This is a genomic window from Cupriavidus sp. 05T42 (assembly GCF_056396345.1).
Genome location: NZ_JBFTLH010000007.1, coordinates 1 through 55,742, shown reverse-complemented (window position 1 = coordinate 55,742; position 55,742 = coordinate 1). Strand labels below are relative to the sequence as shown.

Annotated in this window: 55 protein-coding genes and 1 rRNA gene; 24 read left to right on the top strand and 32 right to left on the bottom strand. The window is 68.6% G+C overall.

The features are described from left to right. Positions 1-3: 3 nt before the first annotated feature. The 19 genes from AC1EJR_RS11470 to AC1EJR_RS11380 form a co-directional block, all read right to left on the bottom strand. Positions 4-735: an SDR family NAD(P)-dependent oxidoreductase gene (locus AC1EJR_RS11470; RefSeq protein WP_092295991.1), complete on the bottom strand. Its 732-nt coding sequence runs from the start codon at positions 733-735 to the stop codon at positions 4-6. A gap of 206 nt (positions 736-941) precedes the next feature. Beyond that, on the bottom strand, positions 942-2,144 hold the full coding sequence (pcaF, locus tag AC1EJR_RS11465; RefSeq protein WP_477147082.1) for a 3-oxoadipyl-CoA thiolase: 1,203 nt from the start codon (positions 2,142-2,144) through the stop codon (positions 942-944). 28 nt (positions 2,145-2,172) lie between these two features. Next, complete coding sequence (locus tag AC1EJR_RS11460) at positions 2,173-2,820, bottom strand: 3-oxoacid CoA-transferase subunit B (protein WP_454757538.1); 648 nt, start codon at positions 2,818-2,820, stop codon at positions 2,173-2,175. 16 nt (positions 2,821-2,836) lie between these two features. Further along, positions 2,837-3,544, bottom strand: a complete 708-nt coding sequence (locus AC1EJR_RS11455) for a 3-oxoacid CoA-transferase subunit A (protein ID WP_092296000.1) — start codon at positions 3,542-3,544, stop codon at positions 2,837-2,839. Between the two features lie 353 nt (positions 3,545-3,897). Next, complete coding sequence (locus AC1EJR_RS11450; RefSeq protein WP_477147081.1) at positions 3,898-6,951, bottom strand: AAA family ATPase; 3,054 nt, start codon at positions 6,949-6,951, stop codon at positions 3,898-3,900. Then, complete coding sequence (locus AC1EJR_RS11445; protein ID WP_477147080.1) at positions 6,948-8,093, bottom strand: exonuclease SbcCD subunit D; 1,146 nt, start codon at positions 8,091-8,093, stop codon at positions 6,948-6,950. Before AC1EJR_RS11445 ends, AC1EJR_RS11450 begins: the two co-directional genes overlap by 4 nt. Before the next feature lie 119 nt (positions 8,094-8,212). Next, the gene (locus AC1EJR_RS11440) at positions 8,213-9,577 is read right to left on the bottom strand and encodes a sigma 54-interacting transcriptional regulator (protein ID WP_092296006.1); all 1,365 of its coding nucleotides are present in this window, start codon (positions 9,575-9,577) and stop codon (positions 8,213-8,215) included. A 22-nt stretch (positions 9,578-9,599) separates the two neighbouring features. After that, positions 9,600-11,312 carry a TadG family pilus assembly protein gene (locus AC1EJR_RS11435; RefSeq protein ID WP_477113169.1) on the bottom strand — a complete coding sequence of 571 codons (1,713 nt, stop codon included), beginning with the start codon at positions 11,310-11,312 and terminating at the stop codon, positions 9,600-9,602. Positions 11,313-11,322: 10 nt separating this feature from the next. Beyond that, the gene (locus tag AC1EJR_RS11430) at positions 11,323-11,649 is read right to left on the bottom strand and encodes a DUF3613 domain-containing protein (protein WP_092296009.1); all 327 of its coding nucleotides are present in this window, start codon (positions 11,647-11,649) and stop codon (positions 11,323-11,325) included. Continuing rightward, positions 11,646-12,443, bottom strand: a complete 798-nt coding sequence (locus AC1EJR_RS11425) for a tetratricopeptide repeat protein (RefSeq protein WP_255370857.1) — start codon at positions 12,441-12,443, stop codon at positions 11,646-11,648. Before AC1EJR_RS11425 ends, AC1EJR_RS11430 begins: the two co-directional genes overlap by 4 nt. Continuing rightward, positions 12,444-13,436 carry a type II secretion system F family protein gene (locus AC1EJR_RS11420; protein WP_477109973.1) on the bottom strand — a complete coding sequence of 331 codons (993 nt, stop codon included), beginning with the start codon at positions 13,434-13,436 and terminating at the stop codon, positions 12,444-12,446. A 10-nt stretch (positions 13,437-13,446) separates the two neighbouring features. Continuing rightward, entirely contained in the window at positions 13,447-14,373 is a 927-nt protein-coding gene (locus AC1EJR_RS11415) for a type II secretion system F family protein (RefSeq protein WP_477147079.1), read from the bottom strand. Between the two features lies 1 nt (position 14,374). Then, positions 14,375-15,691 (bottom strand): TadA family conjugal transfer-associated ATPase, encoded by a 1,317-nt coding sequence (locus tag AC1EJR_RS11410; RefSeq protein WP_092296014.1) that lies wholly within the window; start codon positions 15,689-15,691, stop codon positions 14,375-14,377. Between the two features lie 30 nt (positions 15,692-15,721). Further along, positions 15,722-16,954, bottom strand: coding sequence for a MinD/ParA family protein (locus AC1EJR_RS11405; RefSeq protein ID WP_092296017.1), 1,233 nt, complete (start codon positions 16,952-16,954; stop codon positions 15,722-15,724). Between the two features lie 4 nt (positions 16,955-16,958). Continuing rightward, positions 16,959-18,320, bottom strand: a complete 1,362-nt coding sequence (locus tag AC1EJR_RS11400) for a type II and III secretion system protein family protein (RefSeq protein ID WP_369823445.1) — start codon at positions 18,318-18,320, stop codon at positions 16,959-16,961. 73 nt (positions 18,321-18,393) lie between these two features. Next, on the bottom strand, positions 18,394-19,263 hold the full coding sequence (gene cpaB / locus AC1EJR_RS11395; RefSeq protein WP_092296023.1) for a Flp pilus assembly protein CpaB: 870 nt from the start codon (positions 19,261-19,263) through the stop codon (positions 18,394-18,396). A 61-nt stretch (positions 19,264-19,324) separates the two neighbouring features. After that, positions 19,325-19,786 carry a TadE/TadG family type IV pilus assembly protein gene (locus tag AC1EJR_RS11390; RefSeq protein WP_092296026.1) on the bottom strand — a complete coding sequence of 154 codons (462 nt, stop codon included), beginning with the start codon at positions 19,784-19,786 and terminating at the stop codon, positions 19,325-19,327. Between the two features lie 213 nt (positions 19,787-19,999). Beyond that, entirely contained in the window at positions 20,000-20,194 is a 195-nt protein-coding gene (locus tag AC1EJR_RS11385) for a Flp family type IVb pilin (RefSeq protein ID WP_092296028.1), read from the bottom strand. A gap of 443 nt (positions 20,195-20,637) precedes the next feature. Beyond that, positions 20,638-21,732, bottom strand: coding sequence for a collagen-like triple helix repeat-containing protein (locus tag AC1EJR_RS11380; protein WP_477109972.1), 1,095 nt, complete (start codon positions 21,730-21,732; stop codon positions 20,638-20,640). Between the two features lie 484 nt (positions 21,733-22,216). Here AC1EJR_RS11380 and AC1EJR_RS11375 point away from each other — a divergent pair, with 484 nt between their 5' ends. From AC1EJR_RS11375 to AC1EJR_RS11360, 4 genes are all read left to right on the top strand, one after another. Beyond that, positions 22,217-23,515, top strand: a complete 1,299-nt coding sequence (locus tag AC1EJR_RS11375; protein WP_477147078.1) for a collagen-like triple helix repeat-containing protein — start codon at positions 22,217-22,219, stop codon at positions 23,513-23,515. Positions 23,516-23,651: 136 nt separating this feature from the next. Continuing rightward, complete coding sequence (locus tag AC1EJR_RS11370; protein ID WP_477109971.1) at positions 23,652-25,328, top strand: ShlB/FhaC/HecB family hemolysin secretion/activation protein; 1,677 nt, start codon at positions 23,652-23,654, stop codon at positions 25,326-25,328. A gap of 114 nt (positions 25,329-25,442) precedes the next feature. Next, complete coding sequence (locus AC1EJR_RS11365) at positions 25,443-27,746, top strand: TonB-dependent receptor (protein WP_477147077.1); 2,304 nt, start codon at positions 25,443-25,445, stop codon at positions 27,744-27,746. A 16-nt stretch (positions 27,747-27,762) separates the two neighbouring features. Next, positions 27,763-28,569 (top strand): tetratricopeptide repeat protein, encoded by an 807-nt coding sequence (locus AC1EJR_RS11360; protein ID WP_092296043.1) that lies wholly within the window; start codon positions 27,763-27,765, stop codon positions 28,567-28,569. On the opposite strand, the gene AC1EJR_RS11355 is transcribed toward AC1EJR_RS11360, so the two are convergent. Further along, positions 28,544-28,750: a dodecin gene (locus tag AC1EJR_RS11355; RefSeq protein WP_092296046.1), complete on the bottom strand. Its 207-nt coding sequence runs from the start codon at positions 28,748-28,750 to the stop codon at positions 28,544-28,546. The genes AC1EJR_RS11360 and AC1EJR_RS11355 overlap by 26 nt on opposite strands. A gap of 164 nt (positions 28,751-28,914) precedes the next feature. Here AC1EJR_RS11355 and AC1EJR_RS11350 point away from each other — a divergent pair, with 164 nt between their 5' ends. The 3 genes from AC1EJR_RS11350 to AC1EJR_RS11340 all read left to right on the top strand — a co-directional run bounded on the left by AC1EJR_RS11350 (position 28,915) and on the right by AC1EJR_RS11340 (position 31,148). Further along, on the top strand, positions 28,915-29,523 hold the full coding sequence (locus AC1EJR_RS11350) for a phospholipase D family nuclease (protein WP_092296049.1): 609 nt from the start codon (positions 28,915-28,917) through the stop codon (positions 29,521-29,523). 251 nt (positions 29,524-29,774) lie between these two features. Further along, positions 29,775-30,203: a hypothetical protein gene (locus AC1EJR_RS11345; protein WP_092296051.1), complete on the top strand. Its 429-nt coding sequence runs from the start codon at positions 29,775-29,777 to the stop codon at positions 30,201-30,203. A gap of 228 nt (positions 30,204-30,431) precedes the next feature. After that, complete coding sequence (locus AC1EJR_RS11340) at positions 30,432-31,148, top strand: dienelactone hydrolase family protein (protein WP_477147076.1); 717 nt, start codon at positions 30,432-30,434, stop codon at positions 31,146-31,148. A gap of 7 nt (positions 31,149-31,155) precedes the next feature. Here AC1EJR_RS11340 and AC1EJR_RS11335 read toward each other — a convergent pair whose 3' ends face one another. Both AC1EJR_RS11335 and AC1EJR_RS11330 read right to left on the bottom strand, forming a co-directional pair. Then, on the bottom strand, positions 31,156-31,905 hold the full coding sequence (locus AC1EJR_RS11335) for a glycine zipper 2TM domain-containing protein (RefSeq protein WP_092296057.1): 750 nt from the start codon (positions 31,903-31,905) through the stop codon (positions 31,156-31,158). Positions 31,906-32,028: 123 nt separating this feature from the next. Then, positions 32,029-32,481, bottom strand: a complete 453-nt coding sequence (locus tag AC1EJR_RS11330) for a MarR family winged helix-turn-helix transcriptional regulator (RefSeq protein ID WP_441592674.1) — start codon at positions 32,479-32,481, stop codon at positions 32,029-32,031. A 174-nt stretch (positions 32,482-32,655) separates the two neighbouring features. Here AC1EJR_RS11330 and AC1EJR_RS11325 point away from each other — a divergent pair, with 174 nt between their 5' ends. Both AC1EJR_RS11325 and AC1EJR_RS11320 read left to right on the top strand, forming a co-directional pair. Continuing rightward, complete coding sequence (locus AC1EJR_RS11325; protein ID WP_092296062.1) at positions 32,656-33,207, top strand: YggT family protein; 552 nt, start codon at positions 32,656-32,658, stop codon at positions 33,205-33,207. Between the two features lie 164 nt (positions 33,208-33,371). After that, positions 33,372-33,650, top strand: coding sequence for a hypothetical protein (locus AC1EJR_RS11320; RefSeq protein WP_092296065.1), 279 nt, complete (start codon positions 33,372-33,374; stop codon positions 33,648-33,650). Between the two features lie 69 nt (positions 33,651-33,719). On the opposite strand, the gene AC1EJR_RS11315 is transcribed toward AC1EJR_RS11320, so the two are convergent. Beyond that, entirely contained in the window at positions 33,720-34,697 is a 978-nt protein-coding gene (locus tag AC1EJR_RS11315) for a LysR family transcriptional regulator (protein ID WP_477147075.1), read from the bottom strand. A 172-nt stretch (positions 34,698-34,869) separates the two neighbouring features. On the opposite strand from AC1EJR_RS11315, the gene AC1EJR_RS11310 reads away from it, so the two are divergent. After that, positions 34,870-35,691: an IclR family transcriptional regulator gene (locus tag AC1EJR_RS11310; protein ID WP_092296068.1), complete on the top strand. Its 822-nt coding sequence runs from the start codon at positions 34,870-34,872 to the stop codon at positions 35,689-35,691. 24 nt (positions 35,692-35,715) lie between these two features. Here AC1EJR_RS11310 and AC1EJR_RS11305 read toward each other — a convergent pair whose 3' ends face one another. From AC1EJR_RS11305 to AC1EJR_RS11290, 4 genes are all read right to left on the bottom strand, one after another. Beyond that, positions 35,716-36,009, bottom strand: a complete 294-nt coding sequence (locus AC1EJR_RS11305; protein WP_255370867.1) for a 2Fe-2S iron-sulfur cluster-binding protein — start codon at positions 36,007-36,009, stop codon at positions 35,716-35,718. Positions 36,010-36,110: 101 nt separating this feature from the next. Beyond that, entirely contained in the window at positions 36,111-36,416 is a 306-nt protein-coding gene (locus AC1EJR_RS11300) for a ferredoxin (RefSeq protein WP_092296074.1), read from the bottom strand. Continuing rightward, positions 36,407-36,760: a 2Fe-2S iron-sulfur cluster-binding protein gene (locus AC1EJR_RS11295; RefSeq protein WP_255370861.1), complete on the bottom strand. Its 354-nt coding sequence runs from the start codon at positions 36,758-36,760 to the stop codon at positions 36,407-36,409. The genes AC1EJR_RS11300 and AC1EJR_RS11295 overlap by 10 nt, the downstream gene beginning before the upstream one ends. Positions 36,761-36,803: 43 nt before the next feature. Continuing rightward, positions 36,804-38,342, bottom strand: coding sequence for a hypothetical protein (locus AC1EJR_RS11290; RefSeq protein WP_477147074.1), 1,539 nt, complete (start codon positions 38,340-38,342; stop codon positions 36,804-36,806). A gap of 331 nt (positions 38,343-38,673) precedes the next feature. Here AC1EJR_RS11290 and AC1EJR_RS11285 point away from each other — a divergent pair, with 331 nt between their 5' ends. The 7 genes from AC1EJR_RS11285 to AC1EJR_RS11255 all read left to right on the top strand — a co-directional run bounded on the left by AC1EJR_RS11285 (position 38,674) and on the right by AC1EJR_RS11255 (position 44,733). Continuing rightward, positions 38,674-39,600 (top strand): ornithine cyclodeaminase family protein, encoded by a 927-nt coding sequence (locus AC1EJR_RS11285; protein WP_477113166.1) that lies wholly within the window; start codon positions 38,674-38,676, stop codon positions 39,598-39,600. A gap of 144 nt (positions 39,601-39,744) precedes the next feature. Next, entirely contained in the window at positions 39,745-40,464 is a 720-nt protein-coding gene (locus AC1EJR_RS11280; protein ID WP_092296083.1) for an iron-containing redox enzyme family protein, read from the top strand. A gap of 64 nt (positions 40,465-40,528) precedes the next feature. Further along, complete coding sequence (locus AC1EJR_RS11275; RefSeq protein ID WP_477147073.1) at positions 40,529-41,977, top strand: aldehyde dehydrogenase family protein; 1,449 nt, start codon at positions 40,529-40,531, stop codon at positions 41,975-41,977. Between the two features lie 32 nt (positions 41,978-42,009). Next, positions 42,010-42,489: a GlcG/HbpS family heme-binding protein gene (locus AC1EJR_RS11270; RefSeq protein WP_477147072.1), complete on the top strand. Its 480-nt coding sequence runs from the start codon at positions 42,010-42,012 to the stop codon at positions 42,487-42,489. Between the two features lie 12 nt (positions 42,490-42,501). After that, entirely contained in the window at positions 42,502-43,524 is a 1,023-nt protein-coding gene (locus AC1EJR_RS11265) for a 2Fe-2S iron-sulfur cluster-binding protein (RefSeq protein ID WP_144199747.1), read from the top strand. Between the two features lie 132 nt (positions 43,525-43,656). Next, positions 43,657-44,394, top strand: coding sequence for a GntR family transcriptional regulator (locus tag AC1EJR_RS11260; RefSeq protein ID WP_092296094.1), 738 nt, complete (start codon positions 43,657-43,659; stop codon positions 44,392-44,394). 162 nt (positions 44,395-44,556) lie between these two features. Next, on the top strand, positions 44,557-44,733 hold the full coding sequence (locus tag AC1EJR_RS11255; RefSeq protein WP_177219928.1) for a hypothetical protein: 177 nt from the start codon (positions 44,557-44,559) through the stop codon (positions 44,731-44,733). 66 nt (positions 44,734-44,799) lie between these two features. On the opposite strand, the gene AC1EJR_RS11250 is transcribed toward AC1EJR_RS11255, so the two are convergent. After that, the gene (locus tag AC1EJR_RS11250; protein WP_454757530.1) at positions 44,800-45,645 is read right to left on the bottom strand and encodes a phytanoyl-CoA dioxygenase family protein; all 846 of its coding nucleotides are present in this window, start codon (positions 45,643-45,645) and stop codon (positions 44,800-44,802) included. Between the two features lie 225 nt (positions 45,646-45,870). Between AC1EJR_RS11250 and AC1EJR_RS11245 the strand changes: the two genes are divergently transcribed. The 5 genes from AC1EJR_RS11245 (at position 45,871) to AC1EJR_RS11225 (ending at position 51,947) form a co-directional block, all read left to right on the top strand. Beyond that, positions 45,871-46,794 (top strand): AAA family ATPase, encoded by a 924-nt coding sequence (locus tag AC1EJR_RS11245; protein WP_441644663.1) that lies wholly within the window; start codon positions 45,871-45,873, stop codon positions 46,792-46,794. 13 nt (positions 46,795-46,807) lie between these two features. After that, positions 46,808-47,785: a DUF58 domain-containing protein gene (locus AC1EJR_RS11240; protein ID WP_477147071.1), complete on the top strand. Its 978-nt coding sequence runs from the start codon at positions 46,808-46,810 to the stop codon at positions 47,783-47,785. Continuing rightward, positions 47,782-49,785: a transglutaminase TgpA family protein gene (locus AC1EJR_RS11235; protein ID WP_477147070.1), complete on the top strand. Its 2,004-nt coding sequence runs from the start codon at positions 47,782-47,784 to the stop codon at positions 49,783-49,785. The genes AC1EJR_RS11240 and AC1EJR_RS11235 overlap by 4 nt, the downstream gene beginning before the upstream one ends. Positions 49,786-49,866: 81 nt before the next feature. Next, positions 49,867-50,364, top strand: coding sequence for a MarR family winged helix-turn-helix transcriptional regulator (locus tag AC1EJR_RS11230; RefSeq protein WP_092296108.1), 498 nt, complete (start codon positions 49,867-49,869; stop codon positions 50,362-50,364). A gap of 92 nt (positions 50,365-50,456) precedes the next feature. Continuing rightward, entirely contained in the window at positions 50,457-51,947 is a 1,491-nt protein-coding gene (locus tag AC1EJR_RS11225) for an MFS transporter (RefSeq protein WP_477147137.1), read from the top strand. A gap of 60 nt (positions 51,948-52,007) precedes the next feature. Here the strand turns inward: AC1EJR_RS11225 and AC1EJR_RS11220 are convergent, their stop codons facing one another. After that, positions 52,008-52,334 carry a hypothetical protein gene (locus AC1EJR_RS11220; protein WP_092296112.1) on the bottom strand — a complete coding sequence of 109 codons (327 nt, stop codon included), beginning with the start codon at positions 52,332-52,334 and terminating at the stop codon, positions 52,008-52,010. 224 nt (positions 52,335-52,558) lie between these two features. Next, positions 52,559-54,028, bottom strand: coding sequence for a DegQ family serine endoprotease (locus tag AC1EJR_RS11215; RefSeq protein ID WP_092296115.1), 1,470 nt, complete (start codon positions 54,026-54,028; stop codon positions 52,559-52,561). 184 nt (positions 54,029-54,212) lie between these two features. Here AC1EJR_RS11215 and AC1EJR_RS11210 point away from each other — a divergent pair, with 184 nt between their 5' ends. Then, complete coding sequence (locus AC1EJR_RS11210; RefSeq protein WP_441592678.1) at positions 54,213-54,683, top strand: MarR family winged helix-turn-helix transcriptional regulator; 471 nt, start codon at positions 54,213-54,215, stop codon at positions 54,681-54,683. Between the two features lie 61 nt (positions 54,684-54,744). After that, entirely contained in the window at positions 54,745-55,167 is a 423-nt protein-coding gene (locus AC1EJR_RS11205) for an organic hydroperoxide resistance protein (RefSeq protein WP_477147069.1), read from the top strand. Between the two features lie 72 nt (positions 55,168-55,239). Here the strand turns inward: AC1EJR_RS11205 and AC1EJR_RS11200 are convergent, their stop codons facing one another. Next, the gene (locus AC1EJR_RS11200) at positions 55,240-55,542 is read right to left on the bottom strand and encodes a GIY-YIG nuclease family protein (RefSeq protein ID WP_092296124.1); all 303 of its coding nucleotides are present in this window, start codon (positions 55,540-55,542) and stop codon (positions 55,240-55,242) included. 99 nt (positions 55,543-55,641) lie between these two features. Further along, a 5S ribosomal RNA gene (gene rrf / locus AC1EJR_RS11195) occupies positions 55,642-55,742 on the bottom strand; the annotation flags it as partial.

The following is a 55,742-nucleotide window of genomic DNA, read 5'->3' as shown; positions in this document are numbered from 1 at the left end:
TTCTTATACGGGCGCCACGCCCAGCGTGGTTCCGCCGCAGACGTACAGCACCTGTCCGGTCACGAAACCATTCTCGGGCGAGAGGAAGAAGAGCGAGGCACGCGCCACGTCTTCCGGCGTTCCCATTCGTTTCACGGCGATGCTTGCCAGGATGCGCCGTGTTTGTTCGCTGCCCTCCGGATTGCTCCGGCGGAACAGCTCGGTGGCGATGGGACCCGGTGCCACGGCGTTGACGGTGATGCCGTCGCCGCCCAGCTCCATCGCCAGCGTTCGGGTCATGCCAACCAGCCCGGCCTTGACCGCGGAATACACCACGCGGTCGGGCTTGCCCAGCGCCGCGCGCGAGGCCATGTTGACGATGCGGCCAAAGCCGGCCGCACGCATCGCGGGCAGGCAGGCCTGGGTGAGCAGCATGGTGGCCTGCAGCGTCAGGCCCACTACGTAGTCTAGGTCGGCCGTGGTGGCCGTGTCGGCGGTACCGGGGCGGGTGGCGCCGGCGTTGTTCACCAGCCGCGTCACGGCGAAGCGCGACGTCACCTGCGCCGCCGCCGCGCGCGTGGCGTCGGCGTTGGTCAGGTCGGCCTGGAAGAACGTCATGTTGGGGTGCGACCACGCGGGTTCCGCGTAATCGACATTGACCACCTGGGTCACGCCATCGGCAAGCAGCATTTCGGCGATGGCGCGGCCGATACCAGAACTGGCGCCGGTGATAAGCGTGGCAACGGGAAGGGACATCTCGGTACTCCGTACCGGCAACTTCAGCCGGGTCCGTCAGAAAAAGATGCGGCCAGCCGGCGAGCCCGTCGGCCCGGCCGCATTGCTCTACCTCGTTGGGGAAGAGACACCACTGAAACTTCCCATCCGGGTAAACGGCAGGAAGCGGACGAAACTTGAGGGGCGCCCGGCGCCCCTCAAGCCCGTCAGGACACGTTCAGCAACGGTCAGACGCGTTCGATCACCATGGCGATGCCCTGGCCCACGCCGATGCACATCGTGCACAGCGCGTAGCGGCCGCCGGTGCGATGCAGCTGGTACATCGCCGTGGTCACCAGGCGGGCACCGCTCATGCCGAGCGGGTGGCCCAGCGCGATGGCGCCGCCGTTGGGGTTCACGCGCTTGTCATCGTCGGCGATGCCGAGCTGGCGCAGCACGGCCAGCCCTTGTGCAGCAAACGCCTCATTCAGTTCGATCACGTCGATCTGGTCCAGCGACATGCCCAACTGCTTCATCAGCTTCTGGGTAGCCGGGGCCGGGCCGATGCCCATCACGCGCGGCGCCACGCCGGCAGTCGCCATGCCGACGATGCGGGCACGCGGGGTCAGGCCGTGCTGCTTCAGGCCGGCCTCGCTGGCCAGCAGCAGGGCGCAGGCGCCGTCGTTCACGCCCGAGGCGTTACCGGCGGTGACCGTGCCGTCGGCGCGGACCACGCCGCGGAGCTTGGCCAGCGCTTCCATGCTGGTGGCACGCGGATGTTCGTCGCGCTCCACCACGATGGCGTCGCCCTTCTTCTGCGGAATGGTGACCGCCGTGATTTCCTGGGCCAGCGTGCCGTCGGCCTGGGCGCGGGAAGCCTTTTCCTGGCTGCGCAGCGCCATCAGATCCTGGTCTTMGCGGCTGATCTTGTAGTCGGTGGCGACGTTCTCGGCGGTCTCGGGCATCGAGTCCACGCCGTAGGCGGCACGCATCGCCGGGTTGATGAAGCGCCAGCCGATGGTGGTGTCGAAGATCTGCGCATCGCGCGAGAATGCCGAGGTGGCCTTGCCCATCACGAACGGGGCGCGGCTCATGCTTTCCACGCCGCCGGCGATCATCAGCGTGGCTTCGCCCGACTTGATGGCGCGCGCGGCCGTGCCGGTGGCGTCCATGCCGGAGCCGCACAGGCGGTTGATGGTGGCGCCGGGCACGGCGTCAGGCAGGCCCGCCAGCAGCGACGACATGCGCGCCACGTTGCGGTTGTCCTCGCCAGCCTGGTTGGCGTTGCCGTAGATCACGTCATCGATGGCGGACCAGTCCAGGTTCGGGTTACGCGCCATCAGGGCGCGCAGCGGCACGGCGCCGAGGTCGTCCGGGCGCACCGCGGACAGGCTGCCGGCATAACGGCCGATGGGGGTACGGATGGCGTCGCAGATGAAAGCGTCAGTCATGTTCTGTCTCACTCGTCTTTGGTATGGGTCAGGCCGCCACGGGTTGCAGCAGCGGCACGCCGGTCAGGCGCTGGAGTTCGTCGAAGCTCAGGCCGTCGACGAGGTCGCGGGCGACCAGACCGTCCGGCGTCACGTCGATGGTCGCCAGGTCGGTGTAGATCCGCGTGACGCAGCCGATACCCGTCAGCGGGTAGGTGCACTCGCGCACGACCTTGCTTTCGCCCTGCTTGGTCTGGTGTTCCATCATCACGAACACCTGCTTGGCGCCGATGGCCAGGTCCATCGCACCGCCCACGGCGGGGATGGCGCCCGGCGCGCCGGTGTGCCAGTTGGCCAGGTCGCCGGTCTGCGAGACCTGGAACGCGCCCAGCACGCAGAAGTCGAGGTGACCGCCACGCATCATCGCGAACGAGTCGGCATGGTGGAAGTAGGAGCCGCCGGCCTTGATCGTCACCGGCTGCTTGCCGGCGTTGATCAGGTCGCCGTCTTCCTGGCCGGCCGCGGGCGCGGGGCCCATGCCGAGCAGGCCGTTTTCGCTCTGGAGCAGGATTTCACGGTCGGCCGGCAGGTGGTTGCCCACCAGGGTGGGCAGGCCGATGCCGAGGTTCACCACGGCACCGTCGGGAATGTCTTGGGCCACGCGGGCGGCCATCTGGTCGCGGGTCAGGCGGTTCATTGTGATCTCCTTGGCTTCAGGCGGCTTGATCGGCGTTGGCGGCTTTGGCGGCCTGGGCGGCGCCTTCGATCTTGACCACGCGCTTGACGAACAGGCCCGGCGTGACAATGTGCTCGGGGTCCAGCTCGCCCAGTTCCGCGATGTGGCTCACCTGCACGATGGCGCATTTGGCGGCCATGGCCATGATAGGCCCGAAGTTGCGGGCGGTCTTGCGGTAGGTGAGGTTGCCCCAGCGGTCCGCCGTGTCGGCCTTGATCAGCGCGAAGTCGGCGTGGATCGGCGACTCGAACACATAGCCCTTGCCGTCGATGATGCGGGTTTCCTTGCCTTCGGCCAGCGGGGTGCCGTAGGCGGTGCGGGTGAAGAACCCGCCGATGCCGGCGCCGGCGGCGCGGATGCGCTCGGCCAGGTTGCCCTGCGGCACCAGTTCCAGCTCGATCTCGCCGGCATGGTAAAGCGAGTCGAACACGTACGAATCCACCTGACGCGGGAACGAGCAAATGATCTTGCGCACGCGCTTGGTCTTGAGCAGCGCGGCCAGGCCGGTGTCGCCGTTGCCGGCGTTGTTGTTGACGATGGTGAGGTCGCGTGCGCCTTGTGCGATCAGCGCGTCGATCAGCTCGGCCGGCATGCCGGCCATGCCGAAGCCGCCAATCAGGATCGTGGCGCCGTCGTGGATACCGGCCACTGCCGCTTCCACCGAGTCATATAGCTTGTTGATCACTTGCGTTCCAGTACGGAAAAGTCCGGCAGCGAGGGCCGGGACCAGCCGCAAGGGGGCGGCACGCAAAACTGTCTCCGGCGTCATGCAGGACGGGGCGTCCGCGCCGTCTGTCCCATGCCTGGGGCATGGTGGCGGGCGCAGACCGGGTCCAACAATCTTGGTGTTGTCTTGGCGGCCGTCTGTGTGCGGCCATGAGTGCATCTGAAACCTGCGAATCCTGCTGAAAGTTCGCTATTCGAACTCCAATTCGCAGACTGAACAAAGGTTACACCCGGCGCGGAAACAGGGTCAAGGCGGCCGGTCCCGTGGCGGGCGATAATCGCACCCGCCCGCGAGGGGTGGCCGCCATCCCTTCAGGGTAGACGCAGCACGGCCTGACTGCCGCTCACACCGGGGCGTACCTCCAGCCGCACATCGATGCGCTCGCGCAACTCGGTCACGTGCGAAATGATGCCGACCAGCCGGCCCGCCTGCTGGAGGTCCAGCAGCGTGCGGATCGCAAAATCGAGGCTTTCCGGGTCCAGCGTGCCGAAACCTTCGTCCACGAACAGCGTGTCGAGCTGGATGCCGCCGGCGCGCGACTGCACCACATCGGCCAGCCMCAGCGCCAGCGACAGCGAGGCCAGGAACCCCTCCCCGCCAGACAGCGTATTGGCGGGCCGCGCGCTGCCGGTGTCATGGTCGAACACTTCGAGATCGAGCCCGCCCGCCACGCGCTGGTCGCCCTGCTCGCGCACGCGCTGCAAGGCGTAGCGGCCCCGGCTCATKCGCATCAGCCGCAGGGACGCCGCCTCGAGCACCTCGTCCAGCAGGGTCGCCAGCACGAAGCGCTGGAACGTCATGCGGCGCGGATTGTTGCCGTTGGCCACCTCCGAGAGCCGGCCCAGCACGGCGTAGCGCGCCTCCACATCGCGGCTGTCCTCGGCCAGCGCATCGAGCAGGGCCTGGCATTGCAGCAGCGCGTCGCGCGCGGCGGCGAGTTCGGTGCGCTGGCGGATGGCATCCTCCAACTGCACGGCCGCCGTGTCACGCGCAGCCAGCAGCGCGGGCAGGTCCGGCGCGGCGATGGCCTGGGCGATGGCGGCGGTGCGCGCGCGGTGCTCGGCAGCGGTGGCCAGATCGATATCGAAACGGCGCACGGCTTCGTCGAGTGTGGCGATGGCGTCCGGCGCGAGCGTGGCGGCGGCATAGGCCGTGACATCGGCGAATCCGGCCTGCGCCAGCGCATCGGCCAACTCGGTGTCGCACTGGACCGTACGCGCGTCGGCCTGGGCCACGTGCTGCTGGGCCGATGCCAGCGCGGCCTGGCTGCCGGAGAGCGTCGCCGCTGCCTGCCGGTCCGCAGCCTGTGCCACTTCCAACGCCGCTTCCAGCGCGCCGGCATGGCGGCGGGCCGCTTCGAGCGATGTCGCGATCACATCGGGATCGCGCGATTCGGCTGGCACCTGCGCGCTGGCGGCTTGCCATTCGCCCTCGCGCTTGGCCTGATCCTGCGCGGCGGCGCGCGCCTGCGCATCGGCGGCGCTGGCGGCAGCCTCGCTGGTGGCGAGCGCCGCCCGGCCCTGCGTGGCCGCCGCTTCCAGTTCCTGCGCTCGGCGCGCTGCCGCCTCCGCCTGCGTCACGGCGGCGGACAGTGCAGCCACGTCGGCCTCCAGCCGGCGCGCGCCGTCTTCCGAACCATCGTCGATCGATTCAGCGATATCGGCCAGCCGCTGCTGGGCCTGCGCGACGTCCGCATCGGCCTTCTGGCGTGCCGCCGTGGCCTCGGCGAGTGCCTCGTCGGCACGCTGGAGCGCGGCGCGGCTCGCGTCGAGGTCGTCATCGGTCACCAGCGCCAGCACCTGCTGCGCCAGCGCCGGGTGATCGGTGCCGCCGCACACCGGGCAGGCATCGCCACGATGCAGCCCGGCAGCCAGCCGCGCGGCCTGTCCCACGCGCCAGGCGGCTTCCGACTGCGCCAGCGCGGCCCGCGCGGTGTCGCGTGCGGCGCTGGCCCGGGTCCATTGCGTCTGGGCAGCCGTCTGCGCCGCGCGCAGCGGCGGCAGGGCAACTTCCACCTGTCGATATTTGCCGATGCGCGCCAGGCGCTCGCGCGCGTTGTCGCGCTGGAGCCGCGTGGCGTCGAGCGGGGCCGCCGTGGCGCGCGCCTGCGCCAGCGCCTCGTCCAGCGCCTGCTGGCGCTTGGTGCCGGCATCCAGCGCCGCCACAGCCTTGGCGTGCGCCGCCTGCGCGTGGGTCAGGGTGGCATTGGTCTGCGCCAGCGCGTGTTGCAGCAGGCCAAGCTGCCGCGCACGCGGCAGCAGGTCTTCCAGCGTCCTCGCGCTCCGCTGCGCCGCCTGCCGTTCCTCGGCGCGGGCCAGTTCGGCACGCAGGGCGACGGTGGCGGCGTCCGCCTCTTGCCGGTCGCGCGCGGCGGCGGCCTCGGCCCGGGCCAGCGCCTCGCGGGAGGCACCCTGCTCGCGGCGTGCCGCCTCGGCATTGCGCGCCACCGGGGTCACGTGCGCCGCGCGCTGGGCCGCCCGCAGCCGGGCGCGCTCCAGATCCATGGCCGGCGTACGGGCGCTCAGGCGCGCGTGCGTGGCCTCGGCCTCCTGCCACGCCGTGCGTTGCGCCTGCTCCATCTCGCCCTTGCGCAGCGACGCCTGCGCCGCTTCGCTCGCGGCGCGCGCCAGCGCTTCACGCTGCTGCAAGCCCAGCAGCGCCTCCTGCTGCGTGGCGATGCGCTCCGCGAGCGCGTCCGTCGACGGCAGTGTGTACTGCTCCAGCAGCGTGCGGCGGCGCAGCCCGATCTCGTCGGCCTCGCGCCGGATGCCTGCCGCCTGATCCTTGAGGTGCTCCTCCACGCGGCGATACAGCTCGGTACGGAACAGCCGCTCCAGAATCGCCTGCCGCGCGCGCGAGTCCGCCGTCAGCAGTTCGCGGAAGCGCCCCTGCGGCAGCACGATCACCTGCCGGAACTGCGCGCTGTCGAAGCCGAGCAGGTCGCGCACGGCATCGCCCACGCGGTTCGGCTGGGTCGCCTTGCTCCGCCAGCCGTCGTCCATCATCACGTCGAGCTGCGCCTTGGCGGCCTCCTTGACGAAGCCGCCGGCCGCGCGCTGGCTTGGCCGGTCCTGCGTGGGCGAGCGCGTCACCCGGTAGCGCGTAGCGCCCAGGCAGAATTCCAGCGTGACTTCGGTACGCAGCGCCGGATCGGCGTTGGCGCTGCGCATGTCCTGCGGGTTGCGCTCGCCGCCCGAGGTGTCGCCGTACAGCGCGAAGCAGATCGCGTCGAGCAGCGTGGTCTTGCCGGCGCCCGTGGGGCCGTGGATCAGGAAGAACGCCTGATCGCCCAGCTTTGTGAAGTCGATGGTCTCCGTGGCCGCGAACGGCCCGAATGCCTGGAGCGTCAGGTGCAGCGGTTTCATGCCGATTCCCTTTCCGCCGCGGCCATGTCGGCCAGCAGGTCGTCCAGCGTCCGGCGCTGATCGCCGTCAAGATCCGCGTCCGCTACCTCGCGGAAGAAGTTGGCGAACAGCGTGCCCGTATCGAGTTCCCGCAACTGCCGCCCCGCCGCGCTGGCCTGCCCGGTGCGCGCCAGCACCGTGCGCTCCATCGCCAGCGCATTCGGGTAGACCTGGCGCAGCCGCGCCATCGGGTCCAGCAGCGCGCCGGTATCGGACAGCACTGCATAGATATAGTCGTCGCGGCGCGGGTCGTCCATGCCCTGCGCCAGCAGCGTGGCCAGTTCGCCCTGGAGCACGCGCAGGTCGCGCAGCGGCTGGAGGGCGATCGGCTCGATCGTCACCTGCCCGGCGCCGTCTATCTCCACCAGCGACACCGACTTCATGTGCTCGGTTTCCGACAGCGAGTACTTGAGCAGCGAGCCCKAGTAGTGCACCCGCTCGCCGATGGTCTGGGGCCGGTGCAGGTGACCGAGCGCGACGAAATCGAAGCCGGCGAACACCTCCGCCGCCACCGCCCCGCTGCCGCCGACGGAAAGCGGCCGCTCCGACTCGCTCACCGTCCCGCCCACCACGAAGGCGTGGGCCACCGCCACGGCGCGCACACCGGCCGGATGGGTGGCGCGGATGGCCGCCAGCTGTGCCTGAAGCGCCGCTTCGTGGCTGGGCAGGTCCAGCCCGAGCGCATCGCGCACGGCGGCCGGCTCCGCGTAGGGCAGCGCATAGATGCGCACTTCGCCGTCGGCGTCGTGCAGCGTCACGCAACTGGCCTGCGGCCCGGTGCGCCCCGCCACGTGCAGCCCCTGCGCGGCCATCAGGCGGGCGCCGAAGCCGAGCCGGTGCGCGCTGTCGTGATTGCCGGCGATCATCACCACGGGCACGCCCGCCTCCACGACGATGCGCGCCAGCACGTCGTCCAGCAGCGCCACGGCCTCGGGCGGTGGCACGGCGCGGTCGTAGACATCGCCCGCGATCAGCACGGCGTCTGGCCGTACGTCACGGACCAGCGCGACGAACTGGTCGAGCACATGAGCCTGGTCTTCGAGCAGGCTGCGGGCGTGGAACAGCCGACCAAGATGCCAGTCGGCGGTGTGGAGAAAACGCAATCTGAATCCTTCGGCGCCGTGGCGCGAGAAGCACGGCCGGGCCGCGCGGTCCCGCATCATAACGTTGCGGCCCCCGGCGCCGCATCCCCCTGTATCCCCTCCCCTGTGTGGTCGCTGCCTCAGGCCGGCTCCGCTTCGCTGTCGGCGATCTGGTACTTGCGCATCTTCTCCCACAGCACCTTGCGGCTGATGCCGAGGCAGGCGGCGGTGTCCTGCCGGCGCCAGCCGTTGGCGTCCAGCGCCGCGATGATGCGGCGGCGCTCCTCGGCGTCGCCACGCGGGTCGGCGCGCTCGGTGCCGTCGAAGGCACCCGGGCGCAGCGCGCGGAACAGCGGGCGGATGCGTTCCTCGTCCCAATGGCCGCACTGCTGCACGGTGATGCCGATCCGCTCGGCCAGGTTGCGCAGCTCCCGCACATTGCCGATGAAGAACGCCGTGCCTACGGCGCCGCGCAGCCAGTCCGGCAGCGGCGGCAGGGCGTCGAAGCCGGCCGGGCCGAGCATATGGCGCAGGAAGGACACCAGCAGGCCCACCTTGTCCGCCGCGCCACGGTCCTCCAGGCTGGGGATGCGCAGCTCGATCACGGCCAGCCGGAAATAGAGGTCGGCGCGGAAGCGGCCCTGGCTCACCGCCTCGCGCAGGTCCTTGTTGGTGGCCGCCACGAGCCGGAAGTCCAGCTTCACCGGCATGGTCGATCCCAGCCGCGTCAGCGCGTTTTCCTCCAGCACCCGCAGCAGCTTGACCTGCTGGAACAGCGGCAAATCGCCGATTTCATCGAGGAACAGCGTGCCGCCGGTGGCCTGCTCGAAGTAGCCCCGGTGGGCGAACATCGCCCCCGTGAACGCGCCCTTGGCGTGGCCGAAGAACTGGGACTCGAACAGCCCGTCCGGAATCGCCCCGCAGTTCACGGCGACGAACGGCCCCTTGCCGTAGCGGGTATTGCGCTCGTGGAACAGCCGCGCGATGCGCTCCTTGCCGGCGCCAGTCTCGCCGTACAGCATCACGTTGCTGCCGAAGTCCGCGTAGGTGTCGACGTGCGACATCAGCTGCAGCATGGCCGGCGAGCCGGCGACGAGGTCGGCCACGTCCGGGCCGGTAGCGGCGGCGGCCAGCAGTTGCGGCATCAGCTTGCCGATCTGCGTGCGCAGGTCGGCGCCGGTGAAGTCGTGCGGCAGGATGTGCGCGTACTCGGGCGGAAAGCGGCCGGGGTCGACTTCCCGGTCCGGCGCGCCCACCCAGATCACCGGCATGCCGTGCGCGGCCTCCCAGTCGAGCGTGAACTTGGCCGCGCCGATGGCCGAGGCGCTGATGACAGCGATGCACGGCTTCACGCGCGGCTCGGCGGGCAGCGCGTCCAGCGCGCCGGCGCGGATCACCTCCACGCCCAGCGGCGTCAGGAAGCGCGCCACGCGGTCGGCAATCTCGTATTTGCCTTCCCAGACATAGACTTCCAGGGTCTCGTAGGCCCAGCGGTCGGCTTTCATGATGGTTCGCTTCAGTAGACCTTCAGTAGACCAGTTCGGCGTTGTTGCAATCGACCCCGTTCAGCCACAGGTCGGCATTGCCGAGCCGGATGCCGAGCGTGGACGTCAGCGGGATAAGCAGGGCGTCCAGCAGGCCCGCGATGGGAGGCAGCAGGGCATCGAGCAAGGCCCCGACGTTCAGCGGGATGCCCAGCACGCCAAGGCCCACCGTCACATCGGGGTTGAGGTTGCGGACCATGTCCGTGATGGCGCGGGACAACGGCTTGGTCGATGACGTGGTGGCGCTGCCGCCCGGCGCCAGCACCACGTCGTTGAGCGGGTTCATCGGCGTGACATCCGGCTTGGGATTGGCGACGACCCTGGTCGACAGCACGCCGGCAAGCACCTTCACCGAGGCCAGCTCCACCACCGTCGCCGCCGGCGCGCACTGCGGCTTCGCCCCATCGGCCACGCAGGTGGTCAGCACGTCCGGGATCACGTTGACCGTGGCGCGCCGCTGCGCCGGGTTGGCCGCGCACTGGACGTTGGTCAGGTCGCCCCGCGCCTGCCCCACGCGCACCCAGACCGGCAGGTTGACGTCTGCGCTGGCCAGCCCCAGCACGGGCAGATTGGCCTTCACCGCCAGCCACAGCCCCAGTTGCGCCGTGGTGGCCGTGGTCTGCCACGTGCCGCCGGGCAACTGCCGCGCCGGCCCCACCGCCACCTGCGGCGGCTGCACGATATAGAGCTTGCCGCCCACCGAGCCGAGGCTGACGTTGACCGAGATCTTGTCCAGGTCGATCGCACTGGTCCCGCGCGCCACGTAGGCCGCCGTGGTCAGCAGCGAGGCCACGTTCACGGCCACCTCCGCCGCCGACGAGGCCGCCGGCGTGAGCACGCCCAGATCGAGCATCTTCGCCAGCGTCACCGTGGTGCCGATGCTGCTCACCCCCAGCTGCGTCACCGGGCTGCCAAGCGCCGCGTTCAGCAGCGCGCTCTTGCCCGCCGCGCCGAGCACCAGCGCGTAGAACTGCTGGATCGACAGCGTGGCGTTGAGCAGCTGGTCGATGGTGCCCACGCCGGCTTGCAGGCGAAGCTGCTCCAGCGTGACATTGGCGCCGACCAGCCCTCTCCAGTCCAGCACGGACAGGGTCACCGTGTTGCCGAGCAGCAGGCCGAGCATGCCGCTGGCCGTGGAGACGTCGAGCACGCCGCTGCCGAGCGTGAACGACGCCACGGGCGGGCTGCCGGCCGCGATGGCCTCCGCGCGCAACTGCCGGGATGCCGTGCCAGGCAGCACGAACAGCACCGGCACCGTGTAGGTGGCCTGCACGCGCACCGCGTTGGGCGAGACGGTGGCGGCCGGATAGGCGGCGTTGAAGTGGCGCACGCTGTCGCCGTTGGCCGGGTTGGCCGGGTCCCACAGGCCCAGGCAAGCGCGCAGGCCATCGGCGCCGCCGCCGGCCACATCGGCGCAATTGGCGCTCACGCCCGACGCATAGCCGTTCTGCGCCGCCGCCGCCGTCACGCTGCCGAGCACGCTGGCCGTGGTGGTGGGCAGGTCGGCGGCCCGCTTGAGTTGCTGCGCGCCCGAGAGCGCGGCCAGATCGACCATCTTCTGCAACTGGCGCTGGCTGTAGAACACATGGCCGACGTCGATCGACACCAGCGCGGCTACGCCGACCGTGGCGATCAGCAGCGCCGCCATCAGGCTGACGGCGCCGCGCGCGTGGCGATGGGCTCGGAGCGGACGCATGGCCGTGGCCTTACTGCCCGTTGGGCACGGCGGGCGTACCGCTGCCGGCGCCGCCGCGCAGTGGGCTGCCGGTGGCCTGGCTGGTGAAAAACTCCGGCAGCTCGTAGCGGAAGCTGCGCATATATCGCTCATAGCCGATGGCGGCCTGCTCGCCGCCGAGCGGGATCGCCGCGCCGGCCTGCGAGCCGTTGCGCTGGATCTCCAACAGCGTGCGCGTCTGCTGGCCGACCGGGAGTTGGGCGGTCGTTGGCTGGGGGTCGGCGGGCTGGGCCGATACCGGCGCGGCGATCAGCAGCGCCAGCAGCGCCACGACACTGGAAAATCGGCGGATGGTCATTGTGCGGCTCCTGAAGCAGCGATGGCGATGGCGTTGGCCGGGGCCAGCAGCGCCAGCGGCTTGGTGGCGGGCGTGCGCTCGCGGGCCAGCGCCGCGCGGGCGACTCGGTCGCCTTCCTTGCGGATGGCGGTCCGCGTGGTCTCGGGCATGGCGGCCCGCTGCATCATCGCGTTGGCCTCGGCGCGCTTGCCGCTCGCCCACAGCCATACCGCCGCATTGCTGACGATGCGGGGGTTGCTGCCGTCCAGCTGCAGCGCCTGCATCACCGGAATGCGCGCGTCCTGCAGCGCGCCGCCGCGCATCAGCGCGTAGCCGAGGTCGTTGGCCACCTGCGGGTTCACCGGATCGAGCGTGGCAGCCTGCCGCAGCGAAACGGCGGCGCGTACGAAATCGCCCTGCCGTCCCAGCACCAGTCCGATGCCGTGATGCGCGGCGGCGGCGCGGTCGGTGCTCAGCAGCTCGCGGTAGGCGGCCAGCGCCGCGTCGTCCTGGCCGGTCTCGCGCAGCGCGGCGGCKCGCATCAACTGCACGCCCGGCTGGGTGCCGAAACGCTGCTGGAACGCGTCGATATGCGCCAGCGAGGCGAAGTACAGCCCCTCCTGCTGCATCCGGGCGATCAGGCCGAGGTAGACGGCCTGGTCGTTGTACTCGGCGCGGGCCTCCTTGTCGCGCAGCTTGGCCAGCGCGATCTGCGCCTCCGCCTGCTGCGCCAGCGCCTCGGCGCTCTGCTGGCTCTGGCTCGCGCAGCCCGCCAGCAGCAGTGTCACGACCATGGCGATCATCGGTTTCGTCATTCAGTGCCCTCCGTTCATGCGCGCCAGCATGCGAATCACGCCCAGGAAGCCCGGGCCGGCGGTCAGGATCAGCAGCACCGGCAGCAGGCTGACCACCATCACACCGGTCATCTTCACCGTGAGCCGGCCGATCTTGTCCTTCATGCGCGCCTTGCGCGCGGTCTGCAGCCGCTCGCCGAACTGGCGCAGCGGCTCCTGCACCGCCCCGCCGTGGCGGTCCACCTGCGTCAGCAGCGTGATCAGGCCCTTGAGGTCTTCATCGTCGAACAGCTTGCCGATGCGCTGCAGCGTCTGCTCGCGCGAGCGGCCCGAGGCGAACTGCTGGTTCGCGCGCTGCAACTCGGGGCCGAGCACGTGCAGCATGCTGCCGAACTCGACCACGATGATCTGGAGGCTCTGGTCGATGGACAGCCCCACGCCCTGCAGGAGCCGCAGCATGTCGATCAGCACCGGCAGTTCATCGGCCACCCGCGCCAGCCGCTGCTTCGCGCGGCGGCGCAGGGCCAGCTTGGGCAGCAGGAAGCCCACCGCGAAGGTGACGAAGCCCCAGCCGATGGCCCCCGCCAGCGACACCGGCAGCCGCCAGGCGAAGACCGCCAGCGCCAGCGCAACGGGCACCGCCACGCGCAGCCCGCCAAACACTGCGCGCGGACGCACGCCGTAGTAGCCGCACTGCTCCAGCAGCCGCTGTTCCTCGGCGGTGATCACGGCGCGGCCCAGCTTCGAGCTGAGCCAGATCTCGCCGAAGCGTGCGCCCGGCGTAGCGGGATCGGGCGATGCGGCAGGCGCTGTCGCGGGCGCGGCGGCTGGTGGCGAAGTTGGCGTGGCCGCTGCGCGTGCCGCCTGCCGGTCCAGCGCGGCGTCCAGCGTGCGCGTGGTGGCGCGGCGCTGGCGCCATTGCCGCACCAGCGGCCACGCGAGCAGCCCCGCCGCCCCGGCGGCGGCCAGCAGGCTCATCGAGAGCAGGGTCGTCATGTCGATCGTCATGCCCATGCGCGCGCCCTCATATCGACTTGGCCAGCCGGTACAGCAGGAGGGCGCCGACCACCTCCAGCCCCAGCGCGGTCAGCAGCATCGCCTTGCCCATCGGGTCGCGCCACATCAGCAGGATGTAGCCGGCGTTCATCACGAACAGGCCGCCGGCCACCACCAGTGGCAGCAGGCCCAGCACCCACGCCGACAGGCGGGTCTCCGCCGATAGCGCCATCAGCTCGCGCTGCGCTTCCTCGCGGTCGCGCATGAAGGTGGCGGTGCGCTCCATCACCACATCGGCCCGGCCGCCGTAGCGCACGGACAGGCGCAGCACCGACGACACGATCACCAGTTCGGACAGGTCATAGGCGCGGCCCACCATCAGCACCGCCTGATCGAGTTCCTTGCCGGCGCGCTGGAGGTGGATGGCCTGCACCAGGCACTGGCGCAGCGGCGCCTCGGTGTTCGCCACGGAGTTCTGGAAGGCGGCCGGCACGCTGCTGCCGATGGTCATCAGCCGCACCACGCCATCGAGAAAGCCCGGCAACTGGCGCAGCATCTTCTCGCGCACGCGCCGGATGCGCACCCAGAGCAGGAAAGCCGCCAGCGCCACGCCAGTCACCAACATGGCGCCCGCGCCCAGCGCGCCGCCGATCAGGCCGCCGAACAGCACCAGCGTGGCCACCGGGGTGCCCCAGCGCAGCGCCGTGGCGCGCGTCGGCGCGAGGTCGGCGCGGCGCAACAGGTCGGTCCCGCGGCGGCGMAGGTCGCGCGCGCCGGCTTGCGGGGCCGGGTCGGCGGCGGTGGCGTAGCGCGCCCGCACCTGCTCGGTCTGGGCGGTGAGATGGGCGCGCGCGTGCTCCGCCTGCCCGCGCGCGCGGGCCGTGGCGAGCAGCAGCAGCCCGGTGCCGAGCAGCACCAGGGCGATGGAGGCGATGAGCAGGCCGGCGACCGMCATGTCAGAGGTCGAACCGGTCATCGAGCCCGAAGTTCGCGGGCCGCATGCGCGCGAGCTTGGGCGAGTGCGGCAGGATGCCGAGCGACTGCCAGCGGTCGCCCTCGGTGCCGTCCGCGTTCTGCACCGGCTCGTGCCGGTAGAGTTCCTGCGTGGAGATGATGTTGTCGCCCAGGCCGGTCACCTCGGTAATCGACAGGATGCGGCGCTTGCCGCTCGACAGCCGCCCGATCTGCACGATGAAGTCGATGGCGTTGGCGATCTGCCGGCGCAGGCTCACCTCGCTGCCCTGGAAGCCGGCGAAGCCGGCCAGCATTTCCAGCCGGTACAGGCATTCGCGCGGGCTGCTGGCGTGGATCGTGCCCATCGAGCCATCGTGCCCGGTGCTCATGGCCTGGAGCATCTCCAGCACCTCGCCGCCGCGCACTTCGCCCACGATGATGCGGTCTGGCCGCATGCGCAGGCTGTTGCGCAGCAGGTCGCGGATGGTGACCGTGCCGGTCCCCTCGAAGCCGCCGGGCCGGCTCTCCAGCCGCACCACGTGCGGGTGGTTGAGCGCCAGCTCGGCGGTGTCCTCGATGGTGATCACACGCTCCGTGGCCGGCACGAAGGTGGCCAGCGCGTTGAGCAGCGAGGTCTTGCCCGAACTGGTGCCGCCGCTGACCAGGATGTTGCAGCGGGCGCGCACGGCGGCGTCCAGCAGCTCGCTGATCTCCGGGCTCATGGTGCCCAGCGCCTGCAGGTCGGCCGGCGTCAGCGGGTCCTTGCGGAACTTGCGGATGGACACCACCGGGCCTTCCAGCGCCAGCGGCGGGATGATCACGTTGATGCGCCCGCCGTCCGGCAGGCGCGCATCCACCATCGGATTGGACTCGTCCAGCCGCCGGCCAATCGGCGCCAGGATGCGGCGCACGATGCGCAGCAGGTGTCCGCCATCGGCAAAACGCACCGGAATCCGCTCCAGCACGCCGTGGCGCGACACGTAGACGTCCAGGTGCCCATTCACGAGGATGTCTTCCACGGCCGGGTCGTTGAGCAGGTCCTCGATGGGGCCGAAGCCGGCCAGCTCCTTGGTCAGCGCCTCGGCCATCTGGCGCAGCTCGGCCTCGTTGATCGGGATGCGGCGCAGCCGGGTGAAGCTCTCCAGCTCCAGGTCCACGAACCGATGAATCGCCGTGCGCGACCATCGGCCGAACTCGGCGCCGAGTTCCTCGATGCGCGTGAGCAGGTGTTCGTGCGCCGCTTCCTTGATCGTGTGGAACTCCTGCGAGACAGGAAACGGTGCGGCGGCGTTGTCCGAAAATTCGATCGCTTGGGTCATGTCAGTTCCAGCTTGATTCCAGCTTCCTGATCAGGTGCCGGTGCGGACGGCGCGCAGCGCCTCCGGCAGCCTGTCCTTCATCCGCGCCAGGATGCTGCGTGCCTCGCCCGGCGCGGCGGCGTAGCCCAGCCGCGCCATCAGCGTGCCCAGCGCGCGCACGTAGGGGTCTGCCGCGTCGTCGTCCGCCAGCACCGCGCCCCGGTTGGCCGCGCGCAGCAGCGCGCCGCGCCGTTCCGGCAGGGTGCCGACCGATGCCACACCCACCCGTTCGGCCACCTGCGCGGCGTCCACGCCCAGTTGCGGGTCGAAGCGGGACACCAGCAGGTGCAGGTCGTCCCGCTCGATCTCACGCTTGCGCAGCTCCTGCACCAGCTCCACGGCGGAGACGATGGCGCCCACGCTCTGCTCGGTGACGATCACCACGGCATCGGCCGCCTTGACGATCTGGGCCATGAACTCGGCATTGGAGAAGCCGCCGAGGTCCACCACCTGGAGGTCGAAGAAGGCGCGCAGGCGGTCCAGCAGGGTCAGGGCCTCCGAGTACGAGACATCGCGCAGCTCGGACAGCGTGCCCGGCAGCGGCAGCACGGACACGCCGTTGGCGTGGCGCGCCAGCGCGGTGCGCACGAACACCTGATCGAAGCGGCGCAGGTTGCGCACCGCCTCGGCGAAATGAAATTCGGGGGCGATATTGAGGTACAGCGCGCCGTCGCGCGCCGGCAGGCCGAGGTCGAGCAGCAGCACCTCGCTGGCGCCGCGCTGGCGCACCGCCGCCGCGAGGTTCACGGCGGCGCTGGTCACGCCCACGCCCTGACGCGCGCCCAGCATCGCCACCACCTTGCCGTGCCGCGCCGGCTCCACGGCGCGAACGTCGGTGCGCAGCGCGGCGCGCGGCACCATCAGCCGCTGCACGGCGCCCTTGGCCTGCGTGGTGGCGCCGTGCAGGTCGATAAAGTCCCGCACGCCGGCGCGCAGCGCGGCCAGCATGGTGTCCGGCTCGGTGGCGTGGCCCACGGCCACCAGCGGCACCTGCGGGAACAGGCGCGTCACCTGTTCGGCCAGGCGCGTCGAGGCCACCGCGTGCGGCGCCGTGAAATCGAGAAACACCAGTCCGGGCCGGAGCGCGCTGATCTGGTCGGCAACCGCCTCCTGCGAGCTGGCCTCCACCACCAGCGTGCCGAGCCCCACCAGCGCGCCGGCCAGCCAGTGGCGCACATCATCGCGCGCGGTGTTGAGCAGGAAGACCTCGGTCTGGGCGTCCATGGTCTTACCTCGAGAAGCCGGGCAGCGTGGGGTCGGCGAACTCGCCGAGCATGAAGCGGCCCCAGACGTTGGGGTCGCTGCTGGTGCGGCCGTCGTCGCCACCCACGCCCGCCACCGCCGGCGCATCCTTGGCCAGCGGCTTCACCAGATGCGGCGTGACGACGATCATCAGCTCGCGGTCCTCCTGATGGAAGTTCAGGTTCTTGAAGAAGCTGCCGAGGATCGGCAGGTCGCCCAGAAACGGAATCTTGCTGACGTTGCTGACCGTGTTGCGGCTGACCAGCCCGCCGATGACGAAGCTCTCGCCATCGCCGAGCTCCACGGTGGTGTCCGCGCGGCGCGTGACGATGGCCGGCACCGACGCGCCGTTGATCTGGATGCCGCGCGAGGGGTCGAGGTCGCTGGCCTCGGGCGCCACCTTCAGCGCGATGCGCTGGCCGGACAGCACCGTCGGCGACACCGTCAGCCCGATGCCGAACGGCTTGAACTGGATGGTGGTAGTGCCCAGCGCCTGCGGCACCGGGATCGGGATCTCGCCGCCGGCCAGGAAGCTGGCGCTCTGCCCGGACAGCGCCACCAGGCTCGGCTCGGCCAGCACGCGCACCATGCCGTTGGCCTCCAGCAGGCTCAGGTTGGCGAAAATGCCCTTCGAGGCCGACGCGGCGATCAGGTTGAACGCGCTGCTGATCGGCGACACCATCTCGCCGGCCGTGCCCACGCCGGACGTGAAATCGACCTTGGTCAGCGACGACGGGCTGAACTGCGCGAACGTGAAGCCGCCCTTGTTGCGGATGAAGTTGAGGCCCACCTCCTTGAGCACGGTCTTGCTGATCTCCACCACCTTCACATCGACCTGCACCGTGCCCGAGACCGGCAGCGTGGAGCGATCGACGACCACGCCACCCGGCTTGCCGTCGGCTCCGCTTGCTGTCCCACCTACTGCGGCGCGGGCGGCCTGCTGGGCCCGGTACGCGGCGGCGGCGTCCGGCGACTGGCCGCTGATGGTGGCGCCGGCCGCCGAGACATCGACCTGCGCGCCATCGGCGTCGGCCGCCACKGCGTCCACCCGCACCGTGTAGCTGACCGGGGCGGCGTTGCGGGTCCAGAGCTTGAGGTCGGTGGCGCCGGGCTTCTTCGCCACCACGAGCACGCTGGGCGGGCCGTCGCGATGCTTGAGCAGCAGCGCGTCCGCCACGGCGGGGTTGCCCACCGCCACGCGCTCCAGCGGCTGGCCGGGGCGGATTTCCTGCTGCGCGCCGGCCAGCAGCCGCAGCGTGCGGGGGGCTGGCGGCGACTCCTGCGCCGGGGCGCGGGCGGGCAGCAGCGCCGCGCCGGCGGCCAGCGCGAGCGCCATCGCCAGAATCATCCTTCTATATAGATAGGCCTCGGGGCGTGCGAGGGCGCGGTAACGCGTGGGGGTGGGCATGCCGTGGGGTCCGTTATTCGATGTCTCGGCGGCCGGCGCGGATCATCTCCACGCCGCTTCGGGTGTCGTTCGATGCCGGCCGCGCCACGGCGGGGGCTGGCATGGAGGGGGCAATGGGTGCCACGGCCTGCGCCGCAGGCCGCACCGGCCCCGTGCCGACCAGCCTTGCCAGCGGCTCGGCGAGCAGGCCATCGCCTGGCATGGTCTCGTCCCTGGGGTTGCGCAGCGCCAGCGTCAGGCGTCCGGCCTGCTGCGCCATGACCAGCTTGCTGACCTGTTCCAGCGGCACCGATAGCACCGCCGTCTTGGCGCCCTCGCGGCGGGCCATCATCTGCTCGCCGCCCTCGGCTCGCTTCGCCTCGTTGACCGCGCTGGCGCCGTAGGCCAGCACGCGCAGCCGGGAGAGCAGCATGCGCGCCTGGCTGTCGGCAATTTCCTGGCTGTCGCGACGCAGGACGACGAAGACATCGACATAGTCGCCCGGCTGCACCTGATGACCGACGCCGATCACCTCGTCCACCGCCACCGCCATGGCGCGCTGGCCCTCGGGCACCTGACGCGCCAGCCCGGCCAGCAACTGGCCTTCGAGCACGGGCACGTTGGCGCCGAGCGCCACCACGGGCACCTGCCCGGTCACGCGCGCTACGTCCTGGTAGGCGCCGGTCGGGTCGATCGGCAGTTGCATGACCTTGAGCGCGTCGGCGGGCAGCGGCTTGCCGGCCTCCACCGCGCGCGTGGTGACCACCACGGCATGCATGGGCGCGGCGCCCTGCACCGGCTGCGGCACCGCGGCCTGACGCGCCACCTGCCAGGCCAGCAGCGCCAGCAGCGCCGCCAGCACCAGCAGCGCGACGGCCGCCATCCGTATCTGCCTGCTGTTCATGTGGGTGCTCCGGGTGTCATCGACATGGCTGGGTTCTCGGAATTCTTCTCGGCGATCGTTCTCAGATGTCTGGGGAGATCTGCACCACGGCCGAACCGGTCAGCGTGGCGGGCACCGGCACCAACGGCACGCTGGGCAGGAGCGACGTAGTGGGCAGGTTCAGCGTGACGCGCACRCAGGTGGTACCGGCCGGGGCGGAGCAGGCGACGGCCTGCGCGACATCGGCGGCGGGCACCAGCGTGGCGAGGGAATCGGGCAGCGTGGCGCGCGCGGCCTGCGCCGCGGCGGACACCCGCAGGTCGATGGTGGTGGCGAGCGTGCCCCCGTTCGACGTCAACGGATAACGCAGCGCGGCCCGCGCGCCTTCCTCGGCGGCGAGCGTGAGCACCTGCTGCAGCGCGAGCACCATGCCGTAGTACACGATGCCCAGCACCAGCGTCAGCAGGAGCGGGAACACAATCGCGAACTCGAGCGCCGCCACCCCCATGTGGCCGCGTCGGGTCGCCTTCGCCCGTAATGACATGCTTCACCCGGTCTCTTCTGTTAGCGCCAAACCGGAGGCGCGGCCTCCCCCGTTGCCGGGGGAGGTTCGCCGACAGCCATTTCGCGACTTGGTACCACTCTCACTGTTGCTTGCCCGGCCGTCCGTGTGCTGCCCGCGGCCGGTGCATTGCCATGACGATCCACGCCGATGCGATCCGCGTGGCCAACAGGGGTCGAGAATTGCCGGCGGCTGCTAGCTGCCGCTCTTCACGCCGAACAGCGTGGTGACCTTGGTGGAAAGTTGGGTGAAGCCCTGGCTGAGGCCGTCGCCGAGGGCCGTGGCCCCCGTGACGATGCCGAGGGCAATGAGGCCCACGATGAGGCCATATTCAATGGCGGTGGCGCCGCGTTGGTAGCGGCTGAAACGTGCCAGCACGTTCTTCTTCATGATGCACTCCCGAAGCGACAAAAAAGAAGTTCCGATCCCGATGGGTGTTGCGCGTGACCGCCAGCGCCACTGCCCGGATGCCGGTTGTGTTCGCCGCTTCATTGAGCGGCGATTTTGTTGTTTTTGGCGCTGGTAGAACATTTATAAGACATGCTATGTCTCCAGCCATACCCCCCATAGGAACTAAGGGAATGCCAATGGGGCCTAGCTTAAAGTGGGACAGACGTTTGAAACAACGCAACCCCGCGCAAAGCGTGATCCGAATTGTTCGCGCGCTGGCAATAAAAGCGAATGTGCCGTGCGGCGTCCTGCACGTTCTGATGCGGGATGCTGCACGGCACGAAATAAAAGGATGCGCCGCGCGGGGTAAGGACGACAGCGCACCATAAAGTAGCCGGGCGATGGCTAGGGAAAGTCCCGAGCCACCTTCAGGCTCGGGGGGGTCAGTGTTGCGTCAGGCCGCCCAGCAGGCCGGTGACGCCATTGAGCGGGGAGCCGGCATTGCCGCTGGTGGCGGTGCCGTTGGTCGCATTGGTCAGCGCGCCGGTTACCGTGCCGACGAGGCCGGTCACCGGGGCCAGCGGATTGGTGCCGCCGCTGCCGCTGGCATTGGCGACCGGCAGGCTGTTGAGCAGCCCGCCAAGCGGATTGCCGCCCGTGCCGCCCCCCGTGCCGTTCCGGTTGTTCAGCAGCACGCCGGCGGCGGCCACGGTCTTGCCGGTCTCCGTCACCACGCCGCCCAGCGGCGAGACGATCGGCTTGTCGGCGTTGGTCAGCATGCTGCCGCCAGTCGCCACGGTGTTACCCAGCTTGGTCAGCAGGTTGTCGACCGGGACGCCCAGGCCGGTGGCCCCGCCCACGGTCTGCGTGGTATCGGTCAGCTTGGTCGTCAGCGGCACGATGGCCTTGCTCGCGCTGCCGGTGAGCTGCGCCACGGGGCCGGTGGACAAGGTGTCGCCAAGCTTGCCGCCCACCTGCATGACGGTGCCGCCCACGGTCTGCACCACGCCTCCCACCGGCTGGGTCACGGGCGCCAGCGGCGAGAGTTGTTCCGTGCCGAGCGACTGGACCAGATCGCCCGCGCTGACTACGGTCTTGCCGGCCTGCGTGACCACGTTGCCCGTATTGCCGACGGTGACGCCGAGCGGGTTGTCCACGCTGCCGATCTTGCCCAGCCCTTCTCGCACGCCCACGCCGAGCGTGGCCACGGTGTCGCCGGCCTTCATCACCACGTCGCCGGTAGCGTTCTGCGCGGCATCCGGCACCACCGGCAGGTTCGCGTCCTTGACCTGCTGGCCGATCTGGCTCACGGCATTGCCGGTGGCCACCACGGTATTGCCGGCGCCTTCGGTCACCTTGGCGGTGGGCGTGGTGTCCACCGAGGCAGCCGGGGTCGGCGTGGCCGGCGGCGGCGTGACGTTGTTGTTCCCGTTCGGCGAGGCGCCGCTGCCGGAACCTCCCGACGAGCAGCCGGCCAGCAGCGCCAGCACGGCGCCACAGGCGATGGTGATGACCGACACCGAACGTTCGCGTTGCATCGTTGACCTCATGATCTGTCTCCTATGGTGTGCTGGTGTGGTGTGCTCGAATCCCTCGGGCTTGCCGATGCGCGCAAGCGGTGTGCCAGCATCAAGCGCACGTTCAATACGGGCGCTCCGCACGCCCTCGCCACCGCCCGGAGACCGTTGCCCGGCGCGGCGCTCCGGCCATCGCGTCGCGCCCCGGCGTGCGTTGCCGAACGCTGCCGGAACGCCGTGTGGCGTGTTACGTGCTACGTAACGTGTTCCCGCCCACGCCACACGCCGCCGCCGCGCGCCAGCCCCGCCCGCTTCATGCGGGCGTTTGAGCCCGCCGCCCGCAAACGCTTGCCTGACGCGCCTCTCCGCGCCCCCTTCCCTCCCTTCGCATGGCATGCCCGCAGGCCGTTGCCGGCCATGCCCGGCCATGGCACACCGTTTGCGCCATGGCATGTACCGCCACGCATTCGTGGCAGGTCGGGAAAAAACCAAAAGGGAAAAGGTCATGCGCAATCAAACGTTCGCGAAGCACATCGCCCTGTCGGCATTGCTCGGGTCGCTCATCGTGCTGGGCKGCTGCGCCAGCGGCAGCGGCTCCACGTCGATGGGCACCAGCGGCTCAGGTGGCTCGAATGGCTCGGGCAGCAACAACGCCGGCCTCGGCGGCACGGGTGGTACGGGCGGCACCGGCACGGATACGGCCAACAACGGCGGTGGTGGTGGCGGCGGTGGCGGCGGTGGAGGTGGAGACAACGGCGGCGGCGGCGGCGGCACGGTGGCGCTCACGCCCACCAGCACCATCGTCAGCAACGCCGGCGGCGTGGTGAAGGGCGTGGGCGATACCGTGACCGACGTCGGCACGGCCATCAAGGATGCGAACCTGCCAGTGGTGTCGCCGGCCACGCAGAACGGCCTGGCCGGCGTGGTGACCTCGCTCGGCAGCGCCGTGAACACGCTGGGCAACGGCGTGCAGGCCGGGCTCGGCAATATGCCGAACGCCACCAACCCGCTGGGCACCACGGTGGCCAGCACCGGTGGCGTGGTCGCCCAGGTCGGCAACGCGGTGACGAACGCCGGCGGCGCGGTCAGCGGCCTCGGCAGCGGCCCGCTGGCGCCGCTCGGGGCGCTGACCAACCCGCTCGGCGGCGTGGTCTCGCAAGTCGGCGGCGCCGTGACCGATACCGGCGGCAAGCTCGGCACCGCGCTTTCCACCGGCCCGGTCGAGCAGCTGACCAGCGGCGTGAGCAAGGCCATCGTGCCGCTCACGTCCACGCTGACCAGCAGCACCCAGACGCTCGGCGCGGCCACCGGCCTCGGCCAGCCGGTCAGCAACCTGCTGACCACGGTGGGCGGCGCGCTGGCGACGGCCGGCACCTCGCTGCAATCGACGCAGAAGCCCGTGGTGTCCGGCGTGGGCGGCATCGTCACAGGCACGGGCAACACGGTGGCGTCCCTCGGTGGCGCAGTGAACGGCCCGGCCAGCGGCGGCGCTGGCCCGCTGGCGCCGGTGACGGGACTGGTCAGCGGCATCACGTCTGGCCTGACGGGCGGTAACGCTGGCGGCGGCTCCGGGACGTCCGGCCCGCTTGCGCCGGTGACGGGCCTGGTTGCCGGGCTGACCGGCGGCAACGCGCCGGCGACGACCACCCCTGCGCCGACCACGCCGACGCCCAGCGGCGGCACGGGCGGAAGCAAGCCGGCAAACCCGCTTGCCCCGATCACCGCCCCAGTCACCGGCCTCGTCGGCGGGCTGGTCGGCGGCCTGACTGGCGCCCTCGGCGCGGGCGCCGGCGCGCGGCGCTGACGGCCTCCCATCGACATCGCACTGCACACACAAGCGTAGCGGCCACCGCAAGGCGGCGGGGATAGCGGCATCCCCGCCCGCCGTGGCACGCCACGCATAGCCGCGAAGCTGTGCTTTCTTGCCTTGGGGTATTGCCATGCGACCACGCGTCCGTGTTGCCGCGCTGCTGCTCAGCGCCGGCGCCTGCCACAGCAGTCTCACTTTTGCCGAACGGGGCCCGGTACAAGGCGACCCGACCCAGACCCTGCCGCGCATAGCGCCGAGCAAGCCGGCCGACAGCAACGTCACGGTGCAGGTGGAGCGGCCCGACGCCGCCCTGCAGAACCTGCTGGCCTCGCGCCTGACGCCGCGCCACTTCCGCATCGAGGGCGCCAGGACGCTGCCCTTCGACCAGATCGCCGCCAAGTTTGCGCCGCTGGCCAACCGCGAGATCACCGTCGCCGAACTGCTCCAGGCCGCCGAGTCCGTCACGCAGCTATACAAGGAAGCCGGCTACCCGCTCTCGTTCGCCTTCGTGCCGGCGCAGTCCTTCGAGCATGGCGATGTGCTGGTCACCGTGGTGGAGGGCTACGTCGCCAACGTCACGGTGCGAGGCAAGCCCGGTCCCGCCGAAGCGCGGCTGCGCAAGATCGCCGAGCAGCTCAAGCAGGACCGGCCGCTGCGCCAGGAGCGCTTCGAGCACTACGTCAACGTGCTGGCGCAGCAGCCCGGCATGCAGGTGGCGGCCACCGTGCAGCCGCCCACCACCACGGACGGCGCCTGCGAGATGGTGCTTGAGGTCAAGCGCAAGCCGTTCACGTTCGGCACCGGCGTGGAGTGGATGTCCCCCGGCGTGCGGGCCATCGCCACGGCCACCACCAACAGCCTGACGCCGCTGGGCGAGCAGCTCTCGGTCTCCACGCTGTTCCCGAAAGGGCGCGATAACGAGGAGTACTACGCGGCCAGCTACGCGCAGCCGATCGGCACCGAGGGCATGCTCGCCAAGCTCACCGCCTCCCACTACCGTGGCGTGCCCGAGAACGCCGCGCTGGCGCCAATCGGCTTCGAATCGCGCTACGTGAACGACTCGAAGCGGCTCGGCGGCACGCTGAGCTATCCGCTCATCCTCAATAACCGCCACGCGCTGACGCTGACCGGCGGGATGTACGCGAACAGCCAGTTCGAGCGCTACACCCAGGCCGTGCAGCCGGGCGCGGGCCGCCAGGCGGAGCTGTCCACCAGCGTGCGCGTGGCGAGCCTGGAGATGGGCTACGTCCAACGCGCGGAGGGTGTCACGCGCAGCGCCACGCTCGGCCTCTACAAGGGCTTCGACGCGCTCGGCGCGAATCGGGAAAACAATCAGAATGATCTGAACTTCCTGCGCACCCGACTGCTGGTCTCGCAGGCCAACGACCTGCCGTTCGGCTTCGGCATCGCGCTCTCGGCGGCCGGGCAGTTCAGCGACCAGCGGCTGGCGTCGAGCGAGCAGATCAGCTTCGGCGGGCGCTTCTTCGGCCTCGGCTATCCGGCGGGCGAGGTGGCCGGGGACAAGGGCTGGGGCGCCTCGGCGGAACTCAACCGGCTGTTCACGGTGGATTTCACCTACCTGAAGACGCTCCAGCCGTTCCTGGTGGCGGACATGGCGCGCGTGGTTTCGAACAGCGTGTCGCTCTCGCACCGGACGCTGCAGTCGCTGGCCATCGGCCTACGTTTTTCGGACCGGCGCTACTACACGATGGACGTCTCGGTGGCCCAGCCGGTGGGCGACAAACCCACCAATGCGAGCCATCGCTCGCCGCGCTTCAACCTGCTGTGGTCGTACCAGTTCGATTGAGTCACCGCACCAGCCGCTGAGGCGGTTTGGTGCAGTTCGATCCTTGACCCCCGCGTCACCCGCAAATGAGAATGGCTCGCATTTGTACACATCAGCACGTACCAGGGGGTTGTCATGCAGGTCTCACGCGTCGTGGCCGGATCGGCCACATTGTCCCAATCCGACGAAGCATCAGAAGGCCGTGCCGGGGCGTCGTTGCCCCGGCTGACGCAGGCCGTGGGCGTGGCCCTCGCCGCCGCACCCGTGGCGGCGCTGGCGCAGGTGGAGCTGCCACCGGTCACCGTCAACGAAGACCGCCACGACGGCTTCCGCGCCGCGTCCACCGGATCGCCCAAGGACCCCGAAGCGCTGCGCGACACCGCGCGCTCGGTCAGCGTGATTCCGCAGGAGGTCATCCGCACGACGGCCGCCACCAGCCTGACCGAGGTGCTGCGCACCGTGCCGGGCATCACGTTCGGCGCGGGCGAAGGCGGCAATCCCATCGGCGACCGGCCGTTCATCCGTGGCTATGACGCGCAGGCCAGCACCTTCCTCGATGGCTTCCGGGACATCGGCGCGCAGTCGCGCGAGATGTTCAACGTGGAGTCGGTGCAGGTCAACAAGGGGCCGGCCGGCGCCTATGACGGACGGGGCGGCGCTGGCGGCACGATCAACATCCAGAGCAAAGCACCCCGGCTGGAGCGCTTCGCCGAAGGCACCCTCGGCGTGGGCAATGCCGAGTACGTGCGCGCGACGGTGGATGGCAACTGGCGCATCGGCGAGCATGCCGCCGTGCGGCTCAATGCGATGTCCCACAGCAGCGACATCCCCGGGCGCGACGCCGCGCGCGTGAGCCGGTGGGGCGTGGCGCCGTCCGTCGCCATCGGGCTGGGCACCGCCACGCGCGTCACCGCCTCCTGGTATCACTTGCAGACCGACGACCAGCCCGACATCGGCATTCCCTACAACAACGCGCCCCACACCGCCCGCAAGGACGGGCGGCCCCGGGTGCGCCCGACCGGCGATGGCCGGCCGCTCGACGTGCCGCGCGAGACCTACTACGGCCTGCTGAACCGTGACTTCCAGAAGGAGCAGAACGACACCGGCACGCTGCGTATCGAGCACGATTTCAGCCCCGCGCTCAAGCTCCGAAACCAGACGCGGCTCGCGCGCACCCAGCAKGACTTCATCTGGACCCAGCCGGACTCCAACCTCGGCAACACCTACTACAACCTGCTCTGGCGGCGCGCCAACACCCGCGTGGGCACCGTCGACACGGTGGCCAACCAGACCGACCTGTCCGGCACCTTCCGTACCGGCGCCATCGGCCACAAGTACGTGGCGGGCGTCGAATTCTCCGAGGAGAAGGCCAACTGGGATACCTACAAGGTCGATACCGGCGACCGCCGCTGCGCCAATGGCGCCGGCGCGGCCAGCGGCTACAACTGCACGACCGTGTTCGATCCCAATCCGGCCGATCCGTGGGCAGGCGCGATCCAGCGCAACCACCGGCCGACCGATGTGCGCACCCGGACGCTGTCTGCCTACCTGTTCGACTCAGCCGAGATCACGCCGCAATGGCTGGTCAATGCCGGCCTGCGGCTCGATCGCTATGACACCACGCTGACGCAGGCGCCCAACGCCAGCGGCGTGCGCAACCAGTTCTCGCGGCAGGACACGCTGGTCAACTACCAGCTCGGCGCGGTCTACAAGCCGGTGACGTGGGGCAGCGTGTATGCGAGCTTCGGCACGTCGTCCACGCCGGCGGGCTCGTTCCTCGGCCAGGGGGCGGAATCCAATTCGCTGGCGACCGACGCCGCCGGCAATCGCGGCGACCAGCTCGCGCCCGAGAAAAGCCGCGCTTTCGAGTTGGGCACCAAGTGGGATGTGCTGGGCGAGAAGCTGGCCCTGACCGCCGCCGTGTTCCGCATCGACACGGACAATACGCGGATCCTCGAGCAGGACGGCACGGCGCGCATGGCCGGCGAGCGGCGCGTGGATGGCGTGGAACTTGGCTTCGCCGGCAACGTCACGGCCAGATGGGCCGTGTACGGCGGCTACACCCACCAGAAGGCCACGCTGCGCCGGAACGGCGGCAAGGGCACGGCGAACGGCGCCACCGACGGCAACGCGTTCCCGAACACCCCGGCTGACAGCTTCAGCTTCTGGTCCACCTACGAGGTGCTGCCGGGCCTGATCCTCGGGGGCGGCGCCAACTACGTGTCCAAGGTCTGGGGCAACGAGGCCAATACGAAGTGGGTGCCGGCCTACTGGCGCTTCGACGCGATGGCCGCGTACCGGCTGAGCAAGTTCGCCAGCGTGCAGCTCAATCTGCAGAACCTGACCGACAAGTCCTACTACGCGCAGGCGCACCGCAACCACTACGCCACGATGGCGCCGGGCCGCGCCGCCACGCTGACCCTCACGCTGCGCTACTGACAGCCGGAGACGGAGGATGGATACGCTGCCATTCCGCGTGGCCTCCGCGCTGGAGTTGGGCCAGCTTGCGCCCGATGCCCTGCGCGACGTGCTGGCTGGCCCGCCCGGACCGGCGCTACGCTGGCTCGGCGCGGCAGCCGTCAGCGGCCAGCTCGATGCGCAGATGACGCTCGGCCAGTGGTTCCTCGCCGGGCGGGGCCTGCCGCCCGATGCCGCCCGCGCGCACTACTGGTTCAAGCGGGCGGCGCTGTGCGGGCACGCCGGCGCCGCCAACCTCGTCGGCCGCTGCTACGAGAACGGCTGGGGCACGGCACCCGATGCGCGCGCCGCCACGCACTGGTTCCACACCGCCGCCCTGCGCGGTTCCGATTGGGGGATGTACAACTTCGCCACGTCGCTGGCGCTCGGGCGCGGCATGGCCGCCAGCCGCGCCGCCGCCTTCACGTGGTTCGAGCGCGCGGCGGCACGCGGCCATGCCAAGTCGCTCAACGTCGTCGGGGGCTTCTATGAAGATGGCTGGCACGTGGCGCGCAACCTCGCCTGCGCGGCGGACCACTACCGTCGCGCCGCGGCGGGCGGGGACTTCCGCGGCTGCTTCAACCACGCGCGCATGCTGGCGCTGGCCGGGCACGAGATACCCGCGCGCGCATGGGTCCGGCGCGCGGCCCTGACGGCCAACGCGCCGTTCGTCGACAAGATGCTGGCCTGGCTGGTTGCGGCACCGCAACCCGCACTACGCGCGCTGGCGGATGCGGTGCAAGGCGCCCCGGGCGCACGGGGCGCCCAGGCGGTGCGCCTCAGTTCACCCGGAACCCCACCTTGATCATGACCTGGAAGTGCGCGATCTTGCCGTCCTGCACATGGCCGCGCGTTTCGATCACTTCGAACCAGTCGATGTTCTTGATGGTTTCACCGGCTTTGGCAATGGCGTTGCGGATGGCACCGTCGCAGCCGTCGGCGGATGAGCCGACGATTTCGACCAGCTTGTAGGTGTGGTTCGTCATGGTGGTCTCCTGTCGCATCTGGCGTTGTGCCTTCCATCATAGGCAGCATGTCCGGCAAGCCCAAGGGCCACGGACGCCGCAGGGCCCCCCGCGCGGGTTGCGGAAGGGCCGCTTCCACTGTTACGCTGCGGGCCGCTGAACTTCTGCCACCACTCTGTAACCTGATGTTTACTTCCCTTCACCGTTGCAAGCGGCTCGCCCTGGCGAGCCTGATGGTTGCCGCCACCGGCCTCGCCGCCGTGGCCCAGGCCCGCACCACCTCCACGCTCGAGCGTCTGGCCGATGCGCTCACGCCCGCCGCGCGCCCGAGCGCGTTCGCGGCCGGCAGCACCTATACGCTCTGCTTCGTGCCGGACGGCCCGAGCTGCCAGGACATGCTGATCGATGCCATCCACAACACCCGCCGCAAGCTGCTGATCCAGGCGTACTCGTTCACCAACGCGCAGATCGCCAAGGCCGTGGCCGATGCGCACCAGCGCGGCGTGGACGTGCGCGTGATCGTGGACAAGAGCCAGGTCTCCGAGCGCTACACCAGCGCCACCTTCCTCAAGAATGCGGGGATTCCCGTGGTGATCGATACCAAGCCGGCCATCGCCCACAACAAGGTCATGGTGTTCGACGACCAGGCGGTCTTCACCGGCTCGTTCAACTTCACCAAGTCCGCCGAGCAGCGTAACGCCGAGAACGGCATGCTGATCCGGGGCGACGCCGCCGTGGTGCGCGCCTATACCGAGAACTGGCGCACCCGCTTCGAGCAGTCCTCCGCGTACTGATCACACGCCAGGGGCCTCCCCCGGCCCCTCGGCATCCTCCCGCAGCAGGATCAGCCAAACGCTGACAGACCGGCCGCCCGCGCCGGTGTCTACTTCAGGTGTGTATCCCCGGATGCCGCGAACGGCGATTGCCCGGGGTCATGCCAGCCATGATCCCCCGCCAGACCCTCTCCGGCGATGTTTCGAGCCTGCCCTCTCGCATCGTCCGATCGCCCCCTCGCGCGCCGCCGGCCAACCTGGCAGGAGGAAATATGCTTACCAATCAGAACACCGATAAACCCGTGCGCCGAGGGGCGCGCGCGCTTTGCGTCATCGGCGTGGCCGTGGCGTCGCTGGGCTTGTCGATGGGCGCCCGCGCCGACATGAGCACGTCCAGCGCCGGCCCGTTCACCTATGTATGCGGTGGCGTGGCGGCGGACGAACAGGCGGAAATGAACAGCGCGGCCCGCGAGTACGACATGGGCCTGCTMTTCACACAAGGCGGCCGGGGCGAGTACCTCTCGGACGTCAACGTGAAGCTGATGCGGAACGGCAAGCAGGTGGCGGAGTTCACGTCCACCGGCCCGCGCTGCCTGATCAAGGGCCCGCGCGCGTCGTACCAGGTAGTGGCCACGTTCGAGGGGACGTCCAAGCGGACCACCCTGAGCCCTGGCGAGAAGAACGTGCAGTTGCGTTGGTAGGGAACCGCCCCAACCGGCCTCTATCTATATAGATATGCAGCCCTGAGCCGCCATCCCCTGCGCGGCCCCATGCCGGCCCCGTCCCCGCGGGGCCGGCATATTTTTTTGCCCGCGTTTTTGCCCACGTAGTTGCCCACGGTTTTCGGCCACGGCCTGCATGAATGCAACAGGAATGGCACACTTCCGGGTTCTATTGTGGAGTGCCTCAAACCCTGGAGAGTTCGCATCATGACGACCAAGCCCGACAGCCGCTGGATTCGCATCGACACCGCCGATGGCAGCTTTGACGCCTACCTGAGCCTGCCGCCGGGCGGCAAGCAGCCCGGCAATCCCGGCATCGTGCTGATTCAGGAGATCTTCGGTGTGAACGAGCACATCCGCTCGGTGGCGGACCAGTACGCGGCGGACGGCTACGTGGTGCTGGCCCCGGACGTGTTCTGGCGCAAGGCGCCGCGCGTGGAGCTGGGCTACAGCGGCCCGGACTGGGAACAGGCGATGGCGCTGCGCACCAGCGTGGACCTGGAAGCCGCGGTGTCGGACATCGGCGCCACGGCCACCGCGCTGCGTGCCGAGATTGGCACGGGCGGCAAGGTGGCGGCAGTGGGCTACTGCTTCGGCGGGCTGCTGTCGTACCTGGCGGCGGCGCGGGGTCTGGTCGATGCAGCCGTGCCGTACTACGGCGGCGGCATCCAGAACCAGCTGCACGAGGCCGCCGCGCTGAACRTGCCGGTGCAGTTCCACTATGGCGCGCTGGACAAGCACATCCTGCCCGAGCATGTCGAACAGGTGCGCCAGGCCGTGGCCGGCAAGCGCGGCACCGAGGTCTTCGTCTACGATCAGGCCGATCACGGCTTCAACTGCTGGGCACGCGCCTCGTTCCATCAGCGCTCGGCGGCGCTGGCCCATGGTCGCGCGCTGACCTTCCTGGCCAACGCGCTGTCCTGAGCCCCGCTCAGTAAGGCACGGCCACGCCGTTCTGTATCTTCACGCGGTCGCCCGAACGCAGGTTGTACGGGCTGGCCTGCGTGAGGGTCAGGTAGCCGCTGTCGTTGGTGCGCACGCGCACCCGGTAGGCCGCCGGCCCAGTGTTGGTCTGCTTCTCCACCGCGTTGCCGGCCACGGCGCCGGCGACCGCGCCGCCAATCGTGGCGATGGTATTGCCGCGCCCGCCGCCCACCTGATGGCCGAGCAGCCCGCCCGCCACGCCGCCGATCACTGCGCCGACGCCGCTGGTGTCCGCAGGCTGGCCCCGCACCATCTCGATCGATTCCACCCAGCCGTAGCGCACCGCGTACGGGTCGGCACCATCGCCCGGCTGTGTCGCCGGATAGCCGTACTGGTCGTAACCGGGCTGCTGGGGGTAGGACGCCTGGGGATAGCCGGACTGCGGATAGCCCGACTGCGGGTACGCTGGCTGCGGGTAGCCCGGCTGCTGGTACGCTGGCTGCTGGGGATAGCCCGACTGGGGATACGACTGCGCCGGATACCCGCCGCTGATCTGCGTGCCGCTGGTGCCGCTGGTGCCGCTGGTGCCATACCCCGCCTGCTGCGGGTAGCCACCGCCGTAGTTGCTGCCGTAGCCGCCTCCATAGCCGGTACCGTACCCGTCGGCATAACCATTGCCATACGGCGCGGTGACACAGCCGGCCAGCGCGCCGGCGGCGATGACGGCCAACGCCGTGGAACGAAACGGGAAAGACATGGTGGAGACTCCTGCGGCCAATGCGCGTGTGGATGATGCGCGCGAGTCTAGAGCCGGGGCTCGGCGGCAGGTGTCACGGGAGATTGTGATGGGTAACGGGCTGTAACGCCGCCCGTGGACGAATCAGAGCCGATCAGCGCCGTCGTCGTTGAACGCCGTGATGCGGGCCACGCGGAAGGTATTGCGCAGGGACTCGAGTTCGGCCCGGTGCAGCATCGCCAGCCGGTTCAGGCAGCGCTCGCCCTTGGCCAGCAGGTGGATCTGCACCACGCGGCGGTCGTCGGGATTCACCTTGCGGCTGACCAGCCCGGCCGCCTCGCAGCGGTTCACCAGCGCCACCACGCCATGCTGCTTGGCCTGCAGGCGCTCGGCCAGCTCGCCCACCGAGGCCCAGTTCCGCTCCGCCGAGCCGCGGATGTGGAGCATCAGCAGGTATTGCTGCACCGTCACGCCTTCGGCGCGCGCGGCGTCTTCGGAAAACCGCAGGAAACGCCGCAACTGGTATCGGAAATCGGACAGCGCCTCGAAATCCTGCTTGGTCAGGGCGGTTTGGGGCGCGGCGGGCTTGCGTGGCATTGAAGAATCAGTTTTGCAGAGGGGGAAATCCGGCGCTCATTATAAAAGCACCCCTTGTGCCCGCAGGCATCCTCCGGTGCGCTGGCGCGCATTTCCGCATGCGCGCCGGACGGGGTATGGCAGAATCTGTGCGGAGACCGACACCCTAACACCGCCAACCCGGAAATCCGCCCGATGTTCACGGAAATTGTCCTGTTCCTGCTTGATACCGTCTTCACGCTGTTCGGCATGGCACTGCTGCTGCGCCTCTGGATGCAACTGACCCGGCTGCCGTCGCGCAATCCGGTGTCGCAGGGCGTGTTCCAGGTCACGGACTGGATCGTCCGGCCGCTGCGCCGCATCATTCCGGGCTTCGGCGGCATCGACTGGGCCACATTGATCGCGGCCTACCTGACCGCCGTGCTGTTCCTGGTCTGCCGTGCGCTGGTGCTGGATGCGGATCCGCTGGCCTTCCTGCCGGTGATCCTCGCCCTCAGCCTGCTCAACGTGCTCAAGTGGGGCATCAGCATGGTGATGTGGGTGACGTTGCTGATGGCGATCCTGTCGTGGGTCAACCCGCAATCGCCGATGGCGCCGGCGCTGTGGCACCTGACCGCGCCGATGCTGCGCCCGCTCCAGCGCGTGATACCGCGCCTGGGCGGCTTCGACATCTCGCCGCTGATCCTGTTCGTGATCGCGCAGATCCTGCTGATGGTCATCGCCAGCGTGAGCCGTGGCGTGATCTGAGCCGCAAGGCTAGCACAGATCGACTCCCTAGGGTTAACCCTTATTGTCCAGCTGACTGGACAGTMTTTCGAGGATTTACCCTTTTTCCTGTGCGTGCCGAAGCCTACATTACAGCCACCGCGGACCCACCGCGATCTCTGCCAATAAGTAGGAACAGCACGACCATGAAGAAGACCCTCGCCCTCACCCTCCTCGCCCTCGGCCTGGCCGCCGGCGCCGCCTCTGCCCAGGCTTCGCAATCGATCACGGACCTGGCCCGCCTCGACGGCAGCATCGGCCGCGTCGGCAAGGCTGACCCGTACACCGACGGCGCCCGTGGCGTGACCGAAAAGCGTGATGTGTACTCGGAAGGCGCGCGCGGCGTGACCGAGAAGCGCGACGTGTACTCGGAAGGTGCCCGCACCGTGACCGAGCAGCGCGACCAGTTCAGCGAAGGCGCCTGAGCCGCGTAGCGGTACCAAGGGCGGCGCAATGCCGCCCGGCAGCACCCCCGGGGCGCTCCCCACGCCCCGCTAGACTTCCCCCTGCTCCATCCGCTCGAAGGCTTCCACCCGTCCAGCGGGCGCCATCCGCGCCGCCGGCTCGGCCAGATCGCCCAGATCCGCGCCCATCATCGATTCGATGGCTTCCATGAACGCGCGCACCTTGCGCGGTTGCAGGCGCCGGTCGGGCAGCAGCRCGAAGACGCGCAGCGGCGGCAGCGGATAGTCGGGCATCACCCGCACCAGCCGGCCCTGCGCGATCTCGGTCTCGGCGGCCGTCATCGGCACCCGGGCGATGCCCAGCCCGGCCAGCGCGGCCTGCATGCGCAGTTMGGCGTTATAGGTCTGCATGCGCGGGCGGATCGGCACCGAAATGCGCTCGCCATCGCGCGCGAACTCCCAGACCGAGACGCCGGGCGTGGCCAGCGTCGGCATGTTCGAGAGATCCTCGGGATGCATCTGCGCCGGCAGGCTCGCCGCCAGCGAGGGCGCGGCCACCAGGCCGCGTTCCACGTGCCAGATGCGCCGGGCGATGGTGCCGGAGTCGGGCAGTTCGGTCTCCACCGTGACGAAGGCGATGTCGAAGCCCTCGCGGATCGGATCGACCAAGCCCTGGGAAATCTCCACCGTGATATCGAGTGCGGGATGCGCCGCAAGTGTTCGGCAGATCACACCGCCCAGTTGCTGGGCGCCGAACTCGTACGGCGTGGCGATGCGCAGCATGCCCTGCACGCGCTCCTCGCGCGCCAGGGTTTCCTGGCGGATCTCGCGCAGCCGCGCGAACAGCGGGGCCACGTCGCGATAGACCGCGCCCCCGGCATCGGTGAGGCGCATGCGGCGCGTGGTGCGCTCGAGCAGCTTGGCGCCGATGGCCGTTTCCAGCCGCGCCACGGCGGCCGACACCCTGGATTTGGGGCAGTCCAGCGCCGCCGCTGCCGCCGTGAAGGTGCCCTGCTCGACGACGCAGCAGAACGCCTCCCAATCATTCCACTGAATTGTTTCGTTCACTGACCCGATGACCTGCGACATTTTGCGATCGCACATTATGAGGGAGAGCGGGGCGTCCGTCAGCGTGGCGGTCAGTCGCGGCGGGGTATTGCCGATGGCCCCGGACTAGCGATTTGGACGCATTTCCACTACCCTTTCGGCCTTTCCGAGCCAATTTCGAGCCCATTCCGCAATGGCGAGCCCTGCCGATCCCGCATCATCCCGCACGCCGGGCACCCCGCCCGCCGAGAAGCCGAGCGACAGCTATGTGCAGTCCTTCGCACGCGGGCTGTCCGTCATCCGCGCATTCGACGCCCGCCACCCCACCCAGACGCTGACCGAAATCGCCCAGGCCAGCGGCCTGACCCGCGCCGGCGCGCGCCGTATCCTGCTCACGCTGGTGGGGTTGGGCTATGTGCAGGCCGATGGCCGCCAGTTCCGGCTCACGCCCAAGATCCTCGACCTCGGCTTCGCCTACCTGACCTCGATGCCGTTCTGGAACCTGGCCGAGCCGATCATGGAGGCGCTCTCGCAGTCGGTGCATGAAAGCTGCTCGATCTCCGTGCTCGATGGCACCGAGATCGTCTACGTGCTGCGCGTGCCGGCACGCAAGATCATGACGATCAACCTGTCCATCGGCAGCCGGCTGCCGGCCTATTGCTCGTCGATGGGGCGCGTGCTGCTGTCGGGGCTCGATGACGACACGCTCGACCGCGTGCTGCGCGACACCGCGCTGGAAGCGCGCACGCGCCGCACCGTGACCGACATCGACCAGTTGAAGTCGCTGATTGCCGACATCCGCACGCGCGGCTGGGCGCAGAACGATCAGGAACTGGAGGAAGGGCTGGTCTCGCTGGCCGCGCCCATCCGCAACCGCACCGGGCAGATCATCGCCGCCATCAATATCAGCGGGCAGGCCAACCGCACCAGCGCGCAGGAGATGTCGGATCGATTCCTGCCACCGCTGCTGGAGGCCTCCGAGAAGATTTCCGGGCTGGTCGGCCTGCGGACCTAGGTCGGCCCTCGGTCGAAGACGGGCTTACACCCGCGCCTTCGGCTCCCACGACACCGCGATATCGCCGTTGACGAAGGTCTGGCAGGCCATGCGGAAGCCGGCGCGCAGGTCGTCATCGCTCAGATGCTTGCGCTCCTTGGGCTTGACCGCGTCCGTATGCTCCAGCCCGCGATCGATGTGGCACTTGCAGGTGCCGCACAGCCCGCCGCCACACTTGAACGGGATGCCGCCCTGCTCGCGCAGCGATACGCGCAGCAGGTTGCTGTTGGCGGGCGCGGTAACCGTCTTGCCGCCATTGGTCACGAATTCGATTTCCACCTTGCGGACCTCCGGCGCCGCAGCGGGTGCGGCGGGCGCGGCGCTGCCGCCGCCAGTGTCCTCGGTGGTGTCGGCGGCAGCCGTCTCGATATCTGCCCGCATCATTGCTTCCTTAAAGAGAGGTCCATGCTGCCGAAGTGCGCCAGCGCCTGCAGCGCGGCCCGGGCAGCGTCGAGCGTGTCGAAGCGCTCGAGGAATTTCGATGGCACGTGGTTGACCACCGGCGGCGCATCCGGGCCGCCGGTTTCGTCGATCACGGGCACCTTCACCGCCGCATGCAGCGTGGCGATCACGAAGATCGCCTTCGGGCGGCCATAGAACAGGTACTCGTAGGTTTCCACCGGCTCCACGCCCGGCACGGCCTCCGTGCGGAACTGGCCCGGCTTGCTGGTCAGGATCACGAACATGAGGTCTGGGCCTGGGTGTTGGCCTGAGGTTGTGCCGGGGTCTCAGGCTGCTGATCCTCCTGCTCCAGCTCGATGTCATGCGTCAGCCAGATCTGGCAGGCAAGCCGGAAGCCCTGGTCGATCCGCTCGCCCAGCTGCTTCTTTTCCTTCCAGTTCGGCGGCGGCAGGTGCTCGGCGCCCGCCAGGACCCGGCACGCGCACTTGGAGCACTTGCCCATGCCGCATTCGTAGCGCAGGTTCGGATACGGAAACTGCTTGATGCCGGCGCGGACGACGAGGTTGGTCTCGGGCTTGACCTCGTCCACGAAAACCTGCCCGTGCTTGTGAAAGACGACTTTCGGCATGTTGGTGACTTCGCTGAAATCGAAAAAAAGGAAGCGCCCGGCGTCAGTGCCAGAGCAGCATCGCGCAGATCGTGGAGACGAACAGCCCGGCCAGCACGGGCAGCAGCAACGCCCGCACTGCATCGAGCACCGGCACGCGCGCAAACCCGGCCACGGCGATCAGGGAGGACCAGGCGATCAGCGTGCCGCCGCCGGTCCAGACCGCGCCCATCTGACCCACTGCGGCCAGCGTGGCCGAGTCGAAGCCGACTACCGGACCCAGCGCGCCGGCCAGCGTGCCGGTCAGCGGCAGGCCGGCGAAGCCGGAGCCATCGATGCCGGTGATCATGCCCACCAACAGCACGCCGAAGGCCACGAACACGTGGTTGTCCGGAATCATGTGCTGGTACGCCTGGATCAGCTCGAACAGCAGGCTGGGCGCCTTGCCGGCGTCCACGCCCAGGATCTGCGCGGCGGTCTCGCCGGCGCCCACGAAGAAGAAGCCGGCAATCGGCAGCACCGAGCCCATCGCCTTGAACGCGAACACGAAGCCATCGGTGATGTGCTCCGGGCAGACATCGAGCATCTTGCGCGGCCCTTCGGCGGCCAGCGTGGCCAGCATCATCAACAGCGCGGCCACGCCGCCCACCAGTGCCGCTGCCGCGCCGCCCTTGAGATCCGGCATGCCGGCGGCCAGCTTGGGCGCCACCATCAGCGAGACCACGCAGATAAACGCCACCGGCGTGAGCACCGCGAAGAACTTCGACCACTTGATGCGGCGCTTGGCCACCATCGCCAGGCTCTGTTCGATATTGGCGTCCGTGACGAGCGGCTCCGGGTGCGACGTGCCACGCGCAATCTCCGCCTTGTCGAAGGTGCCGGTGGCTTCCATGGCCGTGTCCACGCCCGTGGCGCGGGCCTGCCAGCGGTCCAGCAGCGCGCCGTTGGCCGGCACGATGTGACGGCGCATCGACAGATAAGCCAGCGTCAGCGCGATGGTGCCGGTGATGATCGACAGGATCAGCGCCCGGTCCGCCACCACGGCCGCGCTGACCGCTGCGCCCGCCGCCTTGGCGCTGATGCCCGGCGCCACACCAATCACGTAGTCCGACGAGAGCGCCATGCCCTGCCCGGCGATGGCGATGGCCATGGCGCCGGCCAGCGGCGGCAGCCCGGCGGCGATGGCCGCGGGCAGCAGGATGGCCGACACCAGCGGCACGGCCGGCGTGGGCCAGAAGAACAGCGAAATCACATAGGTGATGCCCGCCAGGATGAAGTAGGCGCTATGCCCGTTCTTCATGACGAGGCGGAACGGCTCCACCATGCGGATATCGGATCGCAACKATTTCAGCGCATTGAGCAGCGCCGTCATGAAGGCGATCACCAGGAAGATATTGAACAGCTCCTTCGCCGCGACGAGGCTGGCCCCAAAGATGCCCCCCAACGCGCTGACCGGATTGCCCGTGATGGCCAGGATCACGAGGAAGGTGCCGACGATAGACGGCACGACAACGTTGGCCCGCAGGATCATCGTCAAGACGATGACTGCGACACCTAGCAAATACACCCAATGTGCCAGGCCGATTTCTACGGTTTGTTGCATGAGGCTCCCCTGATCCTGATCTTGGGGCCCTTGTGGGGGCGGATGAATAAGACCTGCCGTCGACCTCTTGGCTGCGTGCAGCGCTGGGCGTCGATCTAATTTGTATACTATATCCCGTTGACGCTTCCGAACAAGCGAAACCTGCACGGCTTGGGGTAATCCCCCAATGCGGTGCGGAAAGCCGCATCAGTGCACGGTTTCAGCGCATCAAGCACCACTCTGGAAGGCACGTCCCGGGAAAATATCGATGCATCAACGCTAGCAATTTTTCCGGCCATGTGTAGACTGTATACCGAATCGAGCCACAAACAGCCCTGAGCCCCCATCGACCATGCTCCATATCACCGACGAACTGATCGACCGACACGTGACGGCCCAGGACGCCCAGCAGGCCATGCTGGCGGCCTTCCAGAGTTTTGGACGCGGCGAGGCCGCGATGCAGGAACGGATCCGGACGGAGGCGGGTGGTGTGAAGCTTTCCACGCTTGGCGCGGTGATTCCGGAGCAGGAGGTGGCGGGGGCCAAGGTATATACGACGATCGAAGGACAGTTCTCATTTGTCATCCTGCTGTTTTCAACCGTTGACGGCCGGCCGCTGGCTTCGTTCGACGCCGGCGCGATCACGCGGCTGCGCACGGCGGCCTGCACGGTACTGGCCGCGCAGCGGCTGGCCCGGCCCGAGAGCGCCACGCTTGCGCTGTTCGGCGCCGGCACGCAGGGTGTGCAGCATGCGGCGCAATTGTCCGCCGCGCTGCCGCTGCGCCGCGTGCTGGTGGTCGATCCTTATGCCGACGCGGGCCTGCCCCACCGGCTCGCCGCACAGTGCGGCATTCCCGTGACCTTTGCCGATCCGGCCGTGGCCGCCGCGCAGGCCGACATCATCGTCACTGCCTCGCGCTCGACCACACCGCTGTTCTCCGGCGAACTGATCCAGCCGGGCACCTTCATCGCCGCCATCGGATCGAGCCTGCCGCATACMCGCGAACTCGACGACACCGCGCTGTCCCGCGCCGCCACCGTGGTGGTGGAGTGGCGGCCGCAGTCGCTGCGCGAGGCCGGCGACCTGGTGCTCGCCGACAAGGCGGTGCTGCCCGACAGCAAGATCGTGGAGCTGGCCGATGTTCTGCTGGGCAAGGCGGGGCGCCGCCACGCCGACGACATCGTGATCTACAAGTCGGTCGGCGTCGGTCTAGAGGACATCGCCCTGGCTGGTGTCGCCTATCGACGGATTACCGAAGCGGAGGCTGGAAAAGCCTGACGCGTGCTGCGCCGGTCAGCTCTTTGTCGCCCAAATTTGATTGCAGAAAGTATACAAATTTCATCCTGATTCAAACCCGCCGCAGATAAGACGTCTCTCACGTCGCGGCTCACAACCACCCCTCGTCAAAACAGGAGCCCCCAAATGGCCGAACTGATGAACCGTGAAGATTTCCGCGCCGCCCTCGAGAACGCAATCAAGGGCAAGAGCGCCAACCAGGCACCCTTCAGCAAGGCATGGGCTGGCGGCACGCTGTCGCGCGACCACCTCGCCCGCTGGGCCGAGAACCACTATCACTACGTGGGCCCGTTCGCCGACTACCTCGCCTATATCTATGCCCGCACGCCGGACCACATGACCGAGGCCAAGGACTTCCTGCTGGCCAATATGTACGAGGAAGAGATTGGCGGCGACCGCCACACCGACCTGCTGATCCGCTTTGCCGAAGCCTGCGGCACCACCCGCGAGCGCGTGGTGGATGCGGACAACATGTCGCCGACCACGCGCGGCCTGCAAAGCTGGTGCTACGCGGTGGCCATGCGCGAAGACCCGGTGGTGGCCGTGGCCGGCCTGGTCGTGGGCCTGGAGTCGCAGGTGCCGTCGATCTACCGCAAGCAGACCCCCACGCTGCGCGAGAAGTACGGCTTCACGGACGAGGAAGTCGAATTCTTCGACCTGCACATCGTCTCCGACGAGATCCACGGCGAACGCGGCTATCAGATCGTGCTCGAGCACGCCAATACGCCGGAATTGCAGCAGCGTTGCCTGAAGATCTGCGAGGTTGGCGCCCAGATGCGACTGCTGTACACCACCGCGCTCTATTACGACTACGTGGACGGCACGCGCGAGACCGTGGCCGCCTGAGCGGCCCCGCATCTGCCCGGCCCCCGTGCCGGGCGCCCCGCCCCCGTTCGCAAAGGCCACAGTCATGACCGAGACGTACCGCAACTACATCGACGGCGAATGGTGCGACAGCGCCAGCGGCCGCACCACCGACAACCTCAACCCCGCCGACACGCGCGACATCGTGAGCCGGCACGCCGCCTCGGACGCGCGTGACGCCGCCGCCGCCGTGGCCGCCGCCTCGGCCGCCTTCGACAGCTGGAAAAAGACCCCCATCGGCAAGCGCGCGAAAATTCTCAACGATGCCGCCGCGCATCTGGAAGCCAACGCCGACGCCATCGCCGCCGAGCTGACCCGCGAGGAAGGCAAGGCGCTGTCGCTGGCGCGCGACGAAGTCATGCGCTCCGCCCAGACGCTGCGTTTCTACGCCGTGGAAGGACAGACCTACGGCGGTGAGACGTATCCCAACGATGACCCGGACATGCTGGTCTACAGCCAGCGCGAGCCGCTGGGCGTGGTGACGGTAATCTCGCCGTGGAACTTCCCGGTGTCGATTCCGGCCCGCAAGATCGCGCCGGCGCTGATCACCGGCAACACGGTGGTCTTCAAACCCTCGTCGGACGCGCCGCTCTCCGGCTACCGACTGGCCGAAGCCTTCGTCAAGGCGGGCATTCMGAAGGGCGTGCTTAATTTCGTGACCGGCAGCGCCGCCGAGGTGGGCCCGACCATCGTCGAATCGCGCGCGGTACGGGCCGTGTCCTTCACCGGCTCGACGGCAGCGGGCGAGCAGATCCACAAGTCCGTGCCGATGACCACGCGCACGCAGATGGAGTTGGGCGGTAAGAATCCTCTGATCGTGATGGAGGACGCCGACCTCGACAAGGCCGTGGACCTGGCCATCAAGGGCGGCCTGTCGCTGTCCGGCCAGGCTTGCACGGGCACCAGCCGCATCCTCGTGATGCGCGAGGTGAAGCAGGCATTCACCGACAAGCTCGTGGCCAAGGTCAAGACGCTGAAGATCGGCAGCGGCATGGCCACCGGCATGGATCTTGGCCCGCTCGCCACGCGCAAGCAACTGGAAACCGTGCTMGGCTACATCGCCGCCGGCAAGGCTGAAGCCACGCTGCTGTGCGGTGGCGAAGCGCTGACGGATGGCGATTTCTCGCACGGTTACTACGTCTCGCCGGCCGTGTTCACCGATGTCACGCCGACCATGCGCATCGCCCGCGAGGAAATCTTCGGCCCGGTGCTCGCCATCCTCGAAGTGGGCAGCTACGCCGAGGCCATCGCCGTTGCCAATGACTCCGAGTACGGCCTGTCCGCGGCCATCGCCACGCGCAATCCGCGCTATATGCACGATTTTGCGCATGACATCGAGTCCGGAACGGTGAAGATCAACCGCACCACCACCGGCAACCTCGTCAACGCGCCGTTCGGCGGGCTGAAGCGGTCGAGCACCTCCACGTTCCGGGAATCGGGCCGCGCGGGGCTCGAGTTCTACACCCAGATCAAGACCATCTATCGCGGCTGCTAAGCGGCGACTACCCGGCTATTAAGGATTTCACGATGAAAAAGGCAATCAAGCTCGAACTGCGGGAAGCCCGCCACATGGTGGCGGCGGCGGTGAAGAAGGCCGAGGAAATCGGCGTGCTGGAGTCCATCTGCATCGTCGATGAGGGCGGCTATCCGCTGCTGCTCGAACGCATGGACGGCGCCCGCATCACCGGCCCGCAGATCGCCTGGAACAAGGCATTCACGGCGGCCGGCCACAAGCGTTCCACACACCTGTTCAATACGGCGCCCAACGGCCCCGCGCTGCCCGGCAACGAGGCGTTCGGCATCCAGTGGAGCTTCGAAGGCAAGTTCGCGGTGTTCGTCGGCGGCTACCCGGTGGTGGTCAACGGCGAGGTGGTCGGCGGCGTGGGCCTGTCCGGCGGCAACGGCGAGCAGGACACCGCGTGCGGCGTGGCCGCGCTGGAAGCATTGCGCGACCTGCTGGCCGGCGAGGACCTGACCGTGCTGGCGCAGGCCKACATCAAGAAGTAAGCAGGAGCGGTCATGTCCCACGGTACCCATCCCCTCTATCGCATCGAGATTGCCGAGACGCAGCAGTCGTTCACGGCGCAGCCCGGCGAGTCCGTGCTCGATGCCGCGCTGCGCACGGGCGTCAGCCTGGCCCACGAATGCACGTTCGGCGGATGCGGCACCTGCCGCGTGCGCGTGGTGGAAGGATCGGTCAGTTATGAAGAATTTCCGATGGGACTGACCGAGGACGAGGACGCCGCCGGCTTCGCCCTGGCCTGCCAGGCGCGGCCCACGGCCGACCTCGTCATCAGCACCGCGCGCGGCCTGGAGCCGGCCGTGCCGGCACGCCGCGCGTCAGCCATCGTACAGGCGGTGACGCCGCTCGCCGCCGACGTGCTGCACCTGCGCATGGCCCTGCCCGACGACACGCCGCTGGCCTTCGCGCCGGGCCAGTACATGAAGATTCTGCTAGACGACGGGAGCCACCGCAGCTTCTCGATGGCGTCCGCCCCGCGCGGCAACGAGGTGGACTTCCACGTGCGCCGCATTGCCGGCGGTCGCTTCACGGCGGGGCAACTGCCGCGCCTGCAACCGGGCGACCGGCTCGACGTGGAAGTGCCGCTCGGCAACTTCGCACTGCGCAAGGAGGACTACCGCCCGCTGCTGATGGTAGCCACCGGCACCGGTATCGCGCCCATCAAGAGCATGCTGGAGTCCCTGATGGATGACCCGGATTGCCCGCCGGTGTGGCTCTACTGGGGCATGCGGTCCGCATCGGACCTCTACCTCGACAACGAGATCCGCGCCTGGGGCGATCGGCTTTACGATTTCCAGTACGTGCCGGTGCTGTCCCGCGCGGACGCGGACTGGCAGGGCCGGCGCGGCTATGTGCACGAAGCCGTGGCGGCGGACCTGGGCGACCTGTCCGAGCATGCGATTTATCTCTGCGGCTCGCCGAACATGATCCACGATGCAAAGCAGTTGTTCACCGGACTCGGCGCGCAGGTCCCGTTCCTGTATGCCGACGGGTTCACTTTTCAGCATCCGACGATGTAGTGGAATGTCTGGTCGCAAAGGATGACGGTATACAATAGTGGCATTCACGCCGGGCCCATGCATCCCAATGGGCCGGTGCTTCAACGCTCAAGTTTCTTGCGCGATCCACGATTTCCACGGCCGATCCCGACCATGAACGACGCCACCACCAGTGCCTTCAGCCCGAATCCGGACACCCCGGCTGCCAGCCTGGGCGCCCAGCATTCCCCGCTCTTCGCGCTTGTGACCGATACGTTGCGGCAGCGCATCCTCGACGGCCAGTACGATCCCGGCGAGCGGCTGGTGGAGAACACGCTGTCGCTGGAGCTGGGCGTGTCCCGCATTCCGGTGCGCGAGGCGCTGCGCGCGCTGGCGGCGGAAGGGCTGGTCAAGATCGAGCCGCGCCGTGGGGCATCGGTGGCGCGTCTGTCGCCCAATATCGCCCGCGAAATGGTCGAGGTGCGCGCCACCCTCGAAGGTCTCAACGCCAAGCTCGCGGCACAACGCCGCGACCCCGCGCTGATCCTGGAAATCGAGAAGGTTCTCAAGGAAGGCAACGACGCCGTGAACAGCGGCCAGACCGAGCGCTTCGTCGAACTCAACTCCAAGTTCCACGAACTGCTCGGTAATATCGCCGCCAACAGCGTGCTGCAGGACATGATGCGTTCGCTGCGTGAGCGCACCGGGCTGCTGTTCGCGCCGGCCAACCTGAGCCGCGCGCGCCTGAACTGGGACGAGCATGCCCAGATTCTCCAGGCCGTGATTGCCGGCGATGCCGACCTTGCTGCGCTGCTGGCCACGCGCCATGTGTTCAGCGCGGCGAAAGCTGTCGAAAACATGAACGGCACCCCGGCAAACGCGCCGGTCGATACGCCTGACAAGGGCGCGTAATCTCCGCCGCCTGACCTCGACACCACATTCCGGCCACATTCCGGTGCACCGACGCCCGCCCTCGCGCGGGCGTCTGCGCATGGCATTCCCCGTTCGCACCAGCAAATGGCGCGCCGCACCATCGCGGTGTATACTGTAGGCTGTTGTTAACCACAATAGGGAATGACCATCATGCAATACCCGGATGCTTCGTACCTCAGCCGTCCGGTCGGCGAGCAACTCCGCAAGCACTTTGCCCGCCGCGATGCGGTTCGGCACGCCACCCCGCTGCTGCCCGTCCGTCTGGCCGATCTGTTTGCCCTGTTCCGTTCGGGCACGACTCGCGGCAACGCCGCCTGACGCGCACCACGCGCGCCAATGAAAAAGCCGCCATCAGGCGGCTTTTGTGTTTCTGGGAAGGGACGTCTACAAGGCGGCCGGCGGCAGCTCCACGCTGCCGAACTCGGCGGACCGCGTGCCGGCCAGCGGCCGGTTGCTCGCACCGAAGTAAGCGAACGCTACCGACAGCTTGACCGTCTCGGCGTCATTCCGGCCGGCCGCGTGGAACAGGCGGCTGTCGAACATCAGCACGTCGCCGCGATGCAGCGTCAGGGGCATCGCCCCTTTCAGCAGGCTCTGGCTATTGGGATGCGCCTCGATGAGAAACTCGGCCGGATCGAGCTGCTCCGGCGCCAGCTTGGCCTGATGCGAACCCGGAATCACACGCAAGACGCCGTTTCGCTCGTCTTCATCGCCCAACGCCAGCCAAACCGTGACCAGCTCGGGCTTTACGAACGACCAGTAGCGTGTATCGCGATGCCAGCCAGTCTGGCTGCCGAAATGCGGATGCTTGGTCATCACGCAGTTATGGTGCGCCAGCGTCAGGCGGGCGGGCTCGCCCAGCAGCGCCTCCACCGTGGCCACCACGTGCGGATCGCTGGCCCAGCGGCGGAATACCTCGTCACGGCCATAGGCCTGGCGCAGCCGGCGTACCGTACCGCCCCCTTCGGCCTTGCGCGAGGTGGGCGCGCCGGGATAGCCGAGATCGGCCTCGAACTCCACCGGCGGCACGGCGGCGGCCAGATGCTTGCGGGTCATGTCCTCCAGCGCGGCGCACATGGCCTCGCTGGCAAAGCGGCGCAGCACGATGTAGCCGCCCGTGTGGAATTCACGCGCCAGGCTGGCCAGACCGGCCTGGTCGGCCAGGGGCGCGGAAGAGTCGAAATCGAGGGAAGCCGAGGCGCCTGAGGCGCGGTGTTGCGAGGCAGTCATCGTGGAGGGATGAGACCATTCTGAAAGTGGCAAGGCGCCAACAGATCGATGATGCCAGAAGCGGCGAGATCCGGCGCGGGCTGGCGGGCGATACCGCCCATTTCGCATGAGACAACAGGACATCCGTCGCCCTGAAAGCGTGCGGCAACCCACTGTCCGATGCGACCCCGACGCCGCTACAATGGCCGCACTCTGCACCCGCAGCCACGTCACCGGAGGCAACTCGTGACCGCCCGACCCAGGATCGTTGCCTCGCTCGCCGAGGCGCAAACCCAGCTAGGCCGCATCGTGCTGGGCAAGCCGCGCCAGGTGCGCCTTGCCTTGGCCTGCATGCTGGCCGGCGGCCACCTGCTGCTGGAGGACGTGCCGGGCGTGGGCAAGACCACGCTCGCGCATGCGCTGGCCCAGACGCTGGGCCTGCAATACCAGCGGGTGCAGTTCACGAGCGATCTGCTGCCGGCCGATCTGGTCGGCGTGTCAGTCTTCCTGCGCGAGGCCAGCGAGTTCCGTTTCCATCGCGGCCCGATCTTCGCCCAGCTGGTGCTCGCCGACGAGATCAACCGCGCGCCCCCGAAAACCCAGAGCGCACTGCTGGAAGCCATGGCCGAGCGGCAGGTGACCCACGACGGCACCACGCACGCGCTGCCGGCGCCGTTCTTCGTCATCGCCACGCAAAACCCGCTCGAGCAGATCGGCACGCATGCGCTGCCCGAGTCGCAACTCGACCGCTTCACGATGCGGATTTCGCTCGGCTACCCCGATCCGGCCTTCGAGCGGGTGCTGTACCTCGGCGGTGCCGACGATCAGCGCCCCGTTGCCGTGATGGACGCCGAGCAGGTGATGGCGCTGCAGGCCGCCGCCGCCAAGGTCTACGCGAGCCCCGCGCTGGTGGACTACGTGCTGGCGCTGGTGCAGGCCACCCGCGCGGAACCGGGTTTCGTCGCCGGCCTGTCGCCGCGTGCGGGGCTGGCGCTGCTGGCCTGCGCACGGGCGTGGGCGCTGCTGGAGCAGCGCGAGATGGTGGTTCCCGAGGACGTGCAGGCCGTGTTTGCGGCAGTGGCGGGGCATCGGCTGCTGCCGTCCGGCCATGGCGTGGGCCAGGGCGCCGGGGTGCTCGACCGCCTGCTGTCCAACGTCGCCATTCCCTGATTTCCGTCCCGCCATGCGGCAAGCCTCCGCCACCGCGCATCGTCCGCTGACCGCCTGGCTGCATCGGCAGCATGGGCCGGTCAATGGCGTGGTGACGTTCGATCGGCGCCATCTCTATATCCTGCCCACGCGCAGCGGGGCCGGCTTTGGCGTGCTGCTCGTGGCGATGCTGCTGACCTCGCTGAATTACAACATCAGCCTCGGCTTCGCGCTCACGTTCCTGCTCGCCGGCATCGGCATGGCGTGCATGTGGATGGCCTATCGCAATCTGCTGGAACTGGCGGTGTCCACGGGTGCCGCCTMGCCGGCCTTCGTGGGCGATGTGGCGGTCTTCGCACTGAACGTGGACAACGCCGACCCAGCCGCCCGCATCGGCCTGGAGGCCCGCACGCCGCAATCCGAAACCGCCACGCTGACCATTGATGGCGACAGCCGGGGCACCTTGCCGCTCCGCGTGCCGGCCACCGCGCGCGGGCGCATGAAGCTGCCGCGCGTCACGTTTTCCAGCCGCTTTCCGTTCGGCCTGTTTCGCGTGTGGAGCTATGCGGACCTGTCGCTGGTGGCCTTCGTCTATCCGGCGCCCGAGCCGAACGCCCCGCCGCTGCCGCAGGTGGCCCGCCCGGACGACGCCGAGGACGGCACGCTATCCGTCGCGTCGGACGATGGCATCGACCAGTTGCGCCGCTATCGCACCGGCGACCCGCTGCACCGCATCGCCTGGAAGCACAGCGCCCGCACGGGCCGCATGCTGAGCCGCACCGGCACCACGCCGCGCCAGCCCGGTTGCTGGCTCGACTGGGATGCGCTGCCGCCGGGCATGGACACCGAGGCCCGGCTATCGCGGCTGTGCGCGTGGGTGCTGGCCGCCGGCGACGAGTTCGAGGTCGGCCTGCGCCTGCCCGGCGTGGCGTTGCCGCCCGCCCAGGGTGCCGCCCATCGCCGCGCCTGCCTGGAAGCGCTGGCCGTGTGGCCGGAGCGGCGCGCGTCATGACCCGGCACGAAGTTCGCCCGCTCGGGCATCAGGAACACGGGATGCTGATGGGCCAGCTCGCGTTGGTGCTGGCGCCGCAGGCGCGCTCGCTGCYGGTGTCGGTCAGCCTGCTGCTGCTGGTGCTGCTGGCCTGGCGCTGGCTGCTCTGGCGCCAGCGCGCGCCGCTGCCGTCGAAGCTGATGCTCGGCGTGTCGGCCGTGCTGGTGCTGGTGACCGCCGCCGCGCTCGTATGGCAGTCGGGCGGCAGCCTCGGGCGCGAACTCTGCGTGGCGCTGCTGGGCGCCTTCGTCATCCTCAAGCTGCTGGAAACCAAGGCGCTGTCCGATGCCACGCTGGTCACCCAACTATCCTTCTACCTGCTGCTAACGCTCTACCTCGCCGACCAGCCGTTCTGGCTGGCGATCTACAGCATGGCGATCGGCGCATGGATCCTGCGCAACTGGCTGCTGCTCCACCATCCGGAAGCGCGCGGGCGGCTGGCGATCTGGCCGCTGCTTGGCCGCATGGCGCTGATCGGCCTGCCGTGGGCGCTGTTCCTGTTCGTGCTGTTTCCTCGGCTCGACCATCCGCTGTGGCGGCTGCCGCAGTCGGAGCCGGTGGGCCGCACCGGTATTTCGGACACGATGAAACCCGGCAGCGTCGGCGAGCTGATCCGCTCGCCCGAGGTGGCGTTCCGCGCCGATATCATCGGCGATCCCTTGCCCGCCAGTGCGCTGTACTGGCGCGCGCTGGTGCTCTGGAACTATGACGGACTGGCGTGGCGGCCCGCCGATGGGTCGATGCGGCCCACGCGCCCGGCCACCGGGCTGCGCGACGATGACGGCGACGACGCCACGCCACCGCCCTCGGGCGTGCGCGCGTACAACGTTACGCTGGAGCCAAGCCAGCAGGCCTGGCTGTACCTGCTCGACCGGGGCGTTGCGGTGTCCGGCAGCCTCGACGCCCGCGTTTCCGCCGACGATGAGTTTTTCGCCCGCGCACCGGTGGACCGGCCGCTGCGCTACCGGGGCCACTCGACACTGACGGGAACGCCCCAACCCCTGTCGCGGCGCACACTTGCGCTGTCGCTCGCGCTGCCGGACGGCAATCCGCGCAGCCGCGAACTCGCAGCCAGCTGGATGGCGCAGTATCCGGACCCGTGGCAGCGCGTGCAGGCCGCGTTGCGGCTCTTCGCCGCGGCGCCCTTCGCCTACACGCTCTCCCCGCCGCCGCTCGGCAAGCAGCAGGTGGACAGCTTCCTGTTCGATACCCGCCGTGGCTTCTGCGAGCACTACGCCAGCAGCTTCGTGTTCCTGATGCGCGCCGCCGGCGTGCCCGCGCGCGCCGTGATGGGCTATCAGGGCGGCGAGTACAACCCGATGGGCCGGCACTACATCATCCGGCAATCGGACGCCCACGCCTGGGCCGAGGTGTGGATCGCCGGGCGCGGATGGGTGCGCGTGGACCCGACCAGCGCCGTGGCGCCGAGCCGCGTGGAAGAAGGCGTGGACGCCGCCCTGAGCGGCGACGAGGCTGAGGCGCTACGCGCCTTGCGCGGCCCGGCATGGTTGCGGGACCTGCGCCTGGGCCTCGACGGACTGACTTATACGTGGCAGCGCTGGGTGCTCCAGTACGACCGCGCGCAACAGGGCCGGCTGCTGCAGAAACTTGGCATGGATGGCCAATTGCCAGCGTTGCTGGCGGGCGGACTGGCAACGCTGAGCCTCGTCGCGCTGTTGCCGCTCTGGCTGCGGCAACGGCGGCTCGATCCGCTCCAGTCGCTCTATGCCCGCTTCTGCACCTTGCTGGCGCGTCATGGCTGCGCGCGCGGGGCTTCGGAAGGGCCGGCCGATTTCGCCATGCGCGCCGCCGAGGCGCTGCCGGGCGCCGCCACCGCCTTGCAGGCATTCACGCGCGACTACATCGCGCTGCGCTACGGTACGCCGGACGCCGCAGGCAGGTTGCAAGCGATGGCGCGCATGCGCAGGGCGCTCACGCTCGTGCGGCGGCAGGTGCGCTAGCCGTCCCGCGCACCATCGGCCGGTTGCCATTCCCGCATCTCGCGCATATAGTTACGTTCGTAACTATCTCGGATGTAACAAATGCCGTTCGAACAGCGTATCACCCGGTTTTGCGCGGAATATCCGGAAGCCCCGCGCGATCTCATGCTCGCCTCCCGCCTGCTGCTCCGTTCCGCCAGATTGCTCCGACATCACATCGAGCGAGCACTGGCGCCGCACACGCTCGACATGGGCCAGTACCTGGTCATGAGCCTGCTGGTCGCCGATGGCGGACAGCCGACCATGCCGTCGGAACTTGGCGTCGCCATCGACGCCACGCGCACCCAGATGACGCGCCTGATCGACGGCCTGGAGGCGCGCGGCCTGGTGCAGCGCAAGACCTCGACACAGGATCGGCGCAGCCTGGAACTGACGCTGACGGCGGAAGGCCGGGCGTTGCTGGAGCGCGCCGCGCCCGCCGTGCATGCCGCCTATGGCGAGGCCTGGGCGCCGCTGGGCAAGGACCGGCTGGCCGACGTGACGCGCGACCTTGCGCAGTTGCACCAGAATCTCGCGGCACTCGACGCGCAGCGGTCGTGAACCTGCCCGCCCCCCAGGGCAAGGGCGCCGGCGCCCGCTGGCCCGGCGCGCTGAGTCGCCTGTTGAGCCGACCGCAGCGCCAGACGTTGCTGATGATGTTGCTCGCGCTGGCCACCGGCGTGGAGTTCCTCGAGAACATCATGTTCGTGTTCGCGTCCAGCCATATCGTCGGCGGCATCGATGCGGACCCGCGCAGCTTTGCGCTGGTGCAGGCCGCCTATGCCGTGGGCAGCATGCTGATGATTCTCAAGCAGCAGTGGCTGGCGCAGCGGTTCGGCTATCGCTATTACCTGACAGGGTCGTTGCTGCTGTTCATGGCCGGCACGCTCGGCGCGGCCACCAGCACCGGCCTCGCGCAGATGGTGGCCGCCCGTTTCGTGCAAGGCGTGGGCGGCGGCGCGCTGTTCACCAGCTGCCGGATTCTCGTGAACCTGATGTTCGGCCCGGCTGATCGGCCGCGCGCCACGCGTATCTTCATGCTGGGGATCTTCGGCGCCTCGGCGCTCGGGCCGGCGTTCGCGGCAGAGCTGGTCGAGCGCGGGGTCTGGCAGGATGTGTTCTATGGCGTGCTGCCGTTCGCGGCGCTGGCCACGCTCGGCGCCTGGCTGCTGCTGCCCGACGCCGAACCCCGCGAAGATGTGGGCGGCCCGGCGCTCGGTCCGCTGCTGCTGTTCGGCGTGGCCATCGTGGCGCTCCAGGCGTCCCTGACCGAAGCGCGCTTCGACCTCTTCTCGCATCCCGCCCGCGTAGCCTTGGTCGCCGCGCTTGCCCTGGCGCTGCTCGCCGGCTTCCTGTGGCACCAGTGGCACCACGCCACGCCGGTGCTGCGACTGCGTGCGCTGCGCCATCCCGTCTACCTCACGGGGCTGGCCATGTATTTMGTCTACTACATGATCAGCAACCTGAGCGGCTACGTGTTCCCGATCTACGCCGAACAGGCGCTGCGCTTCCCGCTGGCCACCACAGGCTGGCTCAACACGCTGGCCGCCACCATCAGCCTCGCCGGCATCTGGTGCTATCTGCGCGTGGCGCGGCACCTCACGCACAAGAAGCCGGTCATGGTGGCGGGCCTGTTGCTGATGGCGGGCGCGATGGCGTGGTTTTCGATCATGCCACCCGATGTCGGACCGGTCGCGCTGCTGCCCGGGCTGGTGGGCAAGGGGCTGTTCGGCGTGATGGTCATCATCCCGATTGCTGGACTGACGTTCCGCTCGCTGGCCGACGACGATGACTTTGCCCACGGCTACCGCAGCAAGAACCTGATGCGGCAGATTGCCAGCTCGTTCGCGTCGGCGCTCGGCGCCGTGCTGCTGCAGAACCGGCAGTTCKCGGTCCATACCAGCTTGACCAATGCCATCGGGCAACGTCCCGCTGAGGCGGCGCAGTGGTTGGAGTCGGCACAGAAGGCGCTGATGGCGCGCGGCTTCGATACGGGGCAGGCGCACGTGGGCGCGCTGGCGCAGTTGGCGACAATTGCCGATCAACAGGCGCGGCTAATTGCCTGCGAGGATCTCTATCGATTGATTGCCGTGCTCGCGCTGGTGGCGGCTATCGGCATGTTCGCGCAGCGTCGGCTGGACTAGCGCCCAGACTGGGGACGGCGCGTTGAGGATACGACTAGGGGCGGGAGGCGTGTCCGCCCGTCAGAACAGCGACAGCTGGCGCATGCCGAAGCCGATGGTTTCTTCCACGCGGGCACGCGCATGGGCCAGGGAGCCCTCTGCGCCGGAGTAGTTGCCGGCCGCCCAGCGGTAGACCACGGGGAGTTCGCCGCGATCGGAAAGGTGGACCTCACCGAGCTTGTCGCCGCGTTCGCTACGGTAAAAATGAGAACGGTAGCCGCGCTCCCAGTGTGGAGCGGCTTCCTTCTTGCGGCGACGCGGGGTCGTCGGCTTGGTGGTGGCAGGCGTCAAGCGCCGCGTTCGGTCGGTACCCGGCGAGATGGGGGCGCGGGTGAAATCCAACTGCATAGACTTCCTTGTTCTGTCGATTCAGYAAGAACCAGACGTGGCGGCCATGGCCACCACGCGCTTCATGCATCGCAGTCGAGATCATACCTGCTCAAACGCGTTTTTGGGATGTTTTATCGCCCTGAATGCGGCCTCTGGCAAGGGTTTGCGGGCCGTATACCGGTTTACGGTATACGGCCTGTATACGTAAACCGGGCACCGTAAACCCGGTTTTTCGGACCCGGTTAGCCGAGGTCGAGGGGGATGAAAATCCGGGCGTCGTCGCGTTGCACGAGCAGCGCCACCTGCTTGCCGGACTTCGACACCAGGGCCCGAAGTTGCTCTGCTGAACTGATCGGCGTGCCGTTCAGCGACAGGATGACATCGCCCGGCTGAATGCCCACGCGCGCGGCCGGTCCGGCCACGTTCTCCACGACCAGCCCGCCGTCGATGCCGCTGTCACGCTTCTCGGCCGGCGTAAGCGGGCGCACCGCGAGGCCAAGCTTGCCGCCGGTATCGCCGCCATTCGTCTTCTGCGCCACGGCGCCTTCCTGGGCCGTGCCCACCTTGACGGTCAGCGTCAGCGGCTCGCCCTTGCGGATGACCTTGAGCTGGGTCTGCGTGCCGGGCTTCATGTCCGCGACGTGCTCGGGCAGATCGCCCGAATGGTCGATGACGTCGTCGCCCAGCTGCACGATCACGTCGCCTGCCTTCAGGCCGGAGCGGGCAGCGGGGCTGTCCGGCTCGATCGCATTGACCAGCGCGCCTGCCGGCTTGGGTAGGTTGAAGGACTGGGCCAGCGCCTGGTTGACCTCCTGCACCGAGATGCCGAGACGGCCGCGCGTGACCTTGCCATGCGCCACCAGTTGCTCCTGCACCTTCGTCGCCACGTTGATCGGAATCGCAAACGACAGGCCCTGGTAGCCGCCGGTCTGGCTATAGATCTGCGAGTTGATGCCGATCACTTCGCCCCGCTGGTTGAACAGCGGGCCACCGGAATTGCCGGGGTTCACCGCCACATCGGTCTGGATGAAGGGCACGTAGGTGTCGTCCGGCAGCGAGCGGGACTTGGCGCTGACGATGCCGGCGGTGACCGTGTTCTCGAAACCGTAGGGCGAGCCGATGGCCAGCACGGGCTCGCCGACGCGGATCTTCGACGGATCGCCAAGGCGCACGGTGGGCAAGTCCTTCGCATCGATGCGAATCACGGCGATGTCAGTCTGCGGATCGGCGCCCAGCACCTTGGCCTTGAATTCGCGACGATCGGTCAGCTTGACGGTGACTTCCGTGGCGTTATCGACCACGTGAGCATTGGTGAGAATCAGCCCATCCGAGCTGACGATGAAGCCGGAGCCCAGGCCGCGCACAAGCTGCGGCTGGCTGGTTTGCGGACCCTGGAACTGCGGGCCGAAACGCTTGAAGAACTGGAACAGCGGATCGTCGGGGTCGATGCCCTGCGGCGCCTGCGCGGAGGTGCGCTGGGCGCGCGCGGTCACGCTGATGTTCACCACGGCGGGGCCGTACTGGTCGACGATGCCCGAGAAGTCGGCTGGCGTGGCGACGGCGACGGGCGCGCCGGAGGCAGATGCCGTGACGGGCGTCGGCGCGGCGTAGCCGGGGGTGATGGCGTCCTTCTGGAGATAGGCATAACCGCCGGCCAGCGCAACGAGCGCGGCGACACCGACGGCGGAGCGGGCAAAAGTCTGGCGAATCATGGTCTTTCCTTTCTGGTTGGCTTCTTGCGCGGACGCAGGAGTTGCGGCGCGATGGAAGCATCGTAAGCAGCCATCCTTAAACCAGACTTAAAGTTCCGACCTATCTCGCCCGCGTCACCTATCCTCAATAGTCACGATAGAAAATTTATCTTGCACACAATTTAATTGTGTATAAGATAGAGCCATGGCTGACGCAACGAACTCCTCCACTAACGAAGACTGGCTCCGGCTGGATCAACAGCTCTGCTTCGCGCTGTATTCCACCTCGCTGGCAATGACCAAGATCTACAAGCCGATCCTGGGTGAGCTTGGGCTCACTTATCCGCAGTATCTGGTCATGCTGGTGTTATGGGAGACGGACAAGCTGACGGTGTCGGCGCTCGGAGAACGGTTGACGTTGGACTCCGGAACACTGACTCCGCTGCTCAAGCGGCTCGAGGTGGCGGGGTTCGTAGCACGGGCACGCGATGACGAGGATGAGCGACGCGTGCTGGTCAGCCTGACGGATGCCGGCCGGCGCCTGCGCGCATCGGCGGAAGGCATCCCGGAAAAGATGTTGTGCGCGACGCAGTGCTCGATCGAGGAGATCCAGACATTGACGGCGCGCCTGCATGAGATGCGGACCACGCTGGAGGATGCACGGTCCGACGGTTGATTTGCCGATTTCGGCATGACTTTGAAAACGCCCCCGAGCGGGCATCGCTAGGAGAATGCAAATGAAACTCGAGAAAGTCCTGTACACCGCCCACGCATCCGCAACCGGTGGCCGCGATGGCCGCGCCGTGACGTCCGATAATCAACTGGACGTGAAGCTGGCCGTACCCAAGGAAATGGGCGGCAAGGGCGATGGCCTGAATCCCGAGCAACTGTTCGCAGCCGGCTATTCGGCTTGTTTCCTGGGCGCGATCCGTTTCGTGGCTAGCCAGCAGAAGATCACGGTCTCGCCGGACGCCAAGATCGAAGGCGCCGTCGGCATCGGCCAGATTCCGCAGGGCTTTGGTATCCAGGCCGATCTGAAGATCTCGCTGCCGGGCATGGACAAGGAAGCGGCCCAGAAGCTGGTGGAAGCCGCACACCAKGTCTGCCCGTATTCGAACGCCACCCGCGGCAATATCGAGGTGACGCTGACGGTGGTCTGAGTTTGGCTGTTGCTGCGATCACAAGCAAAAACGCCGGCAAATTTGCCGGCGTTTTTGTTTTTATGCTTGTTTTTATGCGCTGTCTTCCGTTTCGAGCATCGCGCAGAATGCGCGCTTTTGCACGGCCGACATGCGCTTGGTGGCCAACTCGGCTTTCAACGCTTCTGACTTGTTATCGTAGCGAAGCCATCCAAGCAGGCGCGTAGGTTTGCGGGAGCGTGTGTATTTGGCACCAATCCCCGCAAGGTGCTGGGCATAACGGCGCTGGACGTCAGTGGTAATCCCTGTGTAGATCGAATTGCCTTCGCATTCGAGCAGGTAGAGATACCAGGGCGTTGCCTCGGCACAAGCGAGGTCTTCTTCGTCAGAGGGCATGGCACGCAGATCATAAGCGTTTTCGTCACGAAAATGCCAATCGGAGCCCACAAAGCAAAACCCCCAGCCTTTATGGGGCTGGGGGTTCTGGGTATAAGAGCCTGGCGATGACCTACTTTCACACGGGTAGTCCGCACTATCATCGGCGCAAAGTCGTTTCACGGTCCTGTTCGGGATGGGAAGGGGTGGTTCCGACTCGC

What these genes read in the sequence shown, in the direction of transcription:
- AC1EJR_RS11300 (WP_092296074.1), bottom strand. Translation starts at nt 36,416, where the DNA reads ATGTTCGTGATCCTGACCAGCAAGCCGGGCCAGTTCCGCACGGAGGCC.
- AC1EJR_RS11350 (WP_092296049.1), top strand. Translation starts at nt 28,915, where the DNA reads ATGTTTACTTCCCTTCACCGTTGCAAGCGGCTCGCCCTGGCGAGCCTG.
- cpaB (WP_092296023.1), bottom strand. Translation starts at nt 19,263, where the DNA reads ATGAACAGCAGGCAGATACGGATGGCGGCCGTCGCGCTGCTGGTGCTG.
- AC1EJR_RS11355 (WP_092296046.1), bottom strand. Translation starts at nt 28,750, where the DNA reads ATGACGAACCACACCTACAAGCTGGTCGAAATCGTCGGCTCATCCGCC.
- AC1EJR_RS11230 (WP_092296108.1), top strand. Translation starts at nt 49,867, where the DNA reads ATGCCGTTCGAACAGCGTATCACCCGGTTTTGCGCGGAATATCCGGAA.
- AC1EJR_RS11210 (WP_441592678.1), top strand. Translation starts at nt 54,213, where the DNA reads ATGGCTGACGCAACGAACTCCTCCACTAACGAAGACTGGCTCCGGCTG.
- AC1EJR_RS11295 (WP_255370861.1), bottom strand. Translation starts at nt 36,760, where the DNA reads ATGCCGAAAGTCGTCTTTCACAAGCACGGGCAGGTTTTCGTGGACGAG.
- AC1EJR_RS11460 (WP_454757538.1), bottom strand. Translation starts at nt 2,820, where the DNA reads ATGAACCGCCTGACCCGCGACCAGATGGCCGCCCGCGTGGCCCAAGAC.
- AC1EJR_RS11405 (WP_092296017.1), bottom strand. Translation starts at nt 16,954, where the DNA reads ATGGACGCCCAGACCGAGGTCTTCCTGCTCAACACCGCGCGCGATGAT.
- AC1EJR_RS11325 (WP_092296062.1), top strand. Translation starts at nt 32,656, where the DNA reads ATGTTCACGGAAATTGTCCTGTTCCTGCTTGATACCGTCTTCACGCTG.
- AC1EJR_RS11370 (WP_477109971.1), top strand. Translation starts at nt 23,652, where the DNA reads ATGCGACCACGCGTCCGTGTTGCCGCGCTGCTGCTCAGCGCCGGCGCC.
- AC1EJR_RS11440 (WP_092296006.1), bottom strand. Translation starts at nt 9,577, where the DNA reads ATGAAAGCCGACCGCTGGGCCTACGAGACCCTGGAAGTCTATGTCTGG.
- AC1EJR_RS11250 (WP_454757530.1), bottom strand. Translation starts at nt 45,645, where the DNA reads ATGACTGCCTCGCAACACCGCGCCTCAGGCGCCTCGGCTTCCCTCGAT.
- AC1EJR_RS11360 (WP_092296043.1), top strand. Translation starts at nt 27,763, where the DNA reads ATGGATACGCTGCCATTCCGCGTGGCCTCCGCGCTGGAGTTGGGCCAG.
- AC1EJR_RS11220 (WP_092296112.1), bottom strand. Translation starts at nt 52,334, where the DNA reads ATGCAGTTGGATTTCACCCGCGCCCCCATCTCGCCGGGTACCGACCGA.
- AC1EJR_RS11255 (WP_177219928.1), top strand. Translation starts at nt 44,557, where the DNA reads ATGACCATCATGCAATACCCGGATGCTTCGTACCTCAGCCGTCCGGTC.
- AC1EJR_RS11420 (WP_477109973.1), bottom strand. Translation starts at nt 13,436, where the DNA reads ATGGGCATGACGATCGACATGACGACCCTGCTCTCGATGAGCCTGCTG.
- AC1EJR_RS11380 (WP_477109972.1), bottom strand. Translation starts at nt 21,732, where the DNA reads ATGCAACGCGAACGTTCGGTGTCGGTCATCACCATCGCCTGTGGCGCC.
- AC1EJR_RS11280 (WP_092296083.1), top strand. Translation starts at nt 39,745, where the DNA reads ATGGCCGAACTGATGAACCGTGAAGATTTCCGCGCCGCCCTCGAGAAC.
- AC1EJR_RS11200 (WP_092296124.1), bottom strand. Translation starts at nt 55,542, where the DNA reads ATGCCCTCTGACGAAGAAGACCTCGCTTGTGCCGAGGCAACGCCCTGG.
- AC1EJR_RS11265 (WP_144199747.1), top strand. Translation starts at nt 42,502, where the DNA reads ATGTCCCACGGTACCCATCCCCTCTATCGCATCGAGATTGCCGAGACG.
- AC1EJR_RS11435 (WP_477113169.1), bottom strand. Translation starts at nt 11,312, where the DNA reads ATGCGTCCGCTCCGAGCCCATCGCCACGCGCGCGGCGCCGTCAGCCTG.
- AC1EJR_RS11430 (WP_092296009.1), bottom strand. Translation starts at nt 11,649, where the DNA reads ATGACCATCCGCCGATTTTCCAGTGTCGTGGCGCTGCTGGCGCTGCTG.
- AC1EJR_RS11470 (WP_092295991.1), bottom strand. Translation starts at nt 735, where the DNA reads ATGTCCCTTCCCGTTGCCACGCTTATCACCGGCGCCAGTTCTGGTATC.
- AC1EJR_RS11310 (WP_092296068.1), top strand. Translation starts at nt 34,870, where the DNA reads ATGGCGAGCCCTGCCGATCCCGCATCATCCCGCACGCCGGGCACCCCG.
- AC1EJR_RS11260 (WP_092296094.1), top strand. Translation starts at nt 43,657, where the DNA reads ATGAACGACGCCACCACCAGTGCCTTCAGCCCGAATCCGGACACCCCG.
- AC1EJR_RS11215 (WP_092296115.1), bottom strand. Translation starts at nt 54,028, where the DNA reads ATGATTCGCCAGACTTTTGCCCGCTCCGCCGTCGGTGTCGCCGCGCTC.
- AC1EJR_RS11410 (WP_092296014.1), bottom strand. Translation starts at nt 15,691, where the DNA reads ATGACCCAAGCGATCGAATTTTCGGACAACGCCGCCGCACCGTTTCCT.
- AC1EJR_RS11320 (WP_092296065.1), top strand. Translation starts at nt 33,372, where the DNA reads ATGAAGAAGACCCTCGCCCTCACCCTCCTCGCCCTCGGCCTGGCCGCC.
- AC1EJR_RS11335 (WP_092296057.1), bottom strand. Translation starts at nt 31,905, where the DNA reads ATGTCTTTCCCGTTTCGTTCCACGGCGTTGGCCGTCATCGCCGCCGGC.
- AC1EJR_RS11330 (WP_441592674.1), bottom strand. Translation starts at nt 32,481, where the DNA reads ATGCCACGCAAGCCCGCCGCGCCCCAAACCGCCCTGACCAAGCAGGAT.
- AC1EJR_RS11385 (WP_092296028.1), bottom strand. Translation starts at nt 20,194, where the DNA reads ATGAAGAAGAACGTGCTGGCACGTTTCAGCCGCTACCAACGCGGCGCC.